Genomic DNA, 56,199 nt, shown 5'->3' on the forward strand with positions numbered 1-56,199 from the left:
GGAGAAGAGCGATACGCACGACCAGGTTCTCGGACGCCGCATCATCCAGTACTTTTTCACCCTGCACTTCGGCTCCTTCGGAGGAGACGGCGCACTCGGCATCGCGGTGAAAATACTCTGGGTGCTGCTCGGCCTGGTCCCCGCCCTGCTCGCCGTCACCGGCGTGCTGATGTACTGGAACCGCAAACTGCGCCCCCGCCTGCGCCGCAGCTAACACGCAAAGACGGCCCACTTGAGCCCGCTACAAGACTTTCCTTCTGCTACAAGACAGCTTCGGAGATTTCGCCACTAAGAGGAAGGGCGTTTGTCGGGACTGATCTTGAAAATAACGCCGATGTGTTTACTCCTATATAACTTCCGGATCGGCCATCCACCGCTCGCACGCCGAATCATCCGGAGAACTCTACGCAGCACAGGGCTTTGATAGACTCTGGTCAAGACGCGAACCAACGACAATCGAACATACATGAAATCATCGCTTTTGAAGTAACCGCTGCGAACGCCCTGGGGCTCGCCAGCTTTTCTGAGGAGCCGTTGGATGAGTTCAGCGAGGAAGAGATCTCCTGTTTCAGCGAAGCCTGAGGCTTCCGCCAATATCAAGCGGGAAGAGACCCCTTTCGAGGCGCTGGCCAGCATCTGCTCAGTTCTCGTAGTGGGTCTGTTCATTCTGACCTTCTTAGCTAAGAACTACGTCATCCCGTCAGGTTCGATGAAGAACACGTTGCTGGTAGGCGATCACCTGGTCGTCGACCAGGTCACGCTATCGCCGCCCGCTTCGTGGATGCCGCTCATACGGTATCGCGAGCCGAGGCGCGGCGACATTTTGGTGTTCCACAAGCCTGTGTATCAGCCCGGTATTGATGTCCCTGACGCAGATGGAACACCGCAGTACACTCCCCTGGTGAAGAGATTGATTGGCGTACCGGGAGATCATATTCATCTTCACAACGGCATCGTGAGCGTGAATGGCGTCGCGCAGCCTGTTGGATTTGCGCAGCCGACGACGACGGATAACTTCAACGAATTCCTCGATGAGTTTCCCGCAGTACCCCCGTCGGAGGCGACTGGGGTCTCAGAATCGTGGGCTGGAAACTTCTCGAATTATGTGCACGACGGCGACCTGGTGGTTCCACCCGGCATCTACTTCATGATGGGCGACAACCGGCACAACAGCCTGGACTCGCGCTACTGGGGCTTTGTGCCGCGCGCCAACATCATTGGCCGTCCGCTGTTCAACTATTGGTCGTTCCAGGCCACGGATGGACAACTGGAACAAACAGGAATCGGTCACAAGCTGGCGTGGATCGGCCACATTCTGGTGCATTTCTTCCCGGACACGCGCTGGAGACGGACTTTCCACGTGGTTCGTTGAACCGAAATTGTAAGATCCCGATTTGATGCGGTGAGCGCCGCGACCAGCGGGAGCGCGAGCCGAAGGCGATTCGCCCTGCGCGGAGCTGTCGCCAGCGCGGAGCAGCAGCCCAACGCGACAAGGTGACCTCACCAGAGCGAAAATAGAGGAGAAGTGCCCGACAACTTCTCCCAAGCCATCGCTCAGTCCTGGACCCTCCCCTTCGCGCCGACCCTGGCCGTGATCGTTGCCGCTGTTCTGTACCTGCGCGGCTGGCGGCTGGCGCGGGCCACGCGCCCGCTCGAGCTGCCTCCATGGCGCGCCGTCAGCTTCCTCTCCGGACTCGCTCTCTTCTGGCTGGCGCTGGCCTCGCCGCTCGATGCGCTCGGCGGGTTCCTGCTGACCGCGCACATGACGCAGCACCTGATATTGATGTCCTTCGCGCCGCCGCTCATCGTTCTCGGCGCGCCGACGGTGCCCCTGCTGCGCGGCCTGCCCCGCGCCTGGGTACGCGACGATCTTGCGCCATGGATGAACACACGCGCCTTCCATGGATTGCAGGAATTCTTCACGCACCCGGCCTTCGCCTGGATTGCCATGAACGCGGCTTTTCTCGGCTGGCACACTCCCGCGGCCTACGAGCTGGCCTTGCGCTCGCCCGGCTGGCATGAGATTGAGCACGCCTGCTTCTTCTCCACCTCGATCCTCTTCTGGTGGTTCGTCCTCGAGCCATGGCCCAGTCGCAACCCCGTCTCACGCTGGGCCGTAGTCCCCTACCTGATGGGCGCCGACCTGCTGAACACTGGGCTGTCCGCGTTTCTGGCCTTCGGCGACCGCATCGTTTACCCCACCTACGCCGCTGTGCCCCGGCTCTTCGGCACCACGGCCATGAACGACCAGATCGCCGCCGGCGCCGAGATGTGGGTGCTCGGCTCCATCGTCTTCTGGATTCCGCTGGGCCTCACCGTCGTGCAGCTGCTCTCGCCCAAGCGCAAGCGCCTCATGCGCATGCAGCAACAGACAGCCGCCGGCCGCCGGCCTTTGCCGAAGCCGATTGACCTGCTGCGCCTGCCGGTCCTCGGCCATCTGCTGCGCTGGCGCTACGGACGCACCTCGCTCCAGGTCGTCAGCGCGGCGATCATGGGTATCACCATCTGGGCAGGTTTCCGCGGCTCGGCCATGAGCTCGATGAACCTCGCAGGCGCAGGCGTCTGGAACATCATCCGTCCGGTCGGCCTCGTCCTCATTCTGCTCACGGCGAATTTCTTCTGCATGGCCTGCCCCTTCACCCTGCCGCGCGAGCTGGCGCGCAAACTCGGCATCGCAAAGCTGCGCTGGCCGCAGTGGCTGCGCCGCAAGTGGATCGCCGCCGGCCTGCTCATCCTCTTCTTCTGGGCCTACGAGCAGTTCGTGCTGTGGGACTCGCCCCGTGCCACCGCCATCCTGCTGCTCGCGTATATCGGCACGGCGCTGCTGGTCGACTCCCTCTTCACCGGCGGCAACTTCTGCAAGTACGTCTGCCCCGTCGGACAGTTCAATTTCGCCGCCTCCATGCTCGCGCCGGCCGAGCTGGGCATGCGCTCGAAGGCGGTCTGCGACAGCTGCGCCACCAGCGACTGCATCAATGGACGTTCAGGAGGAAATCAGAAGCAGCGCGGCTGCGAGCTCGAGCTCTACATGCCGACCAAGATCGGCAACATGGACTGCACGCTGTGCATGGACTGCGTAAAGGCCTGCCCGCACGACAATATCGGCCTCACCCTCCTGAGCCCGGCCCGCGAGCTGGGCCGCGATCCGCAACGCTCCTCGCTTGGGCGCCTAAGCTCCCGCACAGATGTCGCGGCCGTATCGTTAGTCCTCACGCTGGCCGCGCCTATCAACGCCGCGTACATGATCGGTCCCATCTCCAGCCGCCTCGGCACGCTCGAAGCCGCGCATCCCTTCGCCGGAAGCAACCTCGGCTCGCTGCTCTTCACCTTCGCGCTCTCCGCCGTAGCCCTTGGGCTCTCATGGCTCGCGGCAAAGCTGCTGCAAGCCTTCACCCGTGAGCGGCTGCGCACCGTCTTCTGCCGCTTCGCGCTGGCGGTGATGCCGCTCGGACTCGCCATGTGGGTCGGGCACCTCGGCTTCCACCTCGCGATGGAGATGCCCTCGATCCCGATGGTGGCGCAGGCCACCTACGCCGATCTCGCCCCCGGCGCGCACGGCTACAACATGGCCCTCATGGGCTCAATGGCAACGATGGGCAGCGCCTCGAAGCCCGCAAACATTCTGCTGATGGGCGGCGCGCACGGCATGAGCCTGCTCAGCCTCCAGGTGCTGGTTCTCGACCTCGGCCTGCTGCTCGCGCTCTACGCCGGATGGCGCACGGCAAAGGATATCGAGCGTTCTCCCGCCAGCGGACGCTGGCTCATCGGCCTCTACGCCGTGCTGGCCGTCGCCTTCTACGCCGCCTGTGTCTGGATCTTCACCCAACCGATGGAAATGCGCGGGATGGGCATGTGATGAAGCGAATCCTTTTCGCCGCTGCGCTTCTGCTCACGGTGCCATTGGCCTTTGCCGACGGCGGACGCCTACGCTCGCGCACCGTTGCCGGCCCCTTCGTCGTCACACTCTTCACCACGCCCGATCCGCTGCGTGCCGGCATGGCCGATTTCTCGGTCGCCGTCGAGCGCCCGGGAGAGCAAGGCATTGTGCAGGATGCCGAAATCGATCTGAAGCTGACCACTCCCGGCCAGCCCGACCTCAACCTCAAGCTCACCCACGGCGCGGCAACCAGCCGCTTCCTCGAAGCCGCGAATTTCGAGTTGCCCCACGCCGGACACTGGCATTACACGCTGACCATTCGCGAAGGTCAGGATACCGGCATATCCGAAGGCGAAGTGAACGTGCTGCCCCGCCAGATTCTCTCCGAAGAGATCACCTGGGAGATTGCCGCCGTGCCGCTGGCGCTTGCACTCTTTGCCCTGCACCGCCGGCGCAAGCGCGCGTGGCGCGAGACAATCCGCCGTTCCACAACCCGGTCAGCCTGAAGACAAACCAGCCCGCGGGGCACATACCCCGCGGGCTGGTTTCCGTACAAAAAAGAGATCGTTGCTTTACCAGCGAATCTTGGCCGGGAAGAACTCCGCGATCAGATCCTCGTAGTAAGGAAGCAGCGCCTTCACATCCGGCTTGGTGTGCCCCTTCGAATAGAGATCGTAGGGGTTGAACTTTTTCACCCACTCGAACATCTCCACGTCATGCGGCGTCATCAGGTGTCCGTATGCGCCCTGCCGGTGCGCTGCGTAGAACGAGTGATAGCGGAGCATGTAAAGTGCCGGCTCCGGCATATAGTCGCGAACCACGTGCGCGATGTAGCCGTCATGCCCGAACGACATATGCACCTTGTCGAGACCGCAGTTCGGCTCATAGATGCCGTACTGTGTCTGCAGCTCCGGCACGTTGAAATCGGGGTTGGCACGGAAATACTCAGGGAAGACGACCTTGTCCGAGTACGCGCAGCCCACCGGGAAGGTATCGCCCACGACTGCCCACTGCGGCTCGCCATAGAGGCACAGGCACTTGCCGAGGTCATGCAGAAAACCCGCCAGGATCATCCAGCGCGGATGCCCGTCGCGGCGGATCGCCTCCGAGGTCTGCATCAGGTGTTCGATCTGGTTCAGGTCCGTATCCGGATCACTCTCATCGACCAGCGTATTCAGGAACTCGGCCGCCTCCCAGATGCTGCGCTCGCCCTTGTTCAGCGCGTAATACTCCTTCTCCTTCTCGAGGACGAAGGCCAGCGTCTGCTTCTGGTGGTTTTCGCGATAGAAGGCCGCAACGCGCGGGTCGGACTTCTCGTCGTAGATGCGGTACTCGGACTCGTCCTTGCCTTCCTTGTAACGGCCGGCGACGAACTCTTCCCACTGGTCTTCAATGGGCAGCAGCGCGGATTCATGCGTGGTGACGGCGGAGCTCATGGCAACACCTCAGAAAGTCTCCGGGCGGTAGCAGCCCGAAACGTTAGCGCTAACGTTAGCACGCAAAACGTACGCCTGGCAATGCAGATAAATAGATTTTTCAGGCATTTTTCACGATTTCAACAGAAACCGCTCCACCTCGTCGCGCAGGGCCAGCGATGGCTGCGCTCCCACTCGCGTCACCGAGATCGCGGCCGCCGCCCCTGCGAACCGCGCAGCCTCGACCGGCGGCATTCCCTGCACCAGTCCCGCGGCAAAGGCTCCATTGAACGCATCGCCAGCCGCCGTCGTATCTACGGCTTTGACGGAGAATGCCTCCACCTCACGCGGCTCCTCGCCCTGCCGCGCCAGCCACGCACCACGCTCGCCCAGCTTGAGCACCACACCCTGCGGCCCCAGCGCCAACAGCCGCCGCACCGCCTGGGCCGGGTCTGTAATCGAGTTACCTCCGGCGATCGCACCGCTCCCGCTCAGGTAGAACGCGGCCTCCGTCTCGTTCGGCGTAAACCACGCCACCCGCCGCAACAGCGCCTCAGGCAGCGCCTGTGCCGGAGCAGGATCGAGCACCAGTGGCACACCCATCTCCGCGCACATCTCGGCCAGGCACGCGACCGTCTCCAGAGGAATCTCCAGCTGCGCCAGCACCACCTCCGCCGCGGCAATTACATCGCGATGTGCCTCGAGCGCCTCCGGCGTCAGCGTGCCATTCGCGCCTGGAATCACGACGATCGTGTTCTCGCCCTGCGCAGAGACTGTGATGACGGCCGTGCCCGTCGGTCCGGCCACGCGCAGCACGCCGCTCGTGTCGATGCGATCCACGCCCAGCTGCTCATAGAGCCGGCTGCCGAAATCGTCCTCGCCCAGGCGGCCGATCATGCGCACGCTCACGCCCAGCCGCGCCGCGGCCACCGCCTGGTTCGCACCCTTGCCGCCTGCATACGTGGCGAAACCCGTACCCCGCACCGTCTCGCCCGCCGCCGGAATGCGTTCGGCATGCGCGACCAGGTCTATATTCAAACTGCCTATGACAACCACGCTTCCGCTCTTCATGCTGAACACCTTCAGCATAGCGCCTGCACTCAGGACTGCCGGACGCAAAGGATTTATCGTGAATCTGAAAGACTGATTGCCTATGCCACTGCTCATCAAAAACGGAGAGATTGTCACCGCCGAGTCGCGCTACCGCGCCGACCTCTACGCGGAAGGCGAGACCATCACCCGCATCGCCACGCACATTGACGATGTGCCGCCCGGCACCGAGATCATCGATGCGACCGGCAAGCTCGTCTTCCCCGGCTTCATCGACCCGCACGTGCACATCTATTTACCGTTCATGGCGACCTTCGCCAAGGACACGCACGAGACGGCCAGCATCGCCGCGCTCGTCGGCGGCACCACGACATACATCGAGATGTGCTGCCCCTCGCGCACCGAGGACACGCTCGCAGGCTACGAACTATGGAAGAGCCGCGCCGCCGGGAACAGCGCCTGCGACTATGCCTTCCACATGGCCGTAACCCGCTGGGACGAGCAAACCGAGAAGCAGCTACGCGAGATCGTCGCCGACGGCACCGCATCCTTCAAGATTTTTCTGTCCTACAAAAACTTCTTCGGCGTCGACGACGCGGAGATGTTTCACACGCTCAAGCTCGCAGCCGAACTCGGCGTGATCACCACCGCGCATTGCGAAAACGCAGAGCTGGTCGCGCAGCTGCAACAGGAACTGCTGGCCGCCGGCAAAACCGGCCCCGAATGGCACGAGCCCAGCCGCCCCACAGGCGTCGAGGCCGAAGGCACGGGCCGCTTCGCGACCTTCCTGAAGCACACCGGTGCGACAGGCTATGTCGTACATCTCTCCTGCGCCGCTGCGCTCGATGCCGCGCTCGCCGCCAGGCGCCAGGGTGTGCCGCTGCACATCGAATCGGTTGCACCACACTTCCTGCTCGATAAGACCTACGCCGAACGCGAAGGCGTAGAGGGCATGAAGCACGTCATGAGCCCACCGCTGCGCGAAAAGCCCAACCAGGATGCCCTCTGGACCGCACTGGGCGCGGGCTTCATCGACACCGTCGGCACCGATCACTGCCCTTTCGATCTCGAGCAGAAGCGGCTCGGCGAGGGCAACTTCACCCATATCCCCAACGGCATCCCGGGCATCGAAGAACGCGTAAACCTGATGTACACCTACGGCGTAAAGCGCGGCCGCATGGATCTGCACCGCTTCGTCGATGCGCTCAGCACGCGTCCCGCGCAGCTCTTCGGCCTTGCACCGCGCAAGGGCACCATCGCCGTGGGCAGCGACGCGGATATCGTCGTCTACGACCCCGACTATCGCGGCACACTCTCCGCTAAGACCCAGCACACCAACAACGATTACAACGGTTTCGAAGGCTTCGCCATCGAAGGCCGGCCATCGGTGGTGACCGTGCGCGGCAAGGTACAGGTGCGCGACGGCCAGTTTACCGGCGAACGAGGACGCGGGCAACTCCTCCGCCGCAAGCCGCAATACTTCACACAGCAAGCAAAGGATGCGCATGCCGGTTAACGCCAAGCAGGTTGTCGCCAAGCAGGTCATTGACGACTTGAAGGAGTTGCGCGCGCTCACCGCTGACGCCAACGGCGCGCAGCGCGTGGCCTGGACTGCAACCTGGCAGAAAGCCCGCGACTGGTTCGAAAAAAAACTCGACGGCCTGCCTGTCGAACATCATCTCGATGCTGCCGGCAATCGCTGGGTTACGCTGCGCGGTGAGTCCCCCAAGGCGCTCATCCTCGGCAGCCATCTCGACTCGGTGCCCAATGGTGGCTGGCTCGACGGCGCGCTCGGCGTCACGGCCGCGCTCGGCGTGCTGCGCCGCATCGCCGAGCAATACAACGGCATACCACCGGTCACCATCCGCCTCGTCGACTGGGCCGATGAAGAAGGCGCGCGCTTTGGCCGCAGCCTCTTCGGCTCGTCAGCCTTCGCAGGCACCATCCACATCGAAGACGAACGCAGGCGCACTGACCGTGACGGCATCTCGCTCGAAACCGCCCTGCGCGAATGCGGTATCGACATAGAAAAGATCGGCGACGCCCAGCGTGAGCAGGAAAACGCCGCAGCCTATCTCGAGCTGCACATTGAACAAGGCCCGGTCCTCGAACGTCTCGGACTTCCTTTGGGCGTTGTCCTCGGCACCAAGGGCGTGGAGCGCCACGCCATCACCTTCTTCGGCCAGGAAGCGCATTCCGGCTCGACCCCTATGCGCGATCGTCGTGACGCGCTCGCCGCCGCGGCGAAGCTCGCGCTCGAAATCCGCAGCATTGCAAACAAACACAAGGACTCCGTCTGCACCATGGGCAGCGTGAAGACCGTCCCCGGCATCGTCACCGCCGTCGTAGGCCGCTGCGAGACCACCCTCGATCAGCGCGACCTCGACGCCGATGTGCTCGCCACCATGTATCGCGAAGCGCAGGAGGCCAGCCGACGCTTCGCCGCTGAGGAACACTGCACCGTCGAGTGGTCACGCATCTGGAACATCGAGCCTGTGCCCTTCCACCCTGAGCTGATCGAGCTTTGCGAGGAGGCTGTGCGCGAGACTTCCCGCGTCGCGCATCCGCTGCCTTCGGGCCCGCTGCACGATGCGGCCGAGGTCGCCCGTGCCGGCATTCCCACCGTGATGCTCTTCACCCAATCGCTACAGGGCATCAGCCATAACAAGATCGAAGACACGAAAGAAGAGCACCTGCTGCTCGCCATCGAAGCCCTCGATCGCCTCGCCACAAAAACCATGGCGTGGATCGCGACGCAGGCCTGAGCATTTGTAACCATTGCAGATACAAAGTTGCCAGTTTTCAGTTGCCAGTCCTCAGTTCCCGGGGACTGGGGACTCATAACTGAAAACTCACCGCGTGGCCCACTCGAGCCGGTGTTGCTCGGGTGGGGGACACAGCAGCCTTGAACCCGCCACAAGCCTACAACCGGCAGATCAGCAGCTCGCGCTCGTAGATCATCTCCGGCGGCAGGTGATCGTGCAGCTCGATGAACAGCTTCTCGTGCTGGATGACCTCGTCCTTCCATGCATCGCGGTCTACCTGCTCCAGCTCCTCGAACTGCTCGTGGCTGAATTCGAGGCCACGCCAATCGAGGTCTTCATAGCGCGGTACCCAGCCGATCGGCGTCTCGCGGCCCAGCGCGCGGCCATGCACACGCTCCACGATCCAGCGCAGCACGCGCATGTTGTCGCGGAAACCCGGCCACAGGAACTGGCCTTGTTCATTTTTCCTGAACCAGTTCACGTGGAAGATGCGCGGCGTAATCGTCAACCCGCGCTGCATCTTGATCCAGTGCCGGTAATAGTCGCCCATGTGATAGCCGCAGAAGGGCAGCATGGCCATCGGATCGCGCCGGATCGCACCGACCGCGCCTGTCGCGGCGGCCGTGGTCTCCGAGCTCATCGTCGCGCCCACATACACGCCCGAGCTCCAGTTAAACGCCTGGTAGACGAGCGGAATCGTCTGCGCGCGGCGTCCACCGAAGATGATGGCGCTGATCGGCACACCCGCCGGATCTTCCCATGCGGGATCGATCGTAGGACACTGCGAAGCCGGAGCCGTGAAGCGTGCATTCGGATGCGCTGCCTTCGCGCCTGTCTCCTTCGCAATCTGCGGGGTCCAGCGATGGCCGCGCCAGTCCGTCAACTCCGCAGGTGGCTCATCCGTCATGCCCTCCCACCACACGCCGCCCTCTGGGGTAAGCGCCACGTTGGTGAAGATGGTATTGCGCGAGAGCGTCGCCATCGCGTTCGGATTCGTCTTCACCGACGTACCCGGCGCCACTCCGAAGAAGCCCGCCTCGGGATTGATCGCCCGCAACTGGCCGTTTTCATCGGGACGAATCCACGCGATATCATCGCCCACCGTCGAGACCTTCCACCCCTTGAACTCATCGGGCGGAATCATCATGGCGAAATTCGTCTTGCCGCATGCGCTGGGGAAGGCTGCGGCCACATACGTCTTGCGGCCCTCTGGATCTTCCACGCCCTGGATGAGCATGTGTTCGGCCATCCAGCCTTCGTCGCGCGCAATCGTCGAAGCGATGCGCAGCGCGAAGCACTTCTTGCCCAGCAGCGCGTTGCCGCCGTAGCCCGAACCGAACGACCAGATCTCGCGCGTCTCCGGAAAATGAACAATGTACTTTTCGGAATTGCAGGGCCACGGCACATCGGCCTGCCCGGGGCGTAAGGGAGCGCCCACCGAATGCATACAGGGCACCACGCGTTCCGTATCGCGATCGATAATCTCGAAGACCGGCTTGCCGATCCGCGCCATGATGCGCATATTCACGACCACGTAAGGTGAGTCCGTAAGCTGCACGCCGATGCGCGACATGGGCGAGCCGATCGGCCCCATGCTGAAGGGCAGCACATACATGGTGCGGCCTTCCATGCAGCCGTCGAACAGGCCCTTGAGGCGGCGGCGCATCTCGAAGGGGTCCTGCCAGTTGTTATTCGGCCCCGCCATATCCTTCGAGAGCGAGCAGATAAAAGTACGATCCTCCACGCGCGCCACGTCGTCCGGCGAAGAACGCGCGTAGTAGCAGCCCGGCCACAGCTCTTCGTTCAGTTTTGTGAAGGTCCCTGCATCCACAAGCTTCTGCAGGAGGTAGGCATTCTCCTCTTCCGAGCCGCTCACCCAGTGAATGGATGCGGGGCGCGTGAGCTTCGCCATCTTATCCACCCACCGCAGCAGACCCTTGTTGCGGCTTAGAGGCTGGGCATAATCGTTGCGTTGTGGCTCGAGAAGGGTTGAGCCACCGGAAGCGGATTTCGCACTGGGACGCGAACCCTTAGTGGAAGAGGCCATACAATCGTTCTCCTCGGGGAGCAGAGCTCCCACCGGCGCCCGTTTTGAGCGCACCCGTAAGAATACTCAACTCCAGGCATCCTCGGCAAAACCGCAAATCGCGGCGGCCACGATAATGAACATCGCAAATATTGCATTCCGCACGACTGGATGCATCTTCCCGCGCCCTCCGGGATAATGGAAACTGGTTTGTTTTCAGACAGGAGACACACGCGCATGGTATTGGAGATCGCCCAGATCGAGGTAAAGCCGGGCACCGAACTCGAGTTCGAAGAAGCGGTGCGGATGGCCCGACCGCTTTTTGTGAACGCAGCCGGCTGCCTCGGTATCGAGCTCAATCGCACCATCGAGCGCCCGCAGGTCTACCGCCTCTTCATCCAGTGGAAGACCCTCGAGCACCACACCATCGACTTCCGCCAGTCGGATGCTTACACCGAATGGCGGAATCTGGTCAGCCGGTTCTTCGCCGCACCGCCGGTTGTCGAGCACCAGCAGGTTGTCGCCATCGACTGAGCGGCTTTATCGTCCTTCCGGCAGCACGCGCATCGTTACCTCGAGCGTGTGCTGCTCGCCGGGCGCAAGCGGCACGGCGCAGATGCGCAGGTTGCCGCCTTCCACGCACGTCATCTCCCGCCACTCCTCATCGCCGAGATCGGCCAGCTTGGCCGCACCTTCCACCCATGGATTCCACACTACGGTGGAACGCGAATGTGCCTTCTCGATTGCAATGCGCCGCTTCAGAACCGGATCGACGAGCGTGAGCCTGCCTTCCGTGTTTTGATACGCATTGTCGGTGCTGGCAGTGAAATGCACATCTCCCTGCTGCACCTTTTCGCGGTTGCCGTCGGTATTGTCGAAGTATGTGACGCCGTCGAGACCTTCCACGCGAATCTTCTCCGCATCGCCCACGCGATAGTAGGTGTGCAGCGCCTCTTCGAGAAGGAAGCTCGACTCACCCGTATTCACCGCGATCAACTCGAGCCGCAGTTCCTTGCCCACCGTGATGCGATGCACCACACGCATCTCATGCGGCCACCACTTCCGGCTCGCATCGTCGCTCGACGTCGTCAGCGTAACGACGATGTCCTCGCCCGTCTGCGCCACGGAGAAGAGCTCCCACTCTTTCGTGCGCACAAAGCCATGCGAAGGCGCCTTCAGATCATCGACCTTCTCGCGAAACCAGGGGAAACACACCGGAATGCCACCGCGGATCGCCTTGCCATCCACCCACGCCGACTTCTCGCTGACAAAGATCACCTCGTCTTCACCAGCCGGCTTCCACGCCGTCACCTGCGCGCCGTGCAGGTAGATCTCCGCCTCCGCCGCGGGCGAGGTGATGCGCACGCGCGCAAGGCCGCCGTTGCCGGGCGACACCTCCACCACGCCGGGAATGGCGAATACCTCATGCAGTGCTTCGATCTCCTGCTCGCTGGACATGCTCTGGCTCCTTCTCTTTTCTAACGTCGGAACAACGCTCCCATCAGGATAAATCGACGCTTTTCGCCAGCCGCACACCCGCTTCGTGAAACTTCGTCTCTATGGCTGCCACCGAACCATGAAGGTCGATAGCGCGGCAGGCATCGCGCAGCACCACGGCATCGAAGCCGAGCTTTCGTGCATCGAGCGCCGAGTACCCCACGCAGTAGTCATAGGCCAGACCGGCAAAAAACACCCGCCGCAACCCGCGCTCGCGCAGATAGCCCGCAAGCCCGGTCGGCGTCACGTGATCGTTCTCGAAAAATGCAGAATAAGAATCGATCCCGCGCCGGAATCCTTTGCGCACGATCAGTTCCGCCTGTGGCAACGCTAACCGGAGATGAAACTCCGCGCCGGGCGTGCCCTGCACGCAGTGATCGGGCCACAGTGTCTGCGGCCCGTAACTCACTTCGATCGATTCGAACGGCTCACGCCCCGCGTGTGAGCTGGCAAACGAGATATGCCCTGGCGTGTGCCAGTCCTGCGTGAGCACAATATGTTCGAAATGTGGCGCGGCGGCTTGAATGACGTCAATCACCGCATCCCCATCTGCAACCGCCAGCGCACCGCCCGGGCAGAAATCGTTCTGCACGTCGATCACAACCAGTACGTCCTGTGCTTCGACCTTCATCTCTTACGCGCCAAAGGGCTGTTCAAGCGAAAGACTTGGCCCGGTAAAGAGCTTCGCACCGTCCTCGGTGATGTACATATCGTCCTCGAGGCGCACACCGAACTCCCCACGCAGATAGATGCCCGGCTCATCGGAGAAGGTCATGTGCGCAGCCAGCGGCAGCTTGTCGCCCTTCACCAGGTAAGGCCATTCGTGGCCATCCATACCGATACCATGCCCCACGCGATGCGTGAAGTGCGCATATCCCGGCCCATAGCCCGCATCGGTGATCACCTGGCGAGCTGCCGCATCCACAGCCTCGCACGGCACGCCCGGCTTCGCAGTAGCCAGCGCCGCCGCCTGTGCACGCTTCACAATCTCGAAGACCTGATGCATCTTGTCCGCCGGTTTGCCGTAGACAAATGTCCGGCTGATATCCGACTGGTATCCCTCGACCGTGCAGCCATCGTCGATCAGCACAATCGCACCCTCGCGAATCGTCTGCGGCTTGATGGAGCCATGCGGCAACGCCGAATACTCACCGGTCTCGCAGCTACCGTCGCCCGGGAAGCCCGAACGCTCATAACCGGCCGAGATCAGCCCTGAAAATGCATGCGTCGTCATACCCGGATGCCCGGCCTTCCATGCCGCCTCGTAGACCGCCAGCGTCACATGGTTCGCCAGCTGCATCAGCGCCAGCTCCGCGGGAGATTTGATGCTGCGGCAGCCCACCGTCACCGGCCGCGCATTCACCAGCTTCACCTGCGGCAATGCCGCGCCAATGCCATCGGCAAAAACATACGGCATCGTCTCCTCGATGCCCAGCGTGCCCGTCGCCAGCCCGGCGTCGCGCAGCCCCTGCGCCACCAGCTCATACGGGCTGTCGTCTTCCTGCCAGGTGTAGAGCTTCGTCTCCGCCATCGCCGGCACCAGCGTCAGCCGCTCCTGCAGACGCTCTTCCTCGAAGGCCGGACACACACCATACGGCTTGCCCTTGGCCGGAATCACGATCGCTGTCATCCGCTCGCTGTTGCCCCAGCGGATGCCCGTGAAATAACTCAGCGTAGTGCCGCCGGCCAGGCAGATCGCGCTCATCCCGTGCTGCGCCATCAGCTCGCGCGCCTTTGCGATGCGCGCCTCGCGCTCTTCGCTGGTGATGGGCTTCGCCTCATCGCGCCGGTTCGGAAGCGCGGCAATCGAAGGCGGCAGCTTGGCAGGAGCCGGCGCGGACTCTTCCTGCGCAAGCAGGCGTCCGGAAAAGGCAGCGGGAAGCACAGCAGCGGTACCGGCAAAGCCGGCTGCGCCTGCGAAACCGGCTGCGCCTGCAAAAAAGGATCGGCGGGTCGTCGTCATATTAAGCCGAATCATAACGGCAGCCATGCCCGATGGCCACGGATTTGATGGACCGGGACACACATCTGCACAAACTACGGTGGCGCTACGATGTTTTATAGCCTGCAATGGACGAAGGAGCCGCACCGCATGACGTTATCCCGCCCTCATACCGAGTCGCCGTACATGGAGTTCGCCAAACTTCGCTCCGGCGCCCGGTGGAATCTCGCCACCAGCGCCGTGAGGAACTATCCGCTGCGCGCGCTTGATTTCAGCTGGGACCAGATGGAGATCAACGGCCCCTCCGATTACGGCTATCGCCCGCTGCTCGAAGCCATTGCCCACAGGAAGGGCGTCACACCGGAGCATGTCGTCCACACGGCAGGTACGTCGATGGCGAACCATCTCGCCTTCGCCGCGCTGATCGCGCCCGGCGATGAGGTGCTCCTCGAAGAACCGGCCTATGAGCTGATGCTCAGCACGCTGCTCTTCCTCGGCGCCAAGGTTCACCGCTTCCAGCGCCGGCCGGAAGATGATTTTGCGCTCGACGCAGAAGAAATCCGCCGCAGCCTCACACCGAAAACGCGGCTCATCGTCCTCACCAACATGCACAACCCTTCGAGTGCGCTCGCCAGCAACGACACACTGCGCGAGATCGGAGAGATGGCCAGCGAGATCGGCGCACGCGTGCTTGTGGACGAGGTCTACCTCGAAGCCCTGCACCGACCGCCACAGCCGAGCGCCATCCATCTCGGCCCGCAGTTCGTCGTTACCAGCAGCCTGACGAAGGCCTACGGACTGGGCGGCCTGCGCTGTGGCTGGATTCTCGCCGAACCAGAGCTTGCCGGCCAGATCTGGAAGATGAACGACCTCTTCGCCTCCAACCCCGTACACATCGGCGAACTTCTCAGCGTCATCGCCATCGCAGAGATCGACAAGATGGCTGCGCGCGCCGATACCATCCTTGACGCCAACCGCGCCGCTCTCACCGAAATCCTCGGCGGCCATCCGGCTCTCGAGCTGACCATCCCGCCCGTCGGCACCACGGCCTTTCCACGGCTGCGCAGCGGCGATCTGCAGGCCTTCCACGATTTCCTGCGCGCAAGCTACGAAACCAGCATCGTGCCCGGCCATTTCTTCGAATGCCCGCAGCACTTCCGCATCGGCCTCGGCGGCGATATCGCCATGACCCGCGAAGCGCTGATCCGGCTGGCCGAAGCACTCAGCATCTGGAAAGGATGAGCGATGGCCGCCGGCCCATTCCGTCTGCATTTGTAACAATCATCACGCAATATGCAGGCGGCGAGCCGGACGGGCTCACCCTCGAACGCCTTTCCATTGCGCAATCAGGTGACGCGCCGCACCCGCGTCACCTGCGTCGCACCCAGGGGAACGAACCCCAGCCGCTCATAAAGCCGGATCGCGTGGGTGTTGAAGTCCGAGACATGCAGGAAGCTGTGCAAGCCATCCTGCTGGTGCTGGCGCAGGACATGCCGTATCAACGCTGACGCATAGCCTCGCCCGGTGTACGCCGGATGTGTGCAGACCGCGCTGATCTCGCGCAGCCCGGGCAATGCCAGCCGCTCGCCCGCCATCGCCACCAGTTCACGGCCCTCGCGCATGCCCCAGTAGCGCCCCATGCGATACGTCTCAGGGCGAAAGAATCCCGGGAACGCCACATCGGTGAGCGCGACCATCTCCGGGCCATGCCCCGCGTCCAGCCTCTCAATGCGAGGATCGGTTTCTAAGCTGTCTGCCGCTGTGGAAGCCGGAGCCATCTGCAGCGCCGTGATCTCGAACAGCACCGCAAGCTCATCCACAACAGGCAAGGGTCCGGCAGCTTTGCTCCAACCAACGAAGAGCTCTTCCTCCACAGCAAGCAGCGCAGCCAGATCGCGCATGGCCTCCTGCGTTGGCTCGCGCAGCGCGGCAAACGGCACCACTGCGGAGGGATATCTCCGCGCGGCGCGGTCACCCAGGGCAAGCGGCGCATGCACCGTGGTCAAAGCCTGCCAGACAACATCGCGTATCTCTTCCATGCCAATCAAGGCCGCAGCGCGGGACGAATCTTCTCCGCCGGAACTACTCCCTGCCCCTCCTGCACCGCATAAAACTTATCAGCGGTAAGGTTCGTCAGAGTCTCGATTCTACCGGATGGCCAGCGGATCTCGACGCTGTCGACCTTCGTGGCCGCGCCAAGGCCAAAGTGCAACCGCATATCGTTCTGCGAGAGATAGCTTCCACCGCTGTGCACCTCATCCGTCTGCGTCATCCCACCTGCTACCACCTTCACCCGCGCATTCAACGCCAGCCGGTTGCTCTTCGTTCCGGCAAGTTCGAAGCTCACCCAGTGCCGGCCGGGCACACCGTGATTGCGCAGGATCATCGGGCCGCCGTCGAGATCGCTGACCACCACGTCCATATTGCCGTCATTGAAGAGATCGCCCACCGCCAGGCCGCGCGAGGCGCGTTTCTCCTCTAGCGCCGGACCCGCCTGCGTGCTGGCATCGCAGAAGCTGCCATCGCCCTGGTTCATCTGCAGCAGCTTCGGCTCGCGATACCCCGCTCCACTCGGCAACGTATCTACCTGCGGATAGACATGGCCATCGGCAGTGATGAGATCGAGCCAGCCATCGTTGTCGAGATCGACAAAGGCCGTTCCCCACTTCACAAACGGCAGCGAAGGCAACGCCACGCCCGACGGATAGGAGACTTCGGTAAAGTTCCACGCACCATCATTGCGATACAGCAGGTCGTTCTCATCGGAAAAGTTCGTCACCGCAAGCGAAGGCCTGTCACTGTGCAGGTAATCGCCAACCGCAATACCCATCGACGCCTGCTCCGAGCCATCCTCGCTCACCGCCGTTCCCGACTGCAGGCCAATATCTCTGAACTTGCCATCCCCGAGATTCCTGTAGAGATACTTCGGCGTGGAATCGTTCGCCACGTAGATATCCGGGCGGCCCGTATTGTTAAAGTCCGCCCAGATCACGCTCATTCCGTAATACCCATCCGGATCGTTCACTCCCGCAGCCTTCGAGACATCGGTAAACGTCCCATCGCCGTTGTTGTGAAAGAGCGAGTCTCCTGCGCCGCGCAGACCACGCGGCCCGCACTGCACATCGATGCCGCGGTACTTGCAGTTCGCCGCGCTGCCGAATCCCGGCATGTCGCCAAGATGAAAATCGACATAATTTGTAACCATCAGATCGACAAATCCATCACCGTCATAGTCACCGAACGATGCTCCCGTGGACCAGCGTCCGTCGGCCACGCCGGCCTTCGCCGTCACATCGGTGAAGGTCCCATTGCCATTGTTGCGATAAAGAATATTGCCGCCGAAACAGGTCTGGTAGATATCCGGCCAGCCATCGTTGTTGTAATCGCCCACTGCGCCACCCATCGCAAAGCATGGCCTGGTGAGCCCGGCCTTCTCTGTCACATCGGTAAATGTGCCGTCGTGATTGTTCCGGTAGAGCCTGCCCAGGCTCTGCGCGCCGCCCAGCGTCTTCGGGTCCTGGATGGCCATGGCCACCGTCGGCGCATTGGTGAAGTAGATGTCCAGCCAGCCGTCGCGGTCGTAATCCAGCAGCAGCACACCGCCGCTCATCGACTCGACGATGTACTTCTTCATCGGATCGGAGGTATGGCTGAAGGTAATTCCCGTCTTCGCCGTAATATCTTCAAGCTGAGGAATCGTCCGGCCCATGCAGCGCGTGCTCTTCGCGCCCGGCGGCGGAGGCGTCGGCGCAGGATGCCCCTCCTGCGCAGGAGACGAGAGCGCAAGCAGAGCCACGCTCGCCCACGCTCCGGCCCTGAACATGCGATACGCCGAAAGAGAATTCTTCATGGTTTCTGCTTCTGCTGCAGGCCCTGCGCGATGCGTTGCCGCTCCTTTGCCTTGATCTCGCGATAGATCGCCAGCTCGCGGTCGGCATCCGCAATGCGCCCGTTCCGGCGATACGCCGACTGCAACTGATAATGCACGTAGTCCATCCCCGGCATCAGCTTCGCCGCGGCCTCCAGGTGCGGCAGCGCCTCCTTCATCTCTCCCTCGCTCATCAGCAGCTTGCCCAGCTCATACTGGGCATTGCCGTAATCGGGACGCACGGCAAGGACCGCCTCGAACCTCTGCTGGGCATCTTCGTTTGTCGATTCCTGCACATCGACGTATCCCAGCTCATACGTCGTATCCGTATCTCCCGGAGTCAACATCAGCTCGGCCTCGAACTCTTTCCGGGCCTCTGCCAGATGCTGCCAGTGGATATCCGCGAGCCCGGCATAATAGTGAGCGCGCTGCAGGGAAGGATTCACAGCCAGCGCCGCATGCAGTTCGTCCACAGCCTTTTCGTAGTTGCCAATCTCGATCCATAGCTGAGCGACCGACAACTTCATCGCATCGGGTAATGCAAGCTGCTGATAGTGCTCGAGCACCTCGCTGGCATGATCCGGGTCGCCGACACGCGCCAGCGAAACCGCCCAGGCATAGCCGACTTCGCCGTCCTCCATGCCCGCCATACCCAGCGGATAGAACGCAGTCGCGGCGTCTCCGTATTTCTCCATTGCAAAATACGACATGCCGAGCATGGCGCGCAGTGCAGGCTTCTCCGGATCGGCCTTCACCGCAAGCGCAAGGGCGCGCACCGCCTCGGGATAGTTCTTTACGCGGAAAGCGCTTTGCCCCAGGTTGCGATCAAGGTCGGGTACGTCCGCATCCCACTTCTCCGCATCCTGATAATGGCCAAGCGCTGCCGCATAATTCTGCTGTATCGCTTCCGCGGTAGCCAGATCGCTGAAGCTCTGGCCGAGAATACGGCGTAGTTCTTCTGCCTGCCTCTTCCCGGCATCGATCTCTCCGGATGCCGCTGTCCCCTGCTTTAACTTCGCCATCATGCGCAGAGCCACCTGCACCAGTTGCTGATTGGCATACGCAATGGAAACCGGATTCCCCGAGAGACGCGCGGCCTCCGCAGCCTGAAGACGGCGATGAAGCTCGTCCTCTGCGTGCTCGCGCGAAGCAGTGGTGGACTGCTGTGCCGTCGCAGCAGGAGTCGCGGCAACGGCAAAGCTCGCAGGCACCAGCAGGAACAAGAGAAAAACCCGCAGTCCGGCGGCAGAAGAAAAAGAGGAAAACATCGAAGAAAAGGACGAGAAAAGCATCGCAGGAAAAGGCGGCAGCGGAACCTGCAGGAAGAGTAAAGCGGCGGGCCCTGCGCAGCAAGCCCGCCGCTTCCATGAAAACAGCTGTTTCCAGTGCTTCTTAGAACGTGAGCCTCAGCGAGTACTGAAGATTCCGTCCCTGGTTGAGGTTTTCCGTGCCGGCGGCAGCATATCCGGTCGGAGTCGAAGCGCTGCTGATGACGTTATTGGTGGTGCTGCAGGGTTGTCCGGTAGGACCAGTGTATCCCGAGGGATTCGCCGACGAACCGGGGCTCGCAGCCGTGGCTCCGCCGCAATAGACGCCGCTCGAAGAGGTGAAGGCCGCGGCTTCCAGGTTGCTGCTGTTGAAGTTGGGATGATTGAAGAGATCGAAGAAGTCCATGCTGAACTTGATCCGCAGTTTCTCTTTGATCGTCCAGTTCTTGGCCAGCTGCGCATCCACGTTGGTATTCGGAGCGCCATAGCAGCCGCCGCGTGGCGCAAGGTTCGACGGGAAGCTGCCGATCTGGTAGCCGACCAGCGTAAAGTGGCTCCAGTTCAGCAGGTTCGGACCATTCTTGCCTTCATCGCACGCGGTGGAAGTGACAAGCGGCCGCTGGTTGGAGGTATAGCCCGTGCCCACCAGTGCGGAGAGTGCGCTGCTGTAACCCGGCACGCAGGTACCGGCCAGGCTCTGGTCCGAGTAGTTCCACGGATAGTAGTTGGTGCAGGCTCCAGTCACTCCGTTCGTAAAGACCGAGAACGAGCTGCCCTGCGCCATGGTAAAGATGCTGTTCAGCTCCCATCCGCCCAGCGTCTGCTGCATCAGGTGGTTGTATTGGGTCAGCTTGGGCAGAAAGAGCACCTCATTCGCCACGAAGATATTCGGACGATTGATGTTGGTGTTCCCCTTGTCCAGGCCCGGGTTGTATTGGTCGGTGATGGCCTGCTGGTTCACGCTGCCCGAGGAGTTATCCAGCTCGACGTTGCCGATCGAGTGTCCCCAGGTATAGGCCGCCTGGAAGGTCGACGGCCCCACCTGCGAACGGAACAGCGCCTGCAGCGAGTGGTAGCTCGCATGGCCTCCGCGCGCAAAGCCGCCGATCTCCCCGAAGTTGAAGGCCGGGCGGTACACATCCTGAGCTGAACCGCTGGCAAAGGCAGCATCCAGCCAGTTGTTGTCCGTCACCGCATTGGCATCGCGCATCGAGGTCAGGTGCATACCCGTATTACCCACGTATCCCAGCTGGAACGTGGTGTTGCGGGCAAGGCTCTGCTCAATGCTTAGGTTCCATTGCCAGGAATTCGGGATAAAGCCGCCCGTATCCTTGTTCGCGCTCGGTGATACCGCGGCCGAAGTAATCGGCGTCACCGTATCCATGGAGCGATTGGTATTCACATTCAGGACGAACGGCGCGTTGCGGGCAAGGTTCTCGGCAATGCCCACAATTTCACGCTGGTAGAACTGGCCGGCACCGGCGCGGACCGCCGTCTTGCCGTCGCCGAAGACATCCCAGGCGATACCGACACGCGGCGCCACGCTGTGCATGTTCTGCTGCACCAGGGCGGAGTTCGGTCCCTTGGTACCGCTCGAAAGCGGCAGCGAGACACCGAGCCCGGCCATGAACTTCGCCTGGTTCGCGCACGGAGTCGTACCCGGAACAATCAGGATGCCATTGCAGGCATCGGACGGATTGGCCGTAGCCTCCGAAGCGCTCCAGTTCGCCAGGCTCCAGTTCGCCCACTGATTGGCGTAGTTGCCGCCGCTGTCATAGGCCGCATTCGTGTTGCCGCTGCCGCTGCCGCCAAAAGGCTCGCGATAAATCGACCACCGGAAGCCATAGTTCAATGTGATCCGGCGATTGAGCTTCCATGAATCGCCGAGATACGGCTCGATGTCCCGCCAGTGCACGTCGGCAATGCCATCGATGCTGTTTTCGCTGATATTGCTGAAGACCTGCGCGTTGGTGCCGGTGCCGGGCAGCAGAATCGTCGCCAGCTCGTTGTTGGTGTCATAGCAATAGACCGAATCGGTGATGGTGCAGGTCGTCGGCAGCCCGGGCCGGTCGGCGCCCGCGCCATTGCTCTCCACCTTTTCGCTGAAGCCCAGCAGAATACCGGTCTTGATCACGTGGTTTCCCCACACCTTGGACAGGTTGTCCTGCACGGTGTAGATATCCTCATGGTTGCCATACGGAGCGATGTTCTCAATCGAGGTCTGCCCTTCGCTGTAGCCGGAGCTTCCGCCCACATAGCCGTAAGGACTGAGACTTCCCCCGCCAAAGAACTCATCCTTCTGCTTGATCGACGTGGGGAAGGTAGTCGGATACGCGCTCTGCAACTCAGGAACGATATTGGACTTCGTGCCCTCAAGCGTGGTGATGATGCGGTTCTGGCCGAAGCCGAATTCCACGTCGTTCACCAGCGTGTCGGAGATGGTGGAAGTCAGCTTGGCCATGATGCTGCGCGACGGCTGCTCCCAGGTAGAGTCGACGGTGGGGAAATCCGACTCGCCCCAGAACGGAGAGCCATCATTCGGAGCCGGGTTCACCCAGCTGTCATCGGTCCAGCGCAGCGTGACCACATTCCTCTTGGTGACGTTGTAATCTCCGCGCACATTCCACTCGCGCCAGTTCAAATGGTTATTGATGAGATTGCTGTAGTTGTTGCCCGCGCCGTTCACCGTGCTCGATCCGGTGGGATAGAACTGCGCGATCAGCAGGCCCGCCGCATCCGGGCTCGCAATCTTCAGCGAGTTTCCCGCAGTCTGCGCATAAGTGGGAATCGTCGGAATCTTGGCGCCGCATTGATCCACAGCCACGCCGCTGGACGTACCGGTTTGCGCCGCAGAGAAATCCCCGCCTTCTTCGGCAGCCGTCGGCACGCAGGCTGAGAGTGGAACGCCCTGGATCTCTTTATTCCATTCCTGGTTCCACCAGAAAAAGAGCTTGTCACGAATGATCGGACCGCTGATGTTATAGCCATAATCGTCGCGGCGTTCCTTGGACTTGCCAAGACCGTCATGATTGGCATACCAGTTGTTCGCATCGAGCGCGTCGTTGCGGCCCGAATAGAATGCGCCGGCATGGAACTGGTTCTGGCCGGAGCGGGTCGTGATACTGATGATCGCACCTGCCGCCTGGCCATACTCCGGCCCATAGGAGTTGCGGATCATCTTGAATTCAGCAATGGTATCCACCGAGGGATAGATCAGGATGGTGCGGCCCGAACCGACGTCGTTGTTGTTCACGCCATCGACCAGGAAGAGGTTGTAGTTATAGGGATTGCCGTTGACGGAGAAGTTCACGCCGCCATCCAGGCCCTTGCCCACGAAGTTGGCGCCCTGCGCCGCACTGACACCGGGAGAAAGTTGCGTGAGTCCGACAAAGTTCTCGCCATTCAACGGAAGCTCGCGCACCTGCGTGCCGCCGACCACCTCACCCACAGTCGCCGAAGTGGTTTCCACCTGCACCGCATCGGCCGCGACCGTAACGGTTTCGCTCTGCGAGCCGACCTGCATCAGGGCATTGACCGAGGTGTTCGTCGAGGTATGAACGATCACCCCGGTTTCGACATATTCCTTGAAGTTACCTTGCTTGACATGCACCTCATAGGTGCCGATCGGTAACTGCGGAAAGGTAAATTCGCCCTGCGCGCCCGACTTTTGCTCGGACTTATCTCCCGTGCCTGTATTGACCACCGTGATTGTAGCTCCGGGGATAGCCGCTCCTGTAGCATCCGTGACCGTGCCCACGATGGAGCCGGAGTACTGCTGGGCATGCAGGCCGAGAGGTAAGGCCAGCAATACCGCCAGCAGAGCAAGGACAAAGGTGCAGAAACGGCCTCGTTTCGTGCACACACTGCCCCCTGGGAAGGTGCTGTGCATGGTGCCTCCTTGATGTATGGGAAACTGCTCACTGCTCAGCCCTGGAAGGTCGGAGTGTGCCCTCCGTGATTCCAGCGCCGATAACGATATCAACTCGTACTGAAACGTTTGATCTGAGAGTGACAGCGGAACTGAAACGTTTGATTACTCTTCACAGATTGCGACTGTCAACAGAAATCCTGCACCTATCCCACTTATTCATCCCTAGTAAGCACGGGGCATCCATCATGCGTCTGGAGATGCGCACGTTATCGCTAACTCGCTCTCATCCACTGCCGACTTGAGAAAGTGGAAGACGCGGAAAGAAGCTGCGCGCAGGGATTGCGCGGACGCAGAGTAGCGCTGGGAATTCACAGCGCCAGGCTTGCTGCAATCACCAGGCAGGTGATCAGCAGATCGGAATGAAACGTTTACTAAATAGCCCTAACTTCGGATAACCCGAAGTTACTTCACCGGCGGATACTCCGCATTCCACATCGGCTGTCCTGCCACGATATGGTCCACACGCACGCCCGGAAACAGTGCGCGCAGCTCTTCGGCACACTCTTCCATGCCGGGCTCTTCGGAAACCTCATGCCCCAGCAGGATCAGCGCCTTGTGCCGTCCCTGCGCGGCCGCATCGCGCGCGTATTCCACCGTCTCCCACTGCGAAGCCTCGCCCGCAATCAGTACATCCACATCGTCGCGCCGCAGCGCCAGCACCTGCTTCTGCAAGCCCGAGGCTCCCGGACGGATCGCCACATGCGCGACCGTCAATTTCGGATCGCCGATCACCTGGAGCGTGGCGATATGCAGACGCGTGCGCAGCATGGTCGCCAGCTCTTCGAGCGTCGTGGGAGGAATGGTCAGAAAGAAGGGATCGTTGTTTTTGAAATCGTTCTGCCACCCCAGCGCCTTCACCAGCCCGATCGCAATCGGGTCAGGCTTGGTCGCGTGAATCTCATCATGCAGCCGGTACACCACCAGGTGGTGCTCGCGGATAAAGGCCAGCTTCTCCTCGTACACCGGATCGCCCTGGAAGAAAGAGGTGTCGTCAGGATGGTTGTAGAACGTCGGCTCGTGCGTAATCACGAGATTATCCCCGCGCTTTGCCGCCTCCCGCAGCACATCCATCGTGTCGAGAAAGGTGGTCGCAATCCCTGTCACCGGCGTCGAAGGATCACCGGCCTTCAGCGTATCCACCGTAGTACCTGCAATCGGCCCGCCATAGCGCTGCTGAATTTTGTGGAACGCCTCAGCGGCGGTCATCGTCTGGGCACTGACAGCAAGCGGAGCGGCAAACAACAGGACAGCGGCAACAGAGCGGAGCATGGCATCCATCTTGCACGATCAGGCACAGGCTTGGCCATGCGCCCACGCCCAATGCTCTCCGGATCAGCGCCTCTAAGCACGGGCTTTCCGCTCAATCCTCCCCCTTGAGCTGCTCCTGAATCGCCCGCGCCGCTTTTTCAATCTTCTGTGCCTCGCGCACCAGCGCCAGCGGCAGCGTCTCTGCCGGGTCTGCATCCTCGAGCCGCGCATGGAAGTCGAGCGTGAGTTTGAGCAGCGCATCCGAGTCGCCGCGAAGCTCCTCCCACGCTACCGCTCCGGCATCGATCTCCTGCCCCTGCGCCTGCGGCGCTGCCAGCACGGCGGCAGAAGCCGCAAGTCCCGCAAGAAATGAGCGCCGGGTTGTCGCAATGTTCGCCATTCCCTCCACTCTGGCTGCAGTCTAGGACGGCACAACAGGGACGATCCTCGCCGGCGGCGAGAACGACCCTTGCTCTGCGCAGAAATGGGCTCGCTCCCAGCGCAATCCCGAAAGAGGAATCAACCCGGCTGACAGACATCCCTCCGGCAGGCTATGCTGATGCCGCGAGTAAACGATTTCTCAACACAGGAAGCCTTCCCGATGAAACCCCTCCGCCTCGCCCTCAAAACTCTCGCCGCCACCGCGCTCGCGCTCCTGCCCGCCCTCGGCGCCGCGCAGGCTCCCCAGGCATTTCCGCTCTCCGGCGATTACTGGGGCACCCACGACCCCTCCATCATGAAAGCCCCCAATAGCCAGGGCAAAGACACCTGGTACGTCTTCGCCACCGGCAAGGCCTTCGGCGGAGGCCAGTTCCAGATTCGCTGCTCAAACGATCTCCACGCCTGGAAACTCTGCGGCCATGTCTTCGATCAGATCCCCGAATGGATTCGTAAGGACAGTCCCGGCACCGAGGAACTCTGGGCTCCGGATATCTCCTTCCACCATGGCGAGTACCAGCTCTATTACGCCTATTCGCTCTTCGGAAAGAACCTCTCCGGCATCGCGCTGGCAACCAACAAGACGCTCGACCCCGCCAGCCCCGACTACAAGTGGGAAGACCACGGCCTGGTGCTGCGCTCGGTCAAGGGTGATGACTTCAACGCCATCGACCCCAATTTCATCGTCGATGCGCATGGCAACTCGTGGCTCGCCTTCGGCAGCTTCTGGAACGGCATCAAGATGCGCCGTATCGACAACAAAACCGGCCTGCTCTCGAAGACCGACACCCGCCTCTACGCGCTGGCCACGCGCGCCAAACCCGCAGATGCAGTCGCAGCCGAGAAGCGCGTGCATGTCAACGGCGTCACCGACGATCTCCCTCCGGACTGGGAGGCCATCGAAGCGCCCTTCGTCGTCCATCACGGCGGCTACTACTACCTCTTCGTCTCGTGGGATCTCTGCTGCCGTGGCACGAAGAGCACCTATCACACCATGGTGGGGCGCTCGCGCTCGGTCACTGGCCCGTATGTCGACAAGACCGGCAAGCCGATGATGGAAGGCGGCGGCTCGGAGCTGCTCAACGCCAACGCACGCTGGCTCGGCCCCGGCGGCGCATCGCTGCTGATGTCCGGCGGCGACGGCATTATCGTCTTCCACGCCTACGACGCGAAAACCGGCAAGCCCGCGCTCCAGGTCTCGACGCTGACCTGGCAGGACGACTGGCCGCATGCCGCTCTGGGTGACTCCGAGGCAGCTCCGCCCGCGCATGAATAAGGCGTGACATCCGTCAAAATGCACTGTTGCGAATTTGACAACTATTGGACGGCAACTTAACGACAGCCTCGGGGGCGCATCGCTAATGTTCTCTCTCGTAAGGAGAAAACACCATGCGCCTCTCGATTCGCACCCTCGTTCTGACCTCAGCAGTTCTCAGTGCCACCGCAGCCTTTGCGGCTGATCGGGCGGTGGTAAATGTTCCCTTCAACTTCGAGTCCCACGGCATTGCCTACTCCGCTGGCCGCTATGAGGCCACCACAGGCTTGAACAAGGGAATCATCACCCTGCGCAACACGCAGGACCCCCGCCAGAGCTTCACCTGGGTCACCTCTCCGGCCGATGCAACGGCCATCTCCGCCCCCATGCGGATCAGCTTCGATGAACTGGGATCGACGCACGAGCTGCGCACCATCCAGCTCGGTTCCCGGATCACACCAAGACTGGACGTTCACTCACGCCACCACGATGCGGGCAGCTTTGTCGTGGCCATGAACGGCCAGTAATACAGCAACACGCGTCAAGGCCTGCGCGGGACGCTCCGGCGCAGGCCTCTTTTTTTGTCCACACTTTTTACTAAGAACCCTTCCTGCTGCCCGTACAGGCGATGCAGTAGACTCGGTTGGGCGTTCGGGCAGCATCTCCGCCGACGCCGACTCCCGACCGGAGCATGCTCTTGCCATCCACCACCCGGCGAGCTTTTCTCTCTGCTTCCGCAGCCTGCGTCCTCGGCGCATCGACTCCCTGCTCCTTTTCTCTTCCCGTCGGCATCCCCCTGGGACTTCAACTCTACAGCTGCCGCGTGGCGCTGGCCCGCGATTACGCCGGCACACTGCAGCAGGTTTCGGCCGCAGGCTACCGCGAGGTGGAGGCAGCAGGCTTCTTCGGCCACACTGCCGGCGAGGTCAAAACCATGATGGCTTCGGCAGGTCTGCGCTGCATCGGCGGCCACTACCCGCTGGTCGACCTGCTCAAGGCACCTGACGAGACGATTGCCTTCGCCAAAGAGGCTGGCCTCTCCTGCCTCATCTGCGCCTCCCCCTCCACGCCCGACCCCGCGCGCCCGGCAGCCTATCCCGGCGGAGCATGGCAATACCTGCTTCACCAGATGACCGCCGACGACTGGAAGTGGAATGCCGAGCAGTTCAACCGGCTGGGCGAGAAGGTAAAGGCGGCAGGCCTGCGCTTCGGCTATCACAACCACACACCGGAGTTCCGCGATCTGGGCGGAGGGCAAAAGGGATACGACATCCTCCTGGCAAACACGGAACCATCGCTTGTGACCTTTGAGCTCGATTGCGGCTGGGCAGCCGCCTCCGGGCAGGATGCGGCTGCCATTCTCCGCCGCTATAGCCACCGCATCTCGCTGCTGCACCTCAAGGATCTGAAGCCGGCCCCCGCAGGCACCGAGCCCAGCTCACGCCACTCGACCATCCTCGGCCAGGGAGTCGTGGATTACGCGCCGATTCTCGCCGCCGCAAAGGCCGCGAACATCCGCCAGGCGTTCATCGAGCAGGAAGAGTTCGACGGTCCGGTCTTCGAGGCTCTGAAGGAAGACCTCGTCAACGCCCGGAAGATGATGGCATAGATATTTTCACCGGCCATCGGGCGCACCAGCACGAAAAGGGGTGCCCCAATCCAGGCTCCGCGTGGGCGGGAAGACAAAAACGCCCGGATAGAAGCACAGACAGCAAGGCCGCTGCTGAAAAGCAGCGGCCCTGCCAGATATGAGCATGCCCGCTCGCGACCAGCGGGAGCGGGTGCCGAAGGCGAAACGCCTGGACGGCCAGTCCTAGATGTGGCAGCTCGCCGCGCCGCGCTTTTCCAGATACTTCTGGTGATATTCCTCGGCCTTCCAGAAGGTTTCGGCCGGAACCACCTGGGTCACGATCGGTTTGGGGAACTTCTTCGCTTCCGTCAGCCGCGCGATCGTCGCCTGCGCCGCCGCTTCCTGCTCCGGTGAGTGGAAGAAGACCACCGTGCGATACTGCGTGCCGTAATCCGGACCCTGGTAATTGAGCTGCGTCGGGTCATGCAGCTCGAAGAACAGGTCGAGCAGCGTCTGGTAGCTCACCTTCGTCTCGTCAAACTCGATCTCCACCACTTCGGCGTGCCCGGTGCGATCCGTGCACACATCCTTGTACGTCGGATTTTCGAGCGAGCCCCCTTCATAGCCGACGGCGGTCGAAATCACGCCGGGAACCTGCTGAAAACGCAGCTCTACGCCCCAGAAGCAGCCTGCGCCAAATGTTGCCTTTGCCATGTGTAATCTACCCCTCTCTCTAGCCGATTCGATGCACCAGCAATGCCGAACGATCTTTGCGGCTACTGCCCACGCCGCGGTGGACGCCCGGAACCGGAACGACCCGAGCCTGGACGGCCTGAGTTCGAACGGCCAGAACCCGAACGGCCCGTGGAAGGCGGCCTGTTAGAAGACGGACGGCCTGTGCCGGAACCGCCGCTGCGCCCGGCACCCGGACGACCTGTACCCGGACGGCTCGAAGACGGCCTGCCCGAGCCGGGACGATCACCAGAACGGCCCGTCGGGCGGCCGGAAGACGAACGGCCTGCCGGACGCTCGGAGCCAAAGCGATCAGAGCCAGGTCTTTCCGAACCGGCTCTTTCCGAACCGGACCGGTCAAAACCGGAGCGGCCGGAAGCAGGCCTGCCCGATCCCGCTCTCTTCGCCCCCTGAACAAAGCCTTCTCCGGAATCCTCGCCCGAACGGCTGAAGCCGCTGCGGCCGGAAGGCCGCTTCGTGGCTCCGAAGCCTTCTGCATTGGATTTTCCATAACCGGACCTGCCGGAAGACGGTCGGCCAGCGCCTGCACCAGAACCTGTGCGGCTGAAGCTGCTCTTGCCTGAACCGGCCCGGCTCGCCCCCGTCCTGCCCGATCCCGTCCTGCCCGCTCCGGCCTTACCCTTGCCCGGCGCACCCTTCGATGGCGCAGACTTCCGGCGTACCGGCGAGCTGGGACGGCCATCCGGTCCACGGCGAACCCCGCCACGGGGACGATTTTCCCGCTCGTCTTCAGCGCGAATCTCTTCCACGGTCAGGCCGAAGGCTGCGGCCTTGGCCTTGCGCGCCGCTTCCCGCTCCTCGAACCGCGCCTTGGCCTCGGCAGCCGCGATGCGCTCGGCTTCGCGGGCCTTGGCCTTGGCTTTCGCCCGTGCCGGACCGGTGCGCACGGCCTTGCGCAGCGCCTCGACTTCATCCTCGGTCAGCTCGCGGAACTCCCCCGGCTCCAGATCCAGCACCAGCGGTCCATAGCCCACGCGTCGAATCTTTTCCACGTGATGCCCGATCTCCTCGAACATCTTGCGGATCTCGCGGTTGCGGCCTTCGATCAGGACCATCTCGTACCAGGGATTGTCGCCGTCGCGATAGAGCCGGATCTCGGCCGGAGCGGTCATCACACGCCCCTCGCGCGAGCCCACGCGGCCCTTTTCAATCATGACCCCGGCGCGCAGCTCGTCGAGCCCGCTCGCATCCGGCTTGCCCGCAACCTTCACCAGGTAAGTTTTTTCTACATGCGAGGCCGCGCGTGTCAGCGCATTCGCCAGCTCACCGTCATTGGTCAACAGCTGCAGGCCTTCGCTGTTGTAATCCAGGCGCCCGACCGGGAAGACACGTTCGCCTGTCCGCCGCCCGTGCTGGATCAGATCGATGATCGTCGGCCGGTTCTCCGGATCGCTCACCGTGGTCACATAGCCGCGCGGCTTGTTCACCATGTAATAGCGCGCCCGCTCGCCGCCCTGCAGCAGCTTGCCGTCCACGCGGATGTGATCCTTTGCCGGATCGGCCTTGGTACCGGGCTCTGTCACCACCTGGCCATTGATCTGCACGCGACCCTCGGCAATCAGCTCCTCGGCCTTGCGCCGTGAGCAGATACCCGCCGCAGCGATGATCTTCTGCAGCCGTTCCAGATTCGGGTTCTGCTCGCTCATCTTTATTCTTCTTTCTGCATTTCTGCCTGGGTTTCTGCTGCCTTCACGCCTTCGGGAAGCTCTTCGACATGCTCATGGGCAGCCTCTTCGGCATCTTCCTGCGATTCTTCTTCAGCCGGCTCCGTTTCCACCTGCCCGAGCTGCGCGGTGACGCTGGGAAGGTCGGCCTCGGCCTCCTCATGCTCCGTCACCACAATCGGCTTGGCGGCATGCGTCGGAATCGTTCCCTCGGTCGCCGCGGTCTTCTCGGAATGGCCTGCGGCTTCTTCCGGCCGCACCTCGGCCTCGGCCACCGGCTCCGTCTCCACCTCAGCCTCGACGGCCTGAATCTCGACAGCTTCGCCCTCTACCGGCTCGACGGCCGCCTCTTCCGAGTCTTCGCCGTCGGCAGCCTCGAAGGGCAGCGGCTCGTTCTCTGCCAGAGGCTCCTCGGCCTCGGCCAGTTCGCCGGCCATCTTCTCGAACTCCTCGAGCGACGGCAGCTCGTTCAGGTCCTTGAGCCCGAAGCGGAGCAGGAACTCCTTCGTCGTCTTATAGAGGATGGGGCGGCCGATCACCTGCTTGCGTCCGGCCGTTGTGATCAGCTTGCGCGTCACCAGCGAGCCCAGTACGCCGCCCGAATCCACGCCGCGGATCTCCGCGACCTCGGGCGCCGTCACCGGCTGTTTGTAGGCAATCACCGCCAGCGTCTCGAGCGCCTGCAGCGACAGCTTGAGCGGCGGTTTCAGGCTCTTCACAAACGAGCGCACCGCGTCGTGATATTCCGCCTTGGTCGAAACCCGGTAACCACCGGCGATCTCGCGAATCTCCATGCCCCGTGCATCGTTGGCATACTCGGCGATCAGCTCGGCCAGGATCAGGCGAATCTCTTCGCGCAGCTCACGCTCGCGCTGGCGGGCCAGGCGACGCTCTTCTTCCGGCGTGAGCGCCGCAGGCGCAGCCTCTTCCGATACCGCCGCTTCGGCCTGATCGGCATCCGCAATCGGCTCTTCCGCCGATGCCTCCGCAGCAGCGCTCTCCGGTTCTTCCGCTACCGGCTCTTCCGACTCTGCCGGGGCATCTTCTCCCGCAGGCTCGCTCTCTTCTTCAGCGGCATCGGCTTCCGGCAGCGCCTCGCTCTCGACCTCACCTGCAACTTCTGCCGGTTCGTCTCCATCCGCGGCATTGCCGGAGGGTTCCGCCGCGTCCTCAGCGGATTCGGCAGAGGCTTTGGCTTCGGCTTCAGCGCGCAGGCGAGCATCACGATGCTCGGCGGCCTCGATGGGGAAAATGGCCGCCAGCTGAGCCAGGGTCACCGGCTCCTCGGCCGCATAGATAACAGCTTCAATCTTGGCTTTGAGACTCATGCGTAGAAAGGGCGCGCCCGCAAAGGCGCTTCTCCGATAGTAGAGCCTGTTATGCCTTTTGTCGTGGGCGGCGCTGGCGACCCATTTTTTCGAGGTCGAGGAGCGAAGCCGGGACGGGTATCGGGAATACCCCAGCGGCGAGTGACGAAGAGATCGGAAAAATGGGGCCCAGCCCTCCGGGTTGCGGGAAAAATCGGCCCATCCTCCGTTCTCGTCCTCGATGGTGGAACCCGCACAATCTTCGTCCTCCGCCTCGTCTCCCACCCCGGTCTGGGCCGATTTTTCCTCGCAACGACGCCTGCGACAAAAGGCAGAACAGACTCTCGAGAACCCCCGGCCATCCGTCAGGCGCGGGCGTTTCCCAAAATAAAGACGGCCGGCAGAAGTACCCTTCTACCGGCCGTCTTTACGACTGACTGCTGACTGCTATACGAACTGGCGCATCACCCAGAAGATGCCGCCGGCGAGAATCGCCGCTGCAGGCAGGGTGAAGATCCAGGCCAGGGCGATGTTCCGCAGCGTCGACCACTGCAGGCCGCTGCCATTGGCCAGCATCGTGCCGGCCACGCCCGATGACAGCACATGCGTCGTCGAAACCGGCAGGTGATACTGGTCGGCGGCAATGATGGTCACCGCGGCAACAATCTCGGCCGAGGCACCCTGCGCGTAGGTCAGGTGCGTCTTGCCGATCTTTTCGCCCACCGTGACCACGATGCGCTTCCAGCCCACCATCGTGCCCATGCCCAGGGCCAGCGCCACGGCCACCTTCACCCAGCTCGGAATGAACTTGGTCGAGAGGTCGAGGTGCTTCTTGTAGTTGGCCAGCACCGCATTCTCGGGCGAGGTGAGCTGAGGATTGTTGGACTTCGCCATCAGACGCAGCGCCTCGCTCTCGACATACATATCGTTGCGGACGTTCTGCTGCTGGTTGGCCGGAACGCTGGCCAGGCTCTTGTAGTTGAGAACCTCATCCTTGATCTCGACCGCCAGCTGCCGCGCTGCCAGCATGGTGTTCGGAGTGAAGTTCTTGGTCCGGATGTAGTCGGTCAGGTCGCTGCGGGGATCGCCCATGACCGCATCCTGCGAGACATGGCTGGAGAGCACCTGCGCCGCCTGCTGCGAGACCGCCGCGAAATCCTGCACCTGGTTGTAGCCGATCGCGTGATTGAGCGCGTAAGCCGTGGGCACCGTGCCGATCAGGATCAGCATGATGAGGCCCATGCCCTTCTGGCCGTCGTTCGAACCGTGGCCGAAGCTCACGCCCGTGCAGGTCAGGATCAGCAGGCCGCGAATCCAGAACGGAGGCGGCTGGTCGCCCTTGGGCGACTCGTACAGTTCGGGCTTCTTCACCAGGAACTTGATGATGAGCAGGAGCAGGGCCGCGCAGCCGAAGCCGACCAGCGGCGAAACCAGCAGCGCGCGGAAGACGCCGGCCGCCTGCGCCCAGTCCACACCGCTCGTGCCGTTGCGTCCGCCCATCCACTGGTTGGCCAGGCCCACGCCGATGATCGAACCGATCAGCGTATGCGAGCTCGAGGCCGGCAGCCCCAGCCACCAGGTGCTCAGGTTCCACAGGATCGCCGAGATCAGCAGCGCGAACACCATGGCAAAACCCGCACCGTGACCCACCTGCAAAATCAGCTCCACCGGCAGCAGCGAAAGAATCGTAAACGCCACCGCGCCCGAAGACGTCAGCACGCCGATCAGGTTCCACATACCGGACCAGACCACGGCAATGTGCGGCTCGAGCGAATGCGTATAGATGACCGTGGCCACCGCGTTCGCCGTGTCATGGAAGCCGTTGACGAACTCGAAGCCCAGCGCGATCAACAGCGCAATGCCCAGCAGCACATACGGCCACGCCGAAGCCATGTGCGTGGTCGAAAGATCGCTGGCCAGGTGCGCGATCGCATATCCGAAACCACCCACGAGAACGAGGCCAAAGAGAAGAGCGCCGATCATGCCCGGCGACTTGTTGAGCTTGTTATGTATCGACGACTGTTCCGTCGCGTTCGAAGCGATGGCGACGCTGTTGCTCTGATCCATGGATCTTGGCTCCTGAAATATCCGCGGGGGACGGAGGAAGGCTCGTGGAGCAACGTATCAGGCGCAATAGACGTTCCGGATGAAAAACGAACTGTCATATATGAAAATTCAATGAACTCTGTCGGCTGCAGCTCAAACCAACTGCACTGCTTTCAGTGCAATACGCCGGTTTAACCTCTATCGAACCGGTAAAATAGCGTATGCCCAAGCCCCAGAAGATCGTTCGCGGCAAAGGTGAGCTCCACCTTGTCTCCTGCAACTGCTTTTTACGCGAGCCGAAGCTCGGCCAGGAAAAGCACCGCGACCTTTTCTGCCAGCTCCTCGAGCAGCTCCGGCACAAGTTTCGCTTCCGCGTCCTTGGCTACGTGGTGATGCCCACCGGCTTCCACCTGCTGCTGTCGCAGCCGGAGATGGAGACGGTGGAAGAGACCATCGCCACCCTGCGCCAGCGCTACCAGCGCCGCTACAACAACTCGGCCCGCCTGGACGACCCGGCCTGGGACAAGACCATCACGACCAAGCACATCGTCCACGCCGACCAGATCGTGAGCGCCATCCGCTTCATGAACGAAGCCCCGGTCAAGGCCAGCCTCGTAGAAACCGAAACCGACTGGGAGTGGTCCAGCGCAAGAAGCTACGCCGGCCTGCCCGAAGGCGTGGTGACGGTGGACGTGTACGAGGCAGCGAAGACCTCCGCGTAACTTTCGTCTTCCATTGTTGCAGAGATGTCATCCCGACCGGAGCGAGCCGAAGGCGAGCGCAGCGGAGGGACCTGCGGTTCTCTCTGCACCACGAAAATCATGGTGCCCCGTCCAGGCTTCGCCTGGCTAGGAAGCGATAAACTCACCCCTGCGTTCTTTGCGCTCTTTGCGTCTTGGCGCTGAAAAAGGGACATTGGCGCAGCACGGATCCCTCTGTGCTCTCTGCGTCCTCTGTGGTGAAATCGCGGTCTCGGATCAGCCAGGATTCAAGCTACTCCAAGTCAGCAGGATGGATGCCGGTGAGCTCCAGCTTAGGCGGCTCAAACTCGAAGTCGCCGCACGGCAAAGAGTCCATAACATCGAAAAGACTCTTCGATGCTTCCTCGACCGATATATGAGAGTCATCGATGTTCAAGAAGGGTCTCTCCGGTTATCCGCTTCTGCTCTTTCACCCACGCAAGATCGGCGGCGGTTGCGTCAGCGAAAACACGCTCAGGCATGCCAGGCAATCTCACCGGGAAGAAAAACGATCCGGGGCCGAAGCCGTCGAGGAAGCCTTTCGCAAATGAGTTGCTGGAAGATGCCATGGCGTAATCCCTGATTGGATGAGACGCCGCTCCTCAGCGCAACGCAACGGACGAAAGTGCCTGCTAATTCCAGTCGTCCCGAACCTGGCTCAAGCGTTCGTTGATGACCTCTTCGAACTGCTCGGCCTTCTTGATATAGATGTCTTGGAAATTGCCGTCCTGCCGCAGCAGGATGGCCTGCAGGCGCACCAGCTCGAGGATGGCCAGGAACATCGTCACCAGGCCGCGCTCGGAGCGCGTGTTCTGGAGCATCTTCCGGAGTGAAACAGGCTTGTCCTCCATCACCAGGCGGCGCCGCATGTAGTCGATCATCTGGCCGACCGTGATGGGGTCCTCTTCCAGGTTCAGGATCGGGCGGTTCTTTGCCCGCTCGAGAATCTCGCGGAAGACGCGCACCAGGTCAACCGTGTCGGCGGCGATCTCCTGCTCGGTCCCCTCGGCGTTGCGAAACTCGCGCAGGTTGGGCTTGGTCCATGTCGCGGCCTCGACCTGCTGCTTCTCGTAGAGCATCTGCGCGGCATTCTTGAAGCGCTCGTGCTCGAGCAGCCGCTCGACCAGCTCGCGGCGTGGGTCTTCGGCCTCACCCTCGGCGCCTTCCACCGGAGAGCGCGGCAGCAGCATGCGGCTCTTGATCTGGATGAGCAGCGCAGCCGTGTAGATAAACTCGCCCGCCGTGTCGATATCGGTCTGCTTCAGCCTTTCGACGTAAGCCAGGTACTGCGCCGTGATCTTGGCGATCGGAATATCCCAGATATCGATGTCCTGCTTGCGGATCAGGTCCAGCAGCAGGTCGAGCGGCCCATCGTAGACCTTGCCCACGGTGACCGAGAAGGGGAAGATCGACTCCTCCTCCTTCTTGCTCTTCTTGTCTGTTTTTTGAGCTACAGGCTTGGCAGCTTCCGCGCTGGCCGGTGCTGCCTTTTCAGGTTCGAGCGCAGCAGGCACAGCCGCCTGCTCTTCTGTCACCGTCTCGGTTACGATCTTCTGCTCTTCGCTCATGCGTTTACTCGCCGAGTCCCATGGCTGTTTTCACTTCGCGCATGGTGATCGCGGCGCGTGCCGCGGCCTTCTCGTTGCCTGTGGTGATGATCTCCTCCACCAGCGCCGGGTTCGCCTCGTAATAGGCGCGGCGCTCCTGGATCGGCCTCAGCTCGGCTACCACGGCATCGGCCAGCCAGCCCTTGCACTCGATGCAGCCAATGGAGGCCGTCGTGCAGCCTTCGCGCGCCTTCTCCTGCGTCTCCGCAGACGAGAACACCTTGTGCAGGTCGAAGACCGGGCAGACTTCCGGATTGCCCACGTCGGTGCGGCGGATGCGCGCCGGGTCGGTCACCATACCCTTGATCTTCTTGCGGATCTCCGGCTCCGGATCGCTGAGCCCGAGGGTATTGCCATAGCTCTTCGACATCTTGCGGCCGTCGAGACCAGGCAGCTTCGGCGAAGGCGTCAGCAGCACCTTCGGCTCAGGCAGGATCGGCACCTCGGGGTTCGTCTTCGACGGGTAGAACTGGTTGAAGCGCCGTGCCACTTCGCGCGTCAGCTCCACATGCGCCACCTGGTCCTGGCCGACGGGAACGAAATCCGGCTGGTACAGAAGAATATCGGCCGACTGCAGCAGCGGATAGCCGAGAAACCCGTAGGTCGCAAGATCCTTTTCCTTAAGCTGTTCCTGCTGATCCTTATACGTAGGCACGCGCTCCAGCCAGCCCAGCGGGGTAATCATGCTGAAGGCCAGATGCAGCTCGGCGTGCGCCGGCACACGGCTCTGGATAAACAGCGTGGACTTCTCGGGATCGAGCCCCGCTGCAAGGAAATCCAGCACCACATCCTGGATGTTGTCCTTGATCTTCGAGGGGTCGGCGTAGTCGGTCGTCAGCGCATGCCAGTCGGCGACAAAAAAGTAGCACTCGTACTCGTGCTGCAGCCGCACCCAGTTGTAGAGGGCGCCCATGTAATTGCCGAGATGCAGTTTGCCGGTGGGACGCATGCCGCTCAGCACGCGCTTGCGCAGTTCAGAAGAAGTGTTCGACACCCGTATTCCTTGCCAGAAAATGACTCCCACCATTGTACTGCTGGGACTGGCCGTCCAGGCCTTTCGCCTTCGGCCTCCGCGCCCTCTGGTCGCAAGCCGGGATTGTTCTCTTCACGCAGAAGAAGAACCAGGGTGCCCACTCAGGCTTCCTTTGCTTGGATAGGGTACAAAGATTTCACTCCATGAGGACATAGAGGGTTCCGTGCCGCTTCGGGCATCCCTTTTTGCGCGCCAAGACACGAAGAGCGCAAAGCTCCGCAAAGAAACTCTGGAGGAGAGATAGGTTCCCCACACAAGCCAACACCGGGTTTGTATGGGGAACCCGGAGTTTTCACCCGGCGCGCAGCAGGCCAGTCCTTATACGGACAGCAGGATTGCGTTGACCATCGCCAGCGCCGGCGCCACGAAGAAGTTCACCACCGGGGAGCCGATAATCAGCATCAGCAGCAGGCTGATCATGCCCATCGAATCGTAGACCCGTACCGCTTTGTAGGGCAGAAAGTTGCGCACGATGTGCGAACCGTCGAGCGGCGGCAGCGGCAACAGGTTGAAGACCGCGAGAAACAGGTTCAGCACCACCGTCAGGTAGAAGATAATCGCCATCGGAAATACGGCGGACGCCATCATCTCCGGATCGATCGCACCGACGATGACCGAATGGACAGCCATCATCCCCGCCGGACTCGCCTTGGTCAGGATGACCAGCGCGATGAGTGCCAGCAGCGCGGCCAGCAGATTGCTGCACGGCCCGGCCAGCGTCACCAGCGTGTCATCGCGGCGGATGTTCTTGAAGTTCCGCGTCGTTACCGGCGTCGGCTTCGCCCAGCCGATGAGGAAGCGCCCGTAACTGCCGAGGAAGAGCATGGCCAGCGGCAGCAGCACCGTTCCGATCGGATCGATGTGCTTCACCGGGTTCAGCGTGACCCGCCCCATCATCCGCGCCGTCTGGTCGCCCAGCCGCGAAGCCATCCACGCGTGCGCGGCCTCGTGCAGGCTCAGCGAGAAAACGAGAATTACGAATTCGAAGATTTTGAGGAGGATTTCCTGCTGACTCATGCGTAGTTATGAGGATACCAGCGGCGCTGGCCGTGCAGCCTTGCGCCTTCGGCACCCCGCTCCCGCCGGTCGCGAGAGTGAACTTAGTCCACTGGACTTAGTTCACATGGCGGGTGCCCCACGTCTCGATTCTGAGACGTGGGAGAGCACGAACCCATGAGCATAGCCCTGAGCCTCTCCCTGAGCCTCTGTCTCCAGGGTTTTCTACACCCTATCTCCCCTGCTTTTCCGCTATTCACAGAGCGGCTTCACCACCGGCGGCGGAGCCTTGATGTCGCTGCGATCCTCGAACTGCGTCGCCTGATCCTTGGTCTTGAGCTGCTTGGCCGGCACACCGCCCGCAATCACGTGGTCGCCAATCTCTCGCGTGGCCACCCCATGAGCGCCGAGCATGGCGTTCTCGCCCACCCGCACGCCAGCCATCACTGCCGAGTGATAGGTCAGCCGCGCGCCAGGACCGATCTCCGTCTTCCGGTTCTCGACAATGCTCGAATCCACCGGGTCGTGCGCGTGCGAGTAGACCGCCGCGTAGTCGGAGATCGACGTTCCCTTTTTAATGACAATCTCGCCGCGGTCGTCGAGCATGACGTACTTGTGGATCACGCAGTCATCCTCGATGGTGAGGTTGTAGCCGTAGCTGAACTCGACCCCGTGGAAGATCTTCACGTTCTTCCCGATGTGCTTGAAGATGTGCTTGCCCAGCATGGCGCGGAAGCGGAAGCCCAGCCAGTGGTTATAGGAGACCGGGGACTGGTCGAAGAGGTGCCAGAACCAGATCAGCGGCTTGATGCAGGCATATTTTTCAGCATCGATATCGCCGTAATACTCCGGCTCAAGCGTCACGTTGGCCGGATCGAGCGAAAGCTCCAGCACGTTGAAGGGCAGCTCGCTGGTCAGCGTGAAATTCAGCTTGCCGCCATGCGGGCGCCCCAGCAGCAACTGGTGGAGGTTGTCGCGGACCAGTTCGGACCGCAGCGCCGGCTTCTTGTGCCGGGTGAACGACTCGTCCAGGTACTCGATCCAGCGGAGATAAACTTCCTTGGCTTCCCGTGAGGGCTCGAGGTCGCGGTATTCGTAACGGGGCATGGCTATCCTTGCTGATCTTCTTGCAGACTTGGGTCATGCTACGCCCATGCGCGGACGCGGCTCATAAACTCCACCCATTCTGATGCTTATCGACGCAGGAAGTCGCCTGTAAGACGCTGCGGCCGCGCGGGCGAGGTCCGGGCCATCCAGGCACTCCACCCTCGGCTGCTGCACGCAGGGCGATCCGCCTTCAGCCTCCGCTCCCGCTGGTCGCGGGACTGGGTTCCAGGTCGCATCCACATAGAGCGATAGTAAAAGGCTGTCATTTCGACCGGAGCAGGACCGTTTTGTGGTCCTGCGGAGTGGAGAAACCTGCGGTTCTGCTGCGCGCAGGGCGAATGTGCCTTCGGCCTCCGCTTCCGTTGGTCGCGAGTTGGAGTGTTGCGGGCTAAACAGAACCGCAGGTCCCTCCACTTCGCTCGCCTTTGGCTCGCTCCGGTCGGGATGACAACAATAAGTGTAAGTTCTTATTTTCAGACCAGCTCTACGGGGATACGGCCTAGTTCCTCTCAGCCGTCTCTGCCGCAAATGCGCGCAGCTTCTTGACCACCGCCGACGCTTCGCCGGAGTCGATCGCCTCGGCGGCACGCTGCAGTCCTTCGCGGAAATCCGTCGCCACACCGGCGGCCACCAGCGCCGCGGCGGCGTTCAGCACCACAATCTGCCGTTTCGGCCCCGGCTCTCCGGCAAAAATCTGCTCCAGGACCTGCGCATTTTCCACTGCCGTCTCGTACGCCGCCAGATCGGCCAGGGAGGCGCGCTCGAGACCGAAATCCTCCGGCTGCACGTGATAGAGGCGAACTGAACCCGCGTTCGCGTCCGGACGTCCCGGCATATGCGCGACCTCGGCCATGCTCGTCTCGCCTGTAATGGTGATCTCGTCGATGCCGTCGCTGCCATGAGCCACGAAGGCGTGGCTCACGCCGAGGCGGGCCATGGCCTCGGCTACCGTCGGCACCATGCGCGCACTGGCTACGCCCATCACCTGGGCCCTGGCTCCGGCGGGGTTGGTCAGCGGGCCAGCCTGGTTAAAAATGGTGCGAAAACCAAGGCTGCGGCGGATGGTCATCATGCGCTTCATCGCGGGATGAAAGGCCGGCGCCAGCAGGAACATGAAGCCGGTCTCGCGCAGGCACTCGGCGGCCCGCTCCGGGGTGAGCGCCAGAGGAAGACCCAACGCCTCGACCACGTCCGCCGAGCCGCACTTCGAGGTCACCGCCCGGTTGCCGTGCTTGGCCACCTTCGCACCCGCGGCCACGGCCACCAGCGCCGCGCAGGTGGAGATATTGAAGGTGCCGCGCCCGGTGCCGCCGGTGCCGCAGGTATCCACCAGCGACGAGCGCTCTGCATCCGTCAGCGGTATCGGCGTAGCCCGGGCACGCATCGCCTCGGCAAAGCCGGTCAGCTCATCGGCCGTCTCTCCGCGGACGGAAAGCGCCGTGAGCAGCGCGGCGATCTCCATATCCTCCTGGCCCGGCTCGCTTTCCAGAATCTCGGTGAGAAACCGCCGTGCCTCGTCCCGTCCCAGGGTCGCACCCTGCTCTACCACCAGCCTCAGAACCTGCTTTAACCCAGCCATAACGCTCAGTTTACCGTCTGGGCGCTGCCAAGAAAGAGCCGAGGCTACTCGGCCAGCATTGCGGGGAGTTTCATCGCCTTGAGCCTCGCCACGGCCTGGAGGTCGAAGGAGACGAAGGTCGCGCCCCTCTGGTAGCCAAGATCGGCGATGGCGCCGTCGGCGAAATCGCCTCCGGCCTTGAGCATCTCGATGCCGCTCTGCACCGCTCGCTCGTCCATGACCACGCCACGGGTGTGCAGCAGCGTCTCGAAAAAGGCGATCAGAACATGACGAGGGAGCTTGTACCCCTTGGATACGACCCACGCCACCTCGCAAAGGGCCGGAACCGTCATGAAAATCTCTTCGGCATCCTTCATCAGCCTCAGGGAGATTTCCTCCTGAGCGGGGTCGTCCTGAAGGAAAAGCCTGAGGAGGACATTCGTGTCGGCGTTAATCTTCAAGTTCGCCGGCCCACCCCTTCTCGATCACCTCATTGATCTCTTCGAGCGTGAGGTGAATCCCATTCGGCTTCAAAAATCCGGCGAGATCTTCGATCGAATACTTTTTTTCGATGGGCTGCAAGACAACCACATCGCCCGCCCGCAGATCCACTTCCAACTTGTCACCGGGCTTTACGCCCAGGTGCTCGAGAAGCTCCTTCTTGAGCGTGATCTGCCCCTTCGCGGTCACCGTAAGCTGAGCCATGGCGCGCCTCCAGTAAGGCAATTTTACCTTATTTTGAGCATTTACCTACCCGAAAGACACCGACTACTCCGGTCCGATACACTGGAGGGTCTTCGGACAATCGGATTTTGCAACTGCGCAACCCGGCGATGCCGTGTTGGCAACATTCTGCGGACGGTCGCCGGGATCGCCGTTTCACTCAGCAGCTTTTGTCTTATAAGGTCTTCTTTCGAAACACGACTATGAAAATTCACGAGTACCAGGCAAAGGACATCCTCGCGAAACACGGCGTCGCCGTACCGCGCGGTGAAGTGGCCAACACGCTCGACGAGGCGTTGGACGTGGCCAAGAAGCTGTTCGCCAACGGCGCGAGCGGTGTGGTCGTCAAGGCTCAGATTCACGCCGGAGGCCGCGGCAAGGGCGGCGGCGTCAAGGTGGCCAAGAACATCGAGGAGGCCGAGACCTACGCCAAGCAGATCCTCGGCATGCAGCTGGTCACCCACCAGACCGGCCCCCAGGGCCAGAAGGTCTCGCGCCTGCTGATCGAAGAGACCGCGAACATCGACCGCGAACTCTACCTGGGCATCGTGCTCGACCGCGCCGCTGCGAAGCTCGTCTTCATGGCCTCGAAGGCCGGCGGTATGGAGATCGAAGAAGTCGCCGCCAAGGACCCGAAGGCGATCCACAAGGCCTACATCGATCCAGCCGTGGGCTTCCAGCCCTACCAGGCCCGTCAGCTGGCCTTCGCGCTCGGCCTCAAGCCGACGCAGATCAACGAAGCGGTGAAGTTCATGCTCGGCCTCTACAAGGTCTACATCGAGACCGACGCCTCGCTGCTCGAGATCAACCCCTTCATCACCACCAAGGACGACAAGCTCTTCGCCCTGGACTGCAAGATCAACTTCGACGACAACGCCATGTTCCGCCACAAGGCTCTCAAGGAGCTGCGTGACGTCGCCGAGGAAGATCCCCTCGAAGTGGAAGCCTCGAAGTTTGCCCTCAACTACATCAAGCTCGACGGCAACATCGCCTGCATGGTGAACGGCGCGGGTCTGGCCATGGCCACCATGGACATCATCCAGTACGCCGGCGGCTCGCCTGCCAACTTCCTCGACGTAGGCGGCGGCGCGAACCAGCAGCAGATCGAGGCGGCCTTCGCCATCCTGCTGGCGGACAAGAACGTGCAGGCCATCTTCATCAACATCTTCGGCGGCATCCTGCGCGTGGATGTGCTTGCGACCGCAGTCGTCGCAGCAGCGAAGAACCTGAACGTGACCCTGCCCATCGTTCTGCGCCTCGAAGGCACCAACGTCGAAGAAGGCCGCAAGATCCTCGAAGAGTCCGGCCTGAAGTTCGCCGTCGGCGCAACCATGAAGGACGCAGCGGACATCGTGGTTGCTGCTGCGAAGGGCGTTAACTAGCTTCTAGCCTTTAGCTTCTAGCTACTAGCCAAAGCCTTTCTGATGCTCAATACTCGGCAACGATGAAGTTCCGGGTACAGAGCAGCTAAGAGCTAGGAGCTAAAAGCTAATGGGGCAGGCCTTTCAGGATTTGCAGGTGTGGCAGAGAGCCATCGAGATGACGGTTACGGTATACGAGACAACGCGCAGCTTTCCCCGCGAGGAGCAGTATGGACTGACCTCGCAGTTGCGCCGCGCCGCCGTATCGGTTGCCAGCAATATCGCGGAAGGCCGGGGCAGAATTTCGCAGGGTGAGTTCCGACAATTTCTCGGAGTCGCCCAAGGCTCAAATTATGAGGTTCAGACCCAGTTGATTGTTGCCAGGCAGCTGCAAATGGGAGAACCCGAGATGTTAAGCCGAGCTGAGAACCTTAGTGTGGAAATCGCTAAGATGCTCAGCGCATTCATCGCTTCGCTCGCAACAATGAAGAGCTAGAAGCTAGGAGCTAAAAGCTAATGGCTGTTTTAGTAAATAAGGAAACTCGCCTCATCGTTCAGGGCATCACCGGCAAGGAAGGCACCTTCCATGCCAAGGGCTGCGCCGAGTACGGCACCAAGGTCGTCGGCGGCGTGACCCCCGGCAAGGGCGGCACCACCCACGAGGGCTGGCCGGTATTCGACACCGTCGAAGAGGCCGTCGAGAAGACCGGCGCCAACGCGACCGTGATCTTCGTTCCGCCGCCGTTCGCGGCTGACGCCATCCTCGAGGCCAACGAGGCCAAGCTGGCCCTGATCGTCGCCATCACCGAAGGTATCCCGGTAAACGACATGGTCAACGTGTGGAGCGTGCTCAAGGATTCGGACTCGGTACTGATCGGACCCAACTGCCCCGGCGTCATCTCGCCCGGCAAGGCCAAGATCGGCATCATGCCCGGCCGTATTCACAAGGAAGGCAGCGTCGGCATCGTCTCCCGCTCGGGAACCCTGACCTACGAGGCCGTCTACCAGCTCACGCAGCGCGGCATCGGCCAGTCGACCGCCATCGGCATCGGCGGGGACCCGATCGTTGGGACTACGCACATCGACGCGATCAAGCTCCTCAACGAGGACCCCGAAACCGAGGCCATCATCATGATCGGCGAGATCGGCGGCACCAACGAAGAAGCAGCGGCCGAATACATCAAGGCTCACGTGAAGAAGCCGGTCGTCGGCTTCATCGCCGGCCAGACCGCACCTCCGGGCCGCCGTATGGGCCACGCGGGCGCCATCATCTCCGGAGGCCAGGGCACGGCCGAAGAAAAGATGAAGGCCATGACCGCCGCCGGCATCCACGTCGTCCAGTCCCCCGCCGAAATCGGCGAGACCCTGGCACGCGTGATCGGCAAGGCGTAAGCACTTCCGAACAAGGCACTCGTTATAAGCGCGAAGGCTCCATGATGAATTTCATGGAGCCTTCGCGCTTTTCCTTGCGATATTAAATCGTGAAGCTTTTCCAGAACATCCAGAAGGTTCTTGAACTTCTCTGGCCCAGCAAGAGCAATCTATCGATGACTTCCAGAGTGCCAATATCCGAAGAACTGGTCCTCGAGAAGGCTCGCTGTTTTTATGGATATGGCCACTGGGGTGCGCCGTATTGGTTTCTCGGTCCGGAGGAGGGCAAGCACGAACCAGGGGATCAGAGCCAGCGGGTGCGCGCCTGGCTCGATCTTGGAAAGCCTGAAGTCTGCGATTGCCAGGAGTTCCATCGCAAAGCTGGAATCACGAAGCATTATTCGAGCACGCCGCCACTGGTCCCCACATGGCGCGCCCTGATGCTGCTTCTCGGCACCATGAAGAATATCCCCACCGAGAATGACGCGCTCCGTCGATACCAGCGTGATCGTTGGGGAATGAAGGACGGAGAAACTTGCGTCATTGAACTGTCGGGCCTACCCGCCAAAGGCTTCCACATCAAACAGAATCGAGCGCAGTTTCGCGAAGAGAGAATCAAAACAATTCGCGAGAGGATGCTCTCTAACCAGCCATCGCTCTGCGTGATGTACGGCTGGGGCAACAAGCCGCATTATGAGCAGATAGTTGGTGATGCAGCAAGAATCGAGCAAATAGATGGATTTCCAGCAGCTTTCGCTGAAGTCGGGAGAACTACGGTTGTGATCACAACGCATCCGACAGCCAAAGGCGTGACGAACCGCTATTGGCAGGAACTGGGCGTACGCCTGCGACCGAAGAGGCGATGACTTACTGTCGCGGCAGACGCGCCTCGAGCGCTGCCAGTCGCTCGCGTATATCAATGGCGAAATCCAGCTTCTCGGAGAGGTGCTTGATCGATTGCTGCGTATTCTCATCACGCAGGCGCATTTCGGTGCGCATCGCCTTGAGCTCGGGCACGAGCAGGTCCTGCACCACTTCGCGGAAGGAATCGACAATCGTCTTCGCCGCAGAACTCATGGTTCGGAATCTCTCGCCTCTGAGCCCATCATAGCTCCGAATCGACTCACGCCTGCACACGCAAGTAATGCGTATCGCATGGGTAGCTCTCAACGTAATGTACATCCATATTGCGACATGATGTACACTGCTACCATGGAAATCTCCATCACCCAACTCCGGCAGAATCTCTTCGAAGTGGTCAACCAGGCCATGGAAGGCAAGCAGGTCTGGGTGACGTATAAGGGGCGCCGCTTCCGCATTGCGCCCGAAGAATCACCCCCCAGCCGCCTCGACCGGATGACCCCGCTCGAGGTGATTGCCCCTGGAGTGGATCTCGACAATTCATCCATGCTGGAAGAGATGGAACGCGCCTGGGAAAAAGACTGGTCTGAACTTTGATCGCCTACCTGGACACCCATGTGGTTGCGTGGCTTGCGCAAGGCGATCCCGTCCGTATTTCACCTTCAGCGCGAACACCGCTTGAAACGGCTGACCTCCTGGTTTCTCCCATGGTGCTGCTGGAGTTGGAATACCTGCGCGAGATCAACCGTGTTCTGTTCTCTTCTCGAGAGCTATTCTTGAAGGTGGAATACGAGTTCGGGGTCCAGGTCTGCGACCTGCCCTTTGCTCACGTTGCCGAAGTTGCCCTCGACGAGAAATGGACCCGCGACCCCTTCGACCGCACCATCGTGGCGCAGGCCAAGGCCAACGGCCTCGCGCTGCTCGTCACAGCCGACGAAGAGATTCGCCGGAATTATCCCCGGGCGATCTGGTAATACAGCCGCGCTGCCAAACCCGGGGGAAGATAGCCTCGATCCAACCCTATGCACTACACTGGACGTAACGTCCACACGACCTAAGGAGAAACACAGGTGTCCCAACGCACCTTCAGCATCATCAAGCCAGACGCAGTCCGCAAGGGCTACACCGGCGCCATTCTCGCCGAGATCGAGAAGGCCGGTTTTAAGATTGTCGCCATCAAGAAGGCGTCCATTTCCAAGGCTCAGGCCCAGGGCTTCTACCACGTCCACGCTGAGCGCCCCTTCTTCGGCGGCCTCACCGACTTCATGTCCTCCGGCCCGATCTTCCCCATGGTGCTCGAGAAGGACAACGCCATTGCCGACCTGCGCAAGCTGATGGGCGCCACCAACCCGGCCAACGCCGAGGAAGGCACCATCCGCAAGCAGTTCGCCGCATCGATCGAAGAGAACGCCATCCACGGCTCCGACGCCGAGGACACCGCAGCCTTCGAAATCGGCTACTTCTTCGCCGGCCTGGAACTGATTTAACTCCCGGGCCGATGCCCGAAAAGCAGAATCGCCAGCGGCTTCTGTGAGCCTCTGGCGATTTTCTTTGCTCCAAATCTGGTGCGCCCGAGAAGATTCGAACTTCTGACCTACAGCTTCGGAGGCTGCCGCTCTATCCAGCTGAGCTACGGGCGCGCTCTTTCAGCATACTACGGCTACCATCCTTTTTGACAGAAAGGCCGCCGCCGCGCTGTGATGATGTGGGACCTGCGCCACTGCCCAGCGCGCCCCAGATCGTCTAACCAGATCAGGAGCCACCCATGAAGCGGAAGCTGTTTGCCTGTCGACTCACCCTGCTCGTTCTCGTCCTCTCGCTTTTCGCCGGCGTTCGCGCCCATGCGCAGTGCGACCCGCACAACCCGAATCCCCCGAGCCCGCCTGCGCAGGCCAGCGTCTCGCTCGGCGGCAGCGATGTGACCATCTACTACTGCGCGCCCTCCATGCGCGGCCGCAAGATCTTCGGCAGCCTGCTGCCTTATGACAAATGGTGGCGCACCGGCGCCAACTCGGCCACGACGATCAAGACTTCGACCGGCCTGATGATCGGGTCGCTCATGGTTCCCGCCGGCACCTACACGCTCTACTCCATTCCGTCGGAGACGACCTGGAAGCTCATCGTCAACAAGCAGACCGGCCAGTGGGGCACCGTCTACAAGCCGGAGATGGACCTGGGCCGCACGGACATGATGAAGGGTGAAGCACCCTCCTCACCCGTCGAGACCTTCAAGATCAGCTTCGAAAAAACCGAAGGCAAAAAGACCCAGCTGCACCTGATCTGGGAGAATACCGATGTCTATGTCCCGGTAGAAGTGATGTAACGCTCGGCCGCAAACGAGAATGGCCGCGCTGCAGCTTGCAGCGCGGCCATTCTCGTTTGCCCTTACTTGCCGGATTCAGCCTTTTGCTTCTCCAGCTCCTGCATCACGGACTGAATCAACTCCTTCGCGCCGTTGATCTCGCCGAGCACCGTTTCAAGATCGAGCGCCGGCTTCGACGGGTTCCGCTGCGAGGTGCAGTAGACGCCGTGCTGCCCGATGAGGATCAGCGCGTCGGTCAGCATGTCGAGCGTAACCGCCAGCCGCCCCCGCGCCGGTCCCATCATGAATTCGTACTTCTCAATCTCGTCGCGACGATGCATCAGGGAAGACATGCTCTTACTCCTCAAGAAAGACTAAAAACGTTTCGCGCAAAGACGCAAAGATTGCGCCAAGTCCGCAAAGACAACGCAATTCTTTGCGGCTTTTCTTTGCGTGCTTGGCGTCTTGGCGCGAACAGGATGCAGATCAGCGCTAGAGCCCATTGACCATCCGCACGATACCCTCTCGCATCAGCGGCACATGGAAGTTCAGCAAGAGCCCCAACCGGCATCCGCTTAACCGCAGATAAGAGAGCAATTGAGCTCTATGCACACGCGCAATTGCCTCTACTCCTTTGATCTCAAGAATCAAACTGGACTCGACCAGAATATCGATGCGGTAGCCAATTTCAAGCTTCACAGTGTCATAGACCACAGGAAGCCCAACCTGCGTTTCCACAAAGAGTCCGCGACACTGAAGCTCATGCGCCAGGCAGGCCTGATAAGCACTTTCAAGCAGCCCAGGGCCGAGCGCGGTGTGGACGGCAACCGCACAATCGACCGCCGTCCTTGCCAGCTCGTTCAGCTCTTCCGCGCTTTTCATCGCGTGAGGGAGCTTACCACTCCTTCGCAGGCGTATCCACGTCCACCGGCGTCGGGGCTGGCGGGGCCTTCCAGCGCAGCACCGGCTTGCGGGCGGCGGTGGTTTCGTCGAGGCGCGAGATGCGCGTCGAGTGCGGAGCCGAGGTTACGAGCTCGGGATTCTCGTCCACTTCGCGGGCGATCTGACGCATCGCATCCACGAACAAATCTAGTTCCTCGCGCGACTCGCTCTCGGTCGGCTCGATCATCAGCGCGCCGGGCACGATGAGCGGGAACGACGTGGTGTACGGATGGAAACCGTAATCGATCAGCCGCTTCGCAATGTCGCCCGTCTTCACGCCGTTCTTCGTCTGCCGCTTGTCGCTGAATACCACCTCGTGCATCGAAGGCGTATTGTAGGGCAGCTCGTAGAGATCCTGCAGCTTGGCGCGGATGTAGTTCGCGTTGAGCACCGCATCTTCGGTCGTCTGGCGCAGGCCATCGGGACCGTTTGCGAGGATGTACGCGAGCGCGCGCACGAACATGCCGAAGTTGCCGTAGAGCATGCGCACACGGCCAACGGAGTCCGGACGATCGTAGTTCCAGTGCAGCAGACCATCGGCGCCCTGCGCGACCACAGGCGTCGGCAGGAACGGCTCGAGGATCTTCTTGCAGGCCACCGGACCCGAACCCGGACCACCGCCACCGTGCGGCGTCGAGAAGGTCTTGTGCAGGTTCAGGTGCATCACATCCACGCCGAAGTCGCCCGGCCGCGTCTTGCCGACCAGTGCATTCATGTTCGCGCCGTCCATGTAGAGCAGCGCGCCCTTGTCATGCAGCACGTCGGCGATGCGATGAATCTCGTTCTCGAAGACACCGATGGTCGAAGGATTGGTCAGCATCAGCGCCGCCGTGTCCTCATTCACCATCTGCGCGAGCGCGGCCACATCGACTCCGCCCTGCGCGTTCGACTTGATGTTGATCACGTCGTAGCCGCAGCTCGCTGCGGTGGCAGGGTTGGTCCCGTGCGCAGAGTCGGGGATCAGCACATGCTTACGCGCGTTGCCCTTCGACGCATGATACGCACGAGCCAGCAGGATGCCGGTGAACTCGCCATGCGCGCCGGCTGCGGGCTGCAGCGTGATCGCATCCATGCCGCAGATCTCGATCAGGCAGTCTTGCAGCAGCTTGACGATACCGAGCACACCCTGCGAGAGATGCGCGGGCTGGTAGGGATGCGCCTCGGCAATGCCCTCAAGCCGCGAGACCAGCTCGTTCACGCGCGGGTTGTACTTCATGGTGCAGCTGCCCAGCGGATACATGCCTAGGTCGATGGCGTAGTTCCACGTCGAGAGGCGCGTGAAGTGGCGGATGATCTCGATCTCGCTCAGCTCCGGCATGACGCCAATCTCATCGCGCACCGCGCCACCCAGCAGCGCTGCTGCATCGACTTCAGGCACGTCGAGAGGCGCGAGCTTGTAGCCCTTCTTGCCCGGCGCCGACTTCTCGAAGCTCAGGTTTTCGTTCTGCGTCAGGTGCGCCGTGACCTTGCGCGGTGTGCCGACAAACTTCTCTGTTGTAGCCATGTGATTCCTCGAATCTCTATGTCCCACTCATCCCGGGTGCCCCACGTCTCGATCTTGAGACGTGGGAAAGCACGAAACCTAACCAGCTATCGCAGCGGCAGCCGCGTCAATCTGTTCCCGCGTGGTCAGCTCGGTCGCGCACCACAGCGTCGCATTGCCCAGCTCGGGATACCACTTTGCGAGCGAGAGACCACCGATGATCTTCTTGTCGAGCAGACGAGCGTTGAGCGCCTCTGCCGTCTCATCGCTCTGCAGCACGAACTCATGGAAGCGCGGCGTATTCGCGAAGAGCAGCTTGCCCTTGCTGCCGATGGTGTCAGCCGCGTACTTCGCCTTGGCCAGGTTCTGCAGCGCCAGCTCGCGCATGCCCTGCTTGCCGTAGACGGTGAGGAAGATGGTCGCCATCAGCGCAACAAGCGCCTGGTTGGTGCAGATGTTCGAGGTCGCCTTCTCGCGGCGGATATGCTGCTCACGCGTTGAAAGCGTGAGCACGAAGCCGCGGCGGCCTTCGGTGTCCTTGGTCTCGCCCACGAGGCGGCCCGGCATCTGGCGCAGATACTTTTCCTTCGCCGCCAGCACGCCGCAGTACGGTCCGCCATAGCTCAGCGCCACGCCAAAGCTCTGCGCTTCGATCGAGACGATGTCGGCTTCGACCGGAGGACGCATGATGCCGAGCGAAACCGCTTCGGCAATCGACACGATGAGCAGCGCGCCCTTCTTGTGCGCGATGTCCGCGATAGCCGGGATATCTTCCGCGATGCCGAAGAAGTTCGGCGACTGCACCAGCACGCACGCAGTCTTCTCGGTCACAGCCTGCTCGAGTGCTTCGAGATCGACGCGGCCTGCCTGGGCGTGGCCTTCGGGATAATACGCAACTTCGCTCGCTTCATGTCCCTGGTGCTGCGCGTAGGTGTGCATCACCTCGCGATACTCGGGATGCACGGTCTTCGCCACCAGCACGCCATCGCGGCCGGTGATGCGGACAGCCATCATCACCGCTTCCGCCGCGCCGGTCGAGCCGTCGTACATCGAGGCATTCGCGATATCCATGCCGGTCAGCTCGCAGATCATCGTCTGGAACTCGAAGATGGCCTGCAGCGTGCCCTGCGTGATCTCCGCCTGGTAGGGCGTGTACGAGGTCAGGAACTCGCCGCGCTGCACCAGCGAATCGATGACCACCGGGCGATAGTGGCGATACGCGCCTGCGCCCAGGAAGCTCGCATAGCCGTTCGCGCTCTGCGCGGATGCAGCCTTGAAGTGATCGACAATCTCGGACTCGCCGAACTGGCGCGGAATGGAGAGATCGCGCGTAAAGCGGTACTCCTCTGGAATGACGGCGAAGAGCTCGTCGATCGAGGAGGCGCCGATCTCGCGCAGCATCGCTACACGCTCGGCATCGGACTTGGGAAGATAACGCATCGGACTTCCTTTGAAAAACGGTGGGCTTCAAAAGCTAGATTTGTAACAGCGACGATTACAAAGTTGCCGCTTCGTGCTTTTCACGCAGACGCAGCAATGCCCGCAGCTCCACGCATCCGGCGCGAGCTGCGGGCAGAGAGATTTAGTGGCCGGTCTCTTCGGCGATGAAGGCCTCATAGTCGGCGGCGGAGAGCAGCGCATCGAGCTCGGAAGCATCGCTCAACTCGACCTTGATGATCCAGGCCGTGTGGGGTTCGGTGTTGAGATCCTCCGGCGAATCGTGCAGTTCGGCATTGACCTCGGTCACCGTGCCGGTCACCGGCGAGAACAGCTCCGAGACAGCCTTCACCGACTCGACGCTGCCGAAGCTCGCGCCCTTGGTGACCTTGTCACCCACCTTCGGCGCTTCGACGAAAACGATGTCGCCGAGCGAGTTCTGCGCGTAGTCGGTGATGCCCACGGTGCCGATGTTGCCGGCAACCTCGATCCACTCGTGTTCCTTGGTGTACTTGTACTTTTCGGGATAAGCCATGCGAACGATCTCTCCGTGTTCGTATCCTGTTCGAGTCCGGGCAGCTGCGCCAGGGCAGTTGAGCCGGACGGGTGGGAATCGCTACCTCAGCAGCGAGCGGCGCAAAATCCGCTCCTGCCTCCGGCATGAAAGTCTAAAGCCTGAATCTTCTTTTACGCCTGTTTCTTAGGACGACGATAAAACGGTGTCGGCACAATGCGCGCCTTCACAGCATTGCCACGAATCTCGACCGCGACCTCGCCATCCATCTGCGCCAGTTCTACCGGCACATAGGCCAGGGCGATGTTCTTCTTGAGGAAGGGTGAAGGCGAGCCGCTGGTAACCTCACCGATCTTCACACCGCTCGCGTCGAGCACCGGGTAACCGTCGCGGGCGATACCGCGCTCGATCATCTCGAGGCCGACCAGCTTGCGCTGCGGGCCGCCTTCCGCGTTGATCTTCTCGAGTGCTTCGGAGCCGGTGAACGGTCCCTTTTCGAGCTTGGCATAACGGCCGAGGCCCGCTTCAAAGACATTGATCGTCTCGGAGATCTCGTGGCCGTAGAGCGCCATCGCCGACTCCAGACGCAGCGTGTTGCGCGCGCCCAGGCCGCAGGGGATGATGCCGAACTCCTTGCCTGCTTCGAGCACCTCGTTCCACACGCGCTCGCTGGTGGCTTCGTCGGAAGGCACGTAGATCTCGAAGCCGTCTTCACCCGTGTAGCCGGTGCGGGCGATCAGCGTGTTCGGCAGGCCGCAGACCGTGCCGTAGGTGAACCAGTAGTTCTTGACCGTGCTCAGGTCCACGTTGGTCAGCTTGGCCAGCGTCTCGGCCGCGCGCGGCCCCTGGATGGCCAGCTGCGTGTAGTAATCGCTGTAATCGCTCACGTGGCAGTGGAACTTCTGCGCCTGCGTCCTGATCCACTGGTAGTCCTTCTCGCGAGTACCGGCGTTGATCACGATCAGATAATCGTTGTCGCTCAGCTTGTGCACGATCACGTCGTCCACGAAGGTGCCGTTCGGGTAGAGCATGGCCGAATACTGCGCCTGGCCTACCTGCAGTTTCGAGGCGTCATTCATCGAGAACTGCTGCACCGCGGCCAGCGATTCCGGTCCGCGCAGCTGGATGTCGCCCATGTGGCTCACGTCGAAGAGGCCGACGCCGGTGCGCACCGCCATGTGCTCGGCGATCAGGCCGGAGTACTCGACCGGCATATCCCAGCCGCCGAAGTCGACCATCTTCGCGCCCGAGCGGCGATGCACGGCGTTGAGGGCAGTTTTACGAAGCGCGGCGGGTGCGGAAGTAGCCAAGAGCGGTGTTTCCTTTGCATGGATATCTCTAACCCTTTAAGGTACCACTGCTGCCCACTCCGCGTGGGGCGGGACGCCTTCGGCCTCCGCTCCCGCTGGTCGCGGCGCTAACCGCGCAGCACTCTGCCTTCGGCCTTCGCTCCTTCCAGTCGCGATCCAGCTTCTCTCCAACGCATTCAAAAAGCGTTTCGCGCAAAGTTCGTAAAGAAACGCCAAGCACGCTGTTTCTCATGCGTATTTCTTTGCGGCTTTTCCTGGCGATCTTTGCGTCTTGGCGCGAACGGGATGCTGACGCAGGCGAGGATGCTTAAACGCAGAAATGCGCGCCGGAATCCGGCGCGCATTTGTGTTTCAGCTTACAGAAAGAGCTACTTGAGGCCGCGGCGCCAGCGGTAGACGACGCCCACCGAAAGCGCGAACTGCTCGTGGAGGTTGCCCTCTCCGGCCGAGTTCTTGAAGTGCGTCAGGGTAGCGTCCGGCGAGATGCGGAAGACCCACTTCGGCGAGCGATTCAGGTCGATCGAGCCGCCGATGGCGCTGGCAAAGGTCGTCTGATTGTTGAACAGACCGATCAGTTCCGGATTGATCTCCTGCCCGGACTGGTCCTGGGTGGCCGAGTTGAAGCGGCCATAGGCTCCCCCGACCAGCGCATGGAAGGTCATCGAGACGTGCTCGTTGCTGGGTCCGCGATATTCAGGACCGACGAGGAACATGTGCTCGCTCACGAACGGTCCCTTGATGCCGTAGGTATTCGGCTCCACACCGCTGGTACCGTAGTAGCCGCGGCCGTTGGCCGCCACAGCCCAGCGCCGGGTAAAGAACCGCGCTGCCTGCACATCGAAGCCGCCCAGGTTCGATCCCTGCACCAGCTCGGGACCGGCATTGAAGTGCGAATACCCGATGCCGCCGTAGAACTCCCACTTGTAGTCGTAATGAACGTTGGCCAGCGTGTCGTTCGGCGCCAGAATCGGCTGCTGATACTGCGCCCGGGCCGGCACCGCGCCGCCCAGCAGAGCGGCAAACACGACCGCCAGAACCCAGAAAATCTTCTTCTTTCCTTCAGTCAACAGACTGTCCTCCGAAAATGCCCGGCAATCGTCCGGGAAGTGATCCAGAAAATGCTCCGGAAATTCCTTCAAGGGCAGACCCCGGGCCGGCCCGCAATTGCCCACAAACTATCACGATACATGCCCGGAGCGGCCTGCGTCGCCCCATCCCCGCGCATGGCGCGAAAACGCTCTGCTGTGTGACGGGCGAAAGCCGATTCCGTTTCGCGAAACTCCGGCTTTTGCCCGCAGGAAGCCGGATCATGCGCCCCTGTGCGACAATACGGGCAGCGAGTTGACCTCGCAGCCGGCAGGGTCGAGACCTGTCGCGTTTCCGGGAGACATCATCATGCTCGACAATCTGTTCACGCCCACCCACCTGATCATCATCCTGGTCATCGCTCTGCTCATCTTCGGACCGCGCAAGCTGCCCGAGCTCGGCAAGGGCCTGGGCGAAGGGCTCAAGGGCTTCAAGGACGGCATCAAGGGCAACCCCGACGCCGCCAAGCAGGACAACGTCGCCAAGACCGAAGCGACCCCGCAGGCCAAGTAGGGCCTGCCCGCTTCCGTTTCCCGGCTGGCTCTTACGCCACCTGGACCCATTTTCTGCTCCCAGCAAAACTCAGGGCCGCCTGCACGGCGGCCCTGAGTTTTGCTCCCGCCTTTTGCCCGGCTACGCCCTACGGCGCCGAAACCGCTCCCATCATGCAATACCCTGTTTTTGTCCTCGGCTGAAAGCGCCCGGTCGATGCGCTGGCAGCGCCCAACGGCGTCTGCAGCACCCAATCCAGCCCGACCAGCTGCGCAATCGCATCGGTCGCCCGGCGCTCATGCTGCAGCGTGGGAATATAGGGCACTTCCGAATTCAGATAGAGGCTGGCCACGCCATTCACCGGCGCGAAATCTGCCGGGAAACAGGCGCCGTGAAAGTTCGCACCGGTCACGTTCTTGTAGATCAGCACCTGATCGAGTGCCACCGATGCCGGTATCAGGCCAAGATCCTGCCCGGTGAAGGAGGCCGGCGCATTCGCCACGAACTCATCGCACGCCCAGTCCTCGGGCGGCACCGGCAGGGTAAAGGCAATATCCCACCCGCCCTTGATCGGCCGATTTCCCGGGACCATCGGTGTATTGGCTGCGATATTCGTCTTCAACGCGCCGAGTGTGATCGGAGACGGCGCATACCCCTCTGCAAATACCGGATCGATGCAGTGCCAGTAGCTTTCCAGCATGTAGGTCGAACCGCTGTTGATGGTTGCCGAGTTTGTATGCCCGCAGACCGGCGCATAGATATCGACGCCGGTGATCTTCGCGCCCGGGTCCGAGGAGTTTCCCTCGGTTTTCACGGAAAAGATAAAAGCCCCCTCGAAGTGCAGATGCAGCTCGAAAGGGGTGACGGGAGAAGGCACGCTTGCCTGCGTAGTCATCGTTGAAACAGCTCCTTGAGGTTTTCCCTGTTCATGCCAAAAACGGAATAGGAGGCCCAGAAGTACGGGTGGTGATATCCGGACTGCGCGCTCAATTCCCGCTCAGACTCCATCCATGCTGCGGAAACAGTCTTACCCGCCGCAAGTTCTGCATAAAACACCTTCATCAGCGATTCGGAAGCAGCCGAATCCACTTCCCAGTGCGCAGCGACAGTCTGCGAGACGCCATCGGCAGAGAGGGTACGCGCCACATCCGCCGCATCGCCCAGGTCGCGGTCCTCCCTGCTGCCCGTCGCGCAGGCGGAAAGAACAAAGAGACGGCAGGAAGCGAGTGCGTGGCGCGGAATCTCGCGCATATCCAATGTCCCGGCACCATCCTGTCCGCCTGCGGCCAGCATCAACCGCGTCGCTCCCTCCACCATCCTGGCGTGCCCGGCAAAATGAACCAGCTTCGCACCTGG

The 56,199-nt window shown here is 61.7% G+C and carries 54 protein-coding genes and 1 tRNA gene (2 of these 55 only partly in view); 21 read left to right on the top strand and 34 right to left on the bottom strand.

Annotated features, from left to right (window positions below; translation table 11 throughout):
- From ESZ00_RS18535 to ESZ00_RS18550, 4 genes are all read left to right on the top strand, one after another.
- Window positions 1–214, top strand: the 3' end of a protein-coding gene (locus ESZ00_RS18535; RefSeq protein WP_129209892.1) for a PepSY-associated TM helix domain-containing protein. 1,007 nt of this gene lie to the left of the window's left edge; the window shows 214 of its 1,221 coding nt (coding positions 1,008–1,221); the start codon falls outside the window, past its left edge; it ends in the stop codon at window positions 212–214.
- Window positions 215–538: 324 nt separating this feature from the next.
- Window positions 539–1,372: a signal peptidase I gene (gene lepB, locus ESZ00_RS18540; RefSeq protein WP_129209893.1), complete on the top strand. Its 834-nt coding sequence runs from the start codon at window positions 539–541 to the stop codon at window positions 1,370–1,372.
- 153 nt (window positions 1,373–1,525) lie between these two features.
- Window positions 1,526–3,856: a cytochrome c oxidase assembly protein gene (locus ESZ00_RS18545; RefSeq protein ID WP_129209894.1), complete on the top strand. Its 2,331-nt coding sequence runs from the start codon at window positions 1,526–1,528 to the stop codon at window positions 3,854–3,856.
- Entirely contained in the window at window positions 3,856–4,383 is a 528-nt protein-coding gene (locus ESZ00_RS18550) for a hypothetical protein (protein ID WP_129209895.1), read from the top strand. Before ESZ00_RS18545 ends, ESZ00_RS18550 begins: the two co-directional genes overlap by 1 nt.
- A gap of 66 nt (window positions 4,384–4,449) precedes the next feature.
- On the opposite strand, the gene ESZ00_RS18555 is transcribed toward ESZ00_RS18550, so the two are convergent.
- Both ESZ00_RS18555 and rbsK read right to left on the bottom strand, forming a co-directional pair.
- A complete protein-coding gene (locus ESZ00_RS18555; RefSeq protein WP_129209896.1) occupies window positions 4,450–5,313 on the bottom strand; it encodes an inositol oxygenase family protein in 864 nt (287 codons plus the stop codon).
- A 111-nt stretch (window positions 5,314–5,424) separates the two neighbouring features.
- A complete protein-coding gene (gene rbsK, locus ESZ00_RS18560) occupies window positions 5,425–6,363 on the bottom strand; it encodes a ribokinase (protein ID WP_129209897.1) in 939 nt (312 codons plus the stop codon).
- A gap of 82 nt (window positions 6,364–6,445) precedes the next feature.
- Between rbsK and hydA the strand changes: the two genes are divergently transcribed.
- On the top strand, window positions 6,446–7,858 hold the full coding sequence (gene hydA / locus ESZ00_RS18565) for a dihydropyrimidinase (RefSeq protein ID WP_129209898.1): 1,413 nt from the start codon (window positions 6,446–6,448) through the stop codon (window positions 7,856–7,858).
- Window positions 7,848–9,107 carry a Zn-dependent hydrolase gene (locus tag ESZ00_RS18570; protein ID WP_129209899.1) on the top strand — a complete coding sequence of 420 codons (1,260 nt, stop codon included), beginning with the start codon at window positions 7,848–7,850 and terminating at the stop codon, window positions 9,105–9,107. The genes hydA and ESZ00_RS18570 overlap by 11 nt, the downstream gene beginning before the upstream one ends.
- Before the next feature lie 157 nt (window positions 9,108–9,264).
- Here the strand turns inward: ESZ00_RS18570 and ESZ00_RS18575 are convergent, their stop codons facing one another.
- Complete coding sequence (locus ESZ00_RS18575; protein WP_129209900.1) at window positions 9,265–11,154, bottom strand: phosphoenolpyruvate carboxykinase (GTP); 1,890 nt, start codon at window positions 11,152–11,154, stop codon at window positions 9,265–9,267.
- Window positions 11,155–11,370: 216 nt separating this feature from the next.
- Here ESZ00_RS18575 and ESZ00_RS18580 point away from each other — a divergent pair, with 216 nt between their 5' ends.
- Window positions 11,371–11,667, top strand: coding sequence for an antibiotic biosynthesis monooxygenase family protein (locus ESZ00_RS18580; RefSeq protein ID WP_129209901.1), 297 nt, complete (start codon window positions 11,371–11,373; stop codon window positions 11,665–11,667).
- A gap of 6 nt (window positions 11,668–11,673) precedes the next feature.
- Here ESZ00_RS18580 and ESZ00_RS18585 read toward each other — a convergent pair whose 3' ends face one another.
- From ESZ00_RS18585 to ESZ00_RS18595, 3 genes are read right to left on the bottom strand one after another with little or no spacing between them, the layout of a single operon-like run.
- Complete coding sequence (locus ESZ00_RS18585) at window positions 11,674–12,591, bottom strand: D-hexose-6-phosphate mutarotase (protein WP_129209902.1); 918 nt, start codon at window positions 12,589–12,591, stop codon at window positions 11,674–11,676.
- Between the two features lie 43 nt (window positions 12,592–12,634).
- Window positions 12,635–13,261, bottom strand: a complete 627-nt coding sequence (pncA, locus tag ESZ00_RS18590; RefSeq protein WP_129209903.1) for a bifunctional nicotinamidase/pyrazinamidase — start codon at window positions 13,259–13,261, stop codon at window positions 12,635–12,637.
- Window positions 13,262–13,264: 3 nt separating this feature from the next.
- The gene (locus ESZ00_RS18595) at window positions 13,265–14,593 is read right to left on the bottom strand and encodes a M24 family metallopeptidase (RefSeq protein ID WP_129209904.1); all 1,329 of its coding nucleotides are present in this window, start codon (window positions 14,591–14,593) and stop codon (window positions 13,265–13,267) included.
- Window positions 14,594–14,722: 129 nt separating this feature from the next.
- Here ESZ00_RS18595 and ESZ00_RS18600 point away from each other — a divergent pair, with 129 nt between their 5' ends.
- Window positions 14,723–15,814, top strand: a complete 1,092-nt coding sequence (locus tag ESZ00_RS18600) for a pyridoxal phosphate-dependent aminotransferase (RefSeq protein WP_129209905.1) — start codon at window positions 14,723–14,725, stop codon at window positions 15,812–15,814.
- Between the two features lie 104 nt (window positions 15,815–15,918).
- Here ESZ00_RS18600 and ESZ00_RS18605 read toward each other — a convergent pair whose 3' ends face one another.
- From ESZ00_RS18605 to ESZ00_RS18630, 6 genes are all read right to left on the bottom strand, one after another.
- On the bottom strand, window positions 15,919–16,611 hold the full coding sequence (locus tag ESZ00_RS18605) for a GNAT family N-acetyltransferase (RefSeq protein ID WP_129209906.1): 693 nt from the start codon (window positions 16,609–16,611) through the stop codon (window positions 15,919–15,921).
- A gap of 5 nt (window positions 16,612–16,616) precedes the next feature.
- The gene (locus tag ESZ00_RS18610; RefSeq protein WP_229741113.1) at window positions 16,617–18,422 is read right to left on the bottom strand and encodes a CRTAC1 family protein; all 1,806 of its coding nucleotides are present in this window, start codon (window positions 18,420–18,422) and stop codon (window positions 16,617–16,619) included.
- Window positions 18,419–19,663, bottom strand: coding sequence for a tetratricopeptide repeat protein (locus ESZ00_RS18615; protein ID WP_164981623.1), 1,245 nt, complete (start codon window positions 19,661–19,663; stop codon window positions 18,419–18,421). Before ESZ00_RS18615 ends, ESZ00_RS18610 begins: the two co-directional genes overlap by 4 nt.
- 169 nt (window positions 19,664–19,832) lie before the next feature.
- Entirely contained in the window at window positions 19,833–23,597 is a 3,765-nt protein-coding gene (locus ESZ00_RS18620; protein ID WP_129209908.1) for a TonB-dependent receptor, read from the bottom strand.
- A gap of 444 nt (window positions 23,598–24,041) precedes the next feature.
- Window positions 24,042–24,908, bottom strand: coding sequence for a Nif3-like dinuclear metal center hexameric protein (locus ESZ00_RS18625; RefSeq protein ID WP_204520239.1), 867 nt, complete (start codon window positions 24,906–24,908; stop codon window positions 24,042–24,044).
- 91 nt (window positions 24,909–24,999) lie between these two features.
- Window positions 25,000–25,287 (bottom strand): twin-arginine translocation signal domain-containing protein, encoded by a 288-nt coding sequence (locus ESZ00_RS18630; RefSeq protein ID WP_129209910.1) that lies wholly within the window; start codon window positions 25,285–25,287, stop codon window positions 25,000–25,002.
- Window positions 25,288–25,488: 201 nt separating this feature from the next.
- Here ESZ00_RS18630 and ESZ00_RS18635 point away from each other — a divergent pair, with 201 nt between their 5' ends.
- The 3 genes from ESZ00_RS18635 to ESZ00_RS18645 all read left to right on the top strand — a co-directional run bounded on the left by ESZ00_RS18635 (window position 25,489) and on the right by ESZ00_RS18645 (window position 28,189).
- Complete coding sequence (locus ESZ00_RS18635) at window positions 25,489–26,601, top strand: arabinan endo-1,5-alpha-L-arabinosidase (RefSeq protein WP_129209911.1); 1,113 nt, start codon at window positions 25,489–25,491, stop codon at window positions 26,599–26,601.
- 113 nt (window positions 26,602–26,714) lie between these two features.
- Window positions 26,715–27,107 (top strand): hypothetical protein, encoded by a 393-nt coding sequence (locus tag ESZ00_RS18640; RefSeq protein ID WP_129209912.1) that lies wholly within the window; start codon window positions 26,715–26,717, stop codon window positions 27,105–27,107.
- Window positions 27,108–27,277: 170 nt separating this feature from the next.
- Entirely contained in the window at window positions 27,278–28,189 is a 912-nt protein-coding gene (locus tag ESZ00_RS18645) for a sugar phosphate isomerase/epimerase family protein (protein ID WP_229741114.1), read from the top strand.
- A 204-nt stretch (window positions 28,190–28,393) separates the two neighbouring features.
- On the opposite strand, the gene msrA is transcribed toward ESZ00_RS18645, so the two are convergent.
- From msrA to ESZ00_RS18665, 4 genes are all read right to left on the bottom strand, one after another.
- Window positions 28,394–28,864, bottom strand: coding sequence for a peptide-methionine (S)-S-oxide reductase MsrA (msrA, locus tag ESZ00_RS18650; RefSeq protein ID WP_129209914.1), 471 nt, complete (start codon window positions 28,862–28,864; stop codon window positions 28,394–28,396).
- 62 nt (window positions 28,865–28,926) lie between these two features.
- Entirely contained in the window at window positions 28,927–30,549 is a 1,623-nt protein-coding gene (locus ESZ00_RS18655; RefSeq protein ID WP_129209915.1) for a pseudouridine synthase, read from the bottom strand.
- Between the two features lie 2 nt (window positions 30,550–30,551).
- Window positions 30,552–31,895, bottom strand: a complete 1,344-nt coding sequence (gene scpB / locus ESZ00_RS18660; protein ID WP_129209916.1) for an SMC-Scp complex subunit ScpB — start codon at window positions 31,893–31,895, stop codon at window positions 30,552–30,554.
- Between the two features lie 426 nt (window positions 31,896–32,321).
- The gene (locus tag ESZ00_RS18665; protein WP_129209917.1) at window positions 32,322–33,941 is read right to left on the bottom strand and encodes an inorganic phosphate transporter; all 1,620 of its coding nucleotides are present in this window, start codon (window positions 33,939–33,941) and stop codon (window positions 32,322–32,324) included.
- A gap of 200 nt (window positions 33,942–34,141) precedes the next feature.
- Between ESZ00_RS18665 and ESZ00_RS18670 the strand changes: the two genes are divergently transcribed.
- Window positions 34,142–34,642: a transposase gene (locus tag ESZ00_RS18670; RefSeq protein WP_129209918.1), complete on the top strand. Its 501-nt coding sequence runs from the start codon at window positions 34,142–34,144 to the stop codon at window positions 34,640–34,642.
- 650 nt (window positions 34,643–35,292) lie between these two features.
- Here ESZ00_RS18670 and ESZ00_RS18675 read toward each other — a convergent pair.
- The 7 genes from ESZ00_RS18675 to ESZ00_RS18705 all read right to left on the bottom strand — a co-directional run bounded on the left by ESZ00_RS18675 (window position 35,293) and on the right by ESZ00_RS18705 (window position 41,666).
- Entirely contained in the window at window positions 35,293–36,228 is a 936-nt protein-coding gene (locus ESZ00_RS18675; protein WP_129209919.1) for a segregation and condensation protein A, read from the bottom strand.
- Window positions 36,229–36,232: 4 nt separating this feature from the next.
- Complete coding sequence (gene trpS / locus ESZ00_RS18680; RefSeq protein ID WP_129209920.1) at window positions 36,233–37,294, bottom strand: tryptophan--tRNA ligase; 1,062 nt, start codon at window positions 37,292–37,294, stop codon at window positions 36,233–36,235.
- Between the two features lie 324 nt (window positions 37,295–37,618).
- Window positions 37,619–38,317 (bottom strand): site-2 protease family protein, encoded by a 699-nt coding sequence (locus tag ESZ00_RS18685; protein ID WP_129209921.1) that lies wholly within the window; start codon window positions 38,315–38,317, stop codon window positions 37,619–37,621.
- A gap of 231 nt (window positions 38,318–38,548) precedes the next feature.
- Window positions 38,549–39,403, bottom strand: coding sequence for an acyltransferase (locus ESZ00_RS18690; protein ID WP_188590851.1), 855 nt, complete (start codon window positions 39,401–39,403; stop codon window positions 38,549–38,551).
- A gap of 499 nt (window positions 39,404–39,902) precedes the next feature.
- The gene (gene trpD, locus ESZ00_RS18695) at window positions 39,903–40,982 is read right to left on the bottom strand and encodes an anthranilate phosphoribosyltransferase (RefSeq protein ID WP_129209922.1); all 1,080 of its coding nucleotides are present in this window, start codon (window positions 40,980–40,982) and stop codon (window positions 39,903–39,905) included.
- A gap of 44 nt (window positions 40,983–41,026) precedes the next feature.
- Window positions 41,027–41,422, bottom strand: coding sequence for a type II toxin-antitoxin system VapC family toxin (locus ESZ00_RS18700; protein ID WP_129209923.1), 396 nt, complete (start codon window positions 41,420–41,422; stop codon window positions 41,027–41,029).
- Entirely contained in the window at window positions 41,412–41,666 is a 255-nt protein-coding gene (locus ESZ00_RS18705) for an AbrB/MazE/SpoVT family DNA-binding domain-containing protein (RefSeq protein ID WP_129209924.1), read from the bottom strand. Before ESZ00_RS18705 ends, ESZ00_RS18700 begins: the two co-directional genes overlap by 11 nt.
- A 221-nt stretch (window positions 41,667–41,887) precedes the next feature.
- Here ESZ00_RS18705 and sucC point away from each other — a divergent pair, with 221 nt between their 5' ends.
- From sucC to ESZ00_RS18725, 4 genes are all read left to right on the top strand, one after another.
- Window positions 41,888–43,066 (top strand): ADP-forming succinate--CoA ligase subunit beta, encoded by a 1,179-nt coding sequence (gene sucC, locus ESZ00_RS18710; RefSeq protein ID WP_129209925.1) that lies wholly within the window; start codon window positions 41,888–41,890, stop codon window positions 43,064–43,066.
- 109 nt (window positions 43,067–43,175) lie between these two features.
- Window positions 43,176–43,541 (top strand): four helix bundle protein, encoded by a 366-nt coding sequence (locus ESZ00_RS18715; protein WP_129209926.1) that lies wholly within the window; start codon window positions 43,176–43,178, stop codon window positions 43,539–43,541.
- A gap of 20 nt (window positions 43,542–43,561) precedes the next feature.
- Window positions 43,562–44,437 carry a succinate--CoA ligase subunit alpha gene (gene sucD, locus ESZ00_RS18720; protein WP_129209927.1) on the top strand — a complete coding sequence of 292 codons (876 nt, stop codon included), beginning with the start codon at window positions 43,562–43,564 and terminating at the stop codon, window positions 44,435–44,437.
- Between the two features lie 89 nt (window positions 44,438–44,526).
- On the top strand, window positions 44,527–45,282 hold the full coding sequence (locus ESZ00_RS18725; protein ID WP_129209928.1) for a hypothetical protein: 756 nt from the start codon (window positions 44,527–44,529) through the stop codon (window positions 45,280–45,282).
- 1 nt (window position 45,283) lies between these two features.
- Here ESZ00_RS18725 and ESZ00_RS18730 read toward each other — a convergent pair whose 3' ends face one another.
- Window positions 45,284–45,493, bottom strand: coding sequence for a hypothetical protein (locus ESZ00_RS18730; protein WP_129209929.1), 210 nt, complete (start codon window positions 45,491–45,493; stop codon window positions 45,284–45,286).
- A 117-nt stretch (window positions 45,494–45,610) separates the two neighbouring features.
- Between ESZ00_RS18730 and ESZ00_RS18735 the strand changes: the two genes are divergently transcribed.
- The 3 genes from ESZ00_RS18735 to ndk all read left to right on the top strand — a co-directional run bounded on the left by ESZ00_RS18735 (window position 45,611) and on the right by ndk (window position 46,764).
- A complete protein-coding gene (locus ESZ00_RS18735; protein ID WP_164981624.1) occupies window positions 45,611–45,874 on the top strand; it encodes a type II toxin-antitoxin system prevent-host-death family antitoxin in 264 nt (87 codons plus the stop codon).
- Window positions 45,871–46,251 carry a type II toxin-antitoxin system VapC family toxin gene (locus ESZ00_RS18740; RefSeq protein ID WP_129209931.1) on the top strand — a complete coding sequence of 127 codons (381 nt, stop codon included), beginning with the start codon at window positions 45,871–45,873 and terminating at the stop codon, window positions 46,249–46,251. Before ESZ00_RS18735 ends, ESZ00_RS18740 begins: the two co-directional genes overlap by 4 nt.
- Window positions 46,252–46,347: 96 nt before the next feature.
- Complete coding sequence (gene ndk / locus ESZ00_RS18745) at window positions 46,348–46,764, top strand: nucleoside-diphosphate kinase (RefSeq protein WP_129209932.1); 417 nt, start codon at window positions 46,348–46,350, stop codon at window positions 46,762–46,764.
- Window positions 46,765–46,840: 76 nt separating this feature from the next.
- On the opposite strand, the gene ESZ00_RS18750 is transcribed toward ndk, so the two are convergent.
- A tRNA-Arg gene (locus ESZ00_RS18750) sits at window positions 46,841–46,917 on the bottom strand.
- Between the two features lie 125 nt (window positions 46,918–47,042).
- Between ESZ00_RS18750 and ESZ00_RS18755 the strand changes: the two genes are divergently transcribed.
- Window positions 47,043–47,600 carry a DUF2911 domain-containing protein gene (locus ESZ00_RS18755; protein ID WP_129209933.1) on the top strand — a complete coding sequence of 186 codons (558 nt, stop codon included), beginning with the start codon at window positions 47,043–47,045 and terminating at the stop codon, window positions 47,598–47,600.
- A gap of 62 nt (window positions 47,601–47,662) precedes the next feature.
- Here ESZ00_RS18755 and ESZ00_RS18760 read toward each other — a convergent pair whose 3' ends face one another.
- From ESZ00_RS18760 to ESZ00_RS18790, 7 genes are all read right to left on the bottom strand, one after another.
- On the bottom strand, window positions 47,663–47,932 hold the full coding sequence (locus tag ESZ00_RS18760; RefSeq protein WP_129209934.1) for a hypothetical protein: 270 nt from the start codon (window positions 47,930–47,932) through the stop codon (window positions 47,663–47,665).
- A 139-nt stretch (window positions 47,933–48,071) separates the two neighbouring features.
- Window positions 48,072–48,461 carry a GxxExxY protein gene (locus tag ESZ00_RS18765; RefSeq protein WP_129209935.1) on the bottom strand — a complete coding sequence of 130 codons (390 nt, stop codon included), beginning with the start codon at window positions 48,459–48,461 and terminating at the stop codon, window positions 48,072–48,074.
- A 13-nt stretch (window positions 48,462–48,474) separates the two neighbouring features.
- Window positions 48,475–50,025, bottom strand: a complete 1,551-nt coding sequence (gene gcvPB, locus ESZ00_RS18770) for an aminomethyl-transferring glycine dehydrogenase subunit GcvPB (protein WP_129209936.1) — start codon at window positions 50,023–50,025, stop codon at window positions 48,475–48,477.
- A gap of 78 nt (window positions 50,026–50,103) precedes the next feature.
- Window positions 50,104–51,444, bottom strand: a complete 1,341-nt coding sequence (gene gcvPA, locus ESZ00_RS18775; protein WP_129209937.1) for an aminomethyl-transferring glycine dehydrogenase subunit GcvPA — start codon at window positions 51,442–51,444, stop codon at window positions 50,104–50,106.
- 142 nt (window positions 51,445–51,586) lie between these two features.
- Complete coding sequence (gene gcvH, locus ESZ00_RS18780; protein WP_129209938.1) at window positions 51,587–51,976, bottom strand: glycine cleavage system protein GcvH; 390 nt, start codon at window positions 51,974–51,976, stop codon at window positions 51,587–51,589.
- 152 nt (window positions 51,977–52,128) lie between these two features.
- Window positions 52,129–53,265, bottom strand: a complete 1,137-nt coding sequence (gene gcvT / locus ESZ00_RS18785) for a glycine cleavage system aminomethyltransferase GcvT (RefSeq protein WP_129209939.1) — start codon at window positions 53,263–53,265, stop codon at window positions 52,129–52,131.
- Between the two features lie 368 nt (window positions 53,266–53,633).
- Complete coding sequence (locus ESZ00_RS18790; protein ID WP_129209940.1) at window positions 53,634–54,332, bottom strand: hypothetical protein; 699 nt, start codon at window positions 54,330–54,332, stop codon at window positions 53,634–53,636.
- Between the two features lie 328 nt (window positions 54,333–54,660).
- Between ESZ00_RS18790 and tatA the strand changes: the two genes are divergently transcribed.
- Window positions 54,661–54,864, top strand: coding sequence for a twin-arginine translocase TatA/TatE family subunit (tatA, locus tag ESZ00_RS18795; protein WP_129209941.1), 204 nt, complete (start codon window positions 54,661–54,663; stop codon window positions 54,862–54,864).
- Window positions 54,865–54,991: 127 nt separating this feature from the next.
- Here the strand turns inward: tatA and ESZ00_RS18800 are convergent, their stop codons facing one another.
- Both ESZ00_RS18800 and ESZ00_RS18805 read right to left on the bottom strand, forming a co-directional pair.
- Window positions 54,992–55,738 carry a hypothetical protein gene (locus ESZ00_RS18800; RefSeq protein ID WP_129209942.1) on the bottom strand — a complete coding sequence of 249 codons (747 nt, stop codon included), beginning with the start codon at window positions 55,736–55,738 and terminating at the stop codon, window positions 54,992–54,994.
- On the bottom strand, window positions 55,735–56,199 hold the 3' end of the coding sequence (locus ESZ00_RS18805) for a CHAT domain-containing protein (protein WP_129209943.1). It continues 3,069 nt past the right edge of the window; 465 of the gene's 3,534 nt are visible here — the last part of the coding sequence; the start codon falls outside the window, past its right edge; its stop codon occupies window positions 55,735–55,737. The genes ESZ00_RS18800 and ESZ00_RS18805 overlap by 4 nt, the downstream gene beginning before the upstream one ends.

Source organism: Silvibacterium dinghuense, from assembly GCF_004123295.1.
GTDB classification, from domain to species: domain Bacteria; phylum Acidobacteriota; class Terriglobia; order Terriglobales; family Acidobacteriaceae; genus Silvibacterium; species Silvibacterium dinghuense.

What these genes read in the sequence shown, in the direction of transcription:
- pncA (WP_129209903.1), bottom strand. Translation starts at nt 13,261, where the DNA reads ATGAAGGTCGAAGCACAGGACGTACTGGTTGTGATCGACGTGCAGAAC.
- ESZ00_RS18705 (WP_129209924.1), bottom strand. Translation starts at nt 41,666, where the DNA reads ATGGCTCAGCTTACGGTGACCGCGAAGGGGCAGATCACGCTCAAGAAG.
- ESZ00_RS18605 (WP_129209906.1), bottom strand. Translation starts at nt 16,611, where the DNA reads ATGGAAGAGATACGCGATGTTGTCTGGCAGGCTTTGACCACGGTGCAT.
- ESZ00_RS18665 (WP_129209917.1), bottom strand. Translation starts at nt 33,941, where the DNA reads ATGGATCAGAGCAACAGCGTCGCCATCGCTTCGAACGCGACGGAACAG.
- scpB (WP_129209916.1), bottom strand. Translation starts at nt 31,895, where the DNA reads ATGAGTCTCAAAGCCAAGATTGAAGCTGTTATCTATGCGGCCGAGGAG.
- sucD (WP_129209927.1), top strand. Translation starts at nt 43,562, where the DNA reads ATGGCTGTTTTAGTAAATAAGGAAACTCGCCTCATCGTTCAGGGCATC.
- ESZ00_RS18765 (WP_129209935.1), bottom strand. Translation starts at nt 48,461, where the DNA reads ATGAAAAGCGCGGAAGAGCTGAACGAGCTGGCAAGGACGGCGGTCGAT.
- ESZ00_RS18690 (WP_188590851.1), bottom strand. Translation starts at nt 39,403, where the DNA reads ATGCCCCGTTACGAATACCGCGACCTCGAGCCCTCACGGGAAGCCAAG.
- ESZ00_RS18580 (WP_129209901.1), top strand. Translation starts at nt 11,371, where the DNA reads ATGGTATTGGAGATCGCCCAGATCGAGGTAAAGCCGGGCACCGAACTC.
- ESZ00_RS18715 (WP_129209926.1), top strand. Translation starts at nt 43,176, where the DNA reads ATGGGGCAGGCCTTTCAGGATTTGCAGGTGTGGCAGAGAGCCATCGAG.
- gcvH (WP_129209938.1), bottom strand. Translation starts at nt 51,976, where the DNA reads ATGGCTTATCCCGAAAAGTACAAGTACACCAAGGAACACGAGTGGATC.
- ESZ00_RS18685 (WP_129209921.1), bottom strand. Translation starts at nt 38,317, where the DNA reads ATGAGTCAGCAGGAAATCCTCCTCAAAATCTTCGAATTCGTAATTCTC.
- ESZ00_RS18655 (WP_129209915.1), bottom strand. Translation starts at nt 30,549, where the DNA reads ATGAGCGAGCAGAACCCGAATCTGGAACGGCTGCAGAAGATCATCGCT.
- ESZ00_RS18760 (WP_129209934.1), bottom strand. Translation starts at nt 47,932, where the DNA reads ATGTCTTCCCTGATGCATCGTCGCGACGAGATTGAGAAGTACGAATTC.
- ESZ00_RS18600 (WP_129209905.1), top strand. Translation starts at nt 14,723, where the DNA reads ATGACGTTATCCCGCCCTCATACCGAGTCGCCGTACATGGAGTTCGCC.
- ESZ00_RS18735 (WP_164981624.1), top strand. Translation starts at nt 45,611, where the DNA reads ATGATGTACACTGCTACCATGGAAATCTCCATCACCCAACTCCGGCAG.
- gcvPB (WP_129209936.1), bottom strand. Translation starts at nt 50,025, where the DNA reads ATGGCTACAACAGAGAAGTTTGTCGGCACACCGCGCAAGGTCACGGCG.
- ESZ00_RS18635 (WP_129209911.1), top strand. Translation starts at nt 25,489, where the DNA reads ATGAAACCCCTCCGCCTCGCCCTCAAAACTCTCGCCGCCACCGCGCTC.
- ESZ00_RS18630 (WP_129209910.1), bottom strand. Translation starts at nt 25,287, where the DNA reads ATGGCGAACATTGCGACAACCCGGCGCTCATTTCTTGCGGGACTTGCG.
- ESZ00_RS18610 (WP_229741113.1), bottom strand. Translation starts at nt 18,422, where the DNA reads ATGAAGAATTCTCTTTCGGCGTATCGCATGTTCAGGGCCGGAGCGTGG.
- ESZ00_RS18675 (WP_129209919.1), bottom strand. Translation starts at nt 36,228, where the DNA reads ATGAGCGAAGAGCAGAAGATCGTAACCGAGACGGTGACAGAAGAGCAG.
- ESZ00_RS18585 (WP_129209902.1), bottom strand. Translation starts at nt 12,591, where the DNA reads ATGTCCAGCGAGCAGGAGATCGAAGCACTGCATGAGGTATTCGCCATT.
- ESZ00_RS18730 (WP_129209929.1), bottom strand. Translation starts at nt 45,493, where the DNA reads ATGAGTTCTGCGGCGAAGACGATTGTCGATTCCTTCCGCGAAGTGGTG.
- ESZ00_RS18555 (WP_129209896.1), bottom strand. Translation starts at nt 5,313, where the DNA reads ATGAGCTCCGCCGTCACCACGCATGAATCCGCGCTGCTGCCCATTGAA.
- msrA (WP_129209914.1), bottom strand. Translation starts at nt 28,864, where the DNA reads ATGGCAAAGGCAACATTTGGCGCAGGCTGCTTCTGGGGCGTAGAGCTG.
- hydA (WP_129209898.1), top strand. Translation starts at nt 6,446, where the DNA reads ATGCCACTGCTCATCAAAAACGGAGAGATTGTCACCGCCGAGTCGCGC.
- trpD (WP_129209922.1), bottom strand. Translation starts at nt 40,982, where the DNA reads ATGGCTGGGTTAAAGCAGGTTCTGAGGCTGGTGGTAGAGCAGGGTGCG.
- ESZ00_RS18670 (WP_129209918.1), top strand. Translation starts at nt 34,142, where the DNA reads ATGCCCAAGCCCCAGAAGATCGTTCGCGGCAAAGGTGAGCTCCACCTT.
- ESZ00_RS18550 (WP_129209895.1), top strand. Translation starts at nt 3,856, where the DNA reads ATGAAGCGAATCCTTTTCGCCGCTGCGCTTCTGCTCACGGTGCCATTG.
- lepB (WP_129209893.1), top strand. Translation starts at nt 539, where the DNA reads ATGAGTTCAGCGAGGAAGAGATCTCCTGTTTCAGCGAAGCCTGAGGCT.
- ESZ00_RS18595 (WP_129209904.1), bottom strand. Translation starts at nt 14,593, where the DNA reads ATGACGACGACCCGCCGATCCTTTTTTGCAGGCGCAGCCGGTTTCGCA.
- trpS (WP_129209920.1), bottom strand. Translation starts at nt 37,294, where the DNA reads ATGGTGGGAGTCATTTTCTGGCAAGGAATACGGGTGTCGAACACTTCT.
- ESZ00_RS18575 (WP_129209900.1), bottom strand. Translation starts at nt 11,154, where the DNA reads ATGGCCTCTTCCACTAAGGGTTCGCGTCCCAGTGCGAAATCCGCTTCC.
- ESZ00_RS18625 (WP_204520239.1), bottom strand. Translation starts at nt 24,908, where the DNA reads ATGCTCCGCTCTGTTGCCGCTGTCCTGTTGTTTGCCGCTCCGCTTGCT.
- ESZ00_RS18620 (WP_129209908.1), bottom strand. Translation starts at nt 23,597, where the DNA reads ATGCACAGCACCTTCCCAGGGGGCAGTGTGTGCACGAAACGAGGCCGT.
- ESZ00_RS18640 (WP_129209912.1), top strand. Translation starts at nt 26,715, where the DNA reads ATGCGCCTCTCGATTCGCACCCTCGTTCTGACCTCAGCAGTTCTCAGT.
- rbsK (WP_129209897.1), bottom strand. Translation starts at nt 6,363, where the DNA reads ATGAAGAGCGGAAGCGTGGTTGTCATAGGCAGTTTGAATATAGACCTG.
- ESZ00_RS18570 (WP_129209899.1), top strand. Translation starts at nt 7,848, where the DNA reads ATGCCGGTTAACGCCAAGCAGGTTGTCGCCAAGCAGGTCATTGACGAC.
- sucC (WP_129209925.1), top strand. Translation starts at nt 41,888, where the DNA reads ATGAAAATTCACGAGTACCAGGCAAAGGACATCCTCGCGAAACACGGC.
- tatA (WP_129209941.1), top strand. Translation starts at nt 54,661, where the DNA reads ATGCTCGACAATCTGTTCACGCCCACCCACCTGATCATCATCCTGGTC.
- gcvPA (WP_129209937.1), bottom strand. Translation starts at nt 51,444, where the DNA reads ATGCGTTATCTTCCCAAGTCCGATGCCGAGCGTGTAGCGATGCTGCGC.
- ESZ00_RS18755 (WP_129209933.1), top strand. Translation starts at nt 47,043, where the DNA reads ATGAAGCGGAAGCTGTTTGCCTGTCGACTCACCCTGCTCGTTCTCGTC.
- ESZ00_RS18800 (WP_129209942.1), bottom strand. Translation starts at nt 55,738, where the DNA reads ATGACTACGCAGGCAAGCGTGCCTTCTCCCGTCACCCCTTTCGAGCTG.